We start from the raw sequence: 57,671 nt of genomic DNA on the forward strand, positions 1-57,671 counted from the left end.
GCTGACGAAACCGCAGATGGAAGAGTTTGTGCACAAACATTTGCCACAACATGGGGATTCGCTGCTGCGACAATTGCGCGATCGCCTGCGAGAAATTGCAGAAACGCCGTTACTGTTATGGATGATGTGCGAGGTTTTTGAAAGTACCGGGGAAATTCCCCAAAGTAAGGGCGAGTTGTTTCAGAAGTTCGATCGCCAGTATGACGAATTTAAGGGCGGTGCGTCGGTTTCGGATGATTTTCGGCGGTTCAAGTCAGAGCTTTTGCAGCAGTTGGCTTTTGTGATGTTGCAGGGCGATTTGCAGCAGCCTACGGAGGGTTTTGTGGCAATTTCTCGCGATCGGGCTGAGGAAATTTTGGAGCGTTGGTTGCATCATAGAGGGGTGCTGGATGCGCCAACCAAGGCGAAAGAATGGCTAGAGGATTTGCTGGAACATCATCTGTTGCAGGTGGCGGTAAAGCCGGAGGAAATTGAGTTTCATCACCAATTATTTCAGGAGTATTATGCGGGGCGGGCGTTGCGGAAACTGTTGCTTGAGAGGCATGATGATGTGACGGATGATGAACGGTTACAGCATTTCTATTTAAATTATTTTAAATGGACGGAGCCTCTGGCGTTCATGCTGTCGCTGTTGGCGGATGAGGATCGGGCGGTGCGGGTGGTGCGGCTGGCTTTGGAGGTGGATGTGATGTTGGGAGCGCGGTTGGCGGGGGAGGTGCAGCGAGAATTTCAGAAGTGCACAGTTGGGTTGGTGGATGGGTTGGATGTGCCGGGGTGGTTGAAGGTTGAGCTTTTGGGGGAAGTGCGATCGGATGCGGCGATTCCGGGATTGCTGAAACTCTGCTGAAACTCCTTGAACATTCAGACTGGAAAGTGCGATCTCATGTCGCATATGCGTTAGGTAAAATTGGTTCTGAGATTGCGATTACTGGCTTACTTAAACTTGTTAAAGATTCAGATCATGATGTGCGTAAAAATGCAGTAAGTGCGTTAGAAAAAATTGATACTGAGGCGGCAATTTATGGCTTACTTAAATTCGCTAAAGATTCTGACTCTGATGTTCGTAGTAAGGCGGCAGATGCTTTAGGTAAAATTAGTTCTAAAGCGGCAATTCCTGAATTACTTAAACTAATTAAAGATTCAGATTCTGATGTGCAAAGGAGTGCGGCAGATGCACTAAGTGAAATTGGTTCTGACGAGGCGATTTCTGGTTTACTTAAATTAGTTACAAACTCAGATTCTGATGTGGCTTGGATTGCAGCAGATGTGTTAGGTGAAATTGGTTCTGAGGCTGCTACTATAGGCTTACTTAAATTACTTAAACATTCAGACACTAATGTACGATCAAGCGTGGCATATGCGTTAGGCGAAATCGGTTCTGACGATGCAATTTTGGGCTTAGTCCAACTCGTTCAAGATTCAGATCCAGATGTGCGTTGGATGGTAGCAGATGCGTTATGCGAAATTGGATCAGAGGAAACAATTCCTGGCTTAATTAAACTCCTTCAAGATTTAGATCCGAATGTGCGTGAGATGGCAGCAGATGCGTTAGGTAAAATCGGTTATGAGGCCGAGGCGGCGATTCCTGACTTAATTAAACTCCTTGAAGATTCAGAACCTGATGTGTGTTGGACAGCAGCAGATGCGTTAGGTGAAATCAGTTCCGAAGAGGCGATTCCTGGTTTACTTAAACTCGTCAAACATTCAGACCCGGATGTACGATTAAATGTAATATATGCGTTAGAAAAAATCGGCTCCGAAGAGTCCATTCCGGGCTTACTTCAACTCGTTGAAGATTCAGATACGGATGTACGTTTGATGGCGGGAGATGCGTTAGAAAATATCTGTTATGAGTCGGCAATTTTTAAATTAATTGAACTCGCTGAAGATTCAAGCTCTTATCTGCCTTTGAGTGTGGTAGATATCTTAGGAAAAATCGGTTCTGATCCGACGATTCCGGGATTATTTGAACTTCTTGAAGATCCAGACTCTGATGTGCGAGCGAGTGCGGCAGATGCGATCGCCAATATCGCTAAGCAGCACGCAGAGAAAGTCGTCCCCCATCTCCCCCACCTCCTCACCTTAATTCTCCCCAAATCCGGCAAAGAAGTTCACCGCCTCATCCTCGCCATCCAAGCCGCCTGCAAATACTACAACTACTCGATTCGTCAGTTGTCCCTAACACCGGAAATTGGCAAGCATCCGGCGAATGCTTCTGCTAGCATATACAACATACAATCTGTCGAGAAACTTATGTCAAACGAACCACCTATCTTCAACCAACAAAATGCCACCATCGGCGTTAACTATGCCGCTGAAAACAGCAATCCCAAGATTATTCAAAAAGTCGAAGCCGCCCAGGAATCCTCTCCTGAAGCTGCACTGAATGCAGTGGTGCAAATCATTCAGGCATTAGAAAAAAAGTATACCTACGTGCAAGACGAACAACAAGCACGTCATATTATTGATGCAGAATTTAAGGAAATCAAAGAGCAAAAACCCATCGAGTGGCAAAACCTAATCAGCCTCAAACGGCTTTACAATGGTGGCAAAAATGCAGCAGTGAAAGTTGGTGAACACTTCGCCGAATCAAACCCCTGGGGTAAAGGAATTGTTGCTTTCATTGAAGGCGTATCCGAAGACGTGAATTAGCCCTAGGAATTACGCACGGGAGCTCAGAAACCGGGTTTTTTACGAAGATACTTCGTTGTTATGCAGAGATTCGGTAAAAACCCGGTTTCTCACCCCACCCGCCACTACTGTCAACTGCCAACTGCCAACTGACTAATGACTCCTTAAAACAACTTTAGCCGATCGCGCAAAATCTCAGCTTGTTTTTCCGATTCCGCCAAAGCATCCCTCGCGCCCTGAACCACATCAGGAGTAGCCTTATCCACAAACTTCTGATTAGTCAAACGCGCCGCCGTATGCTTAATTTCAGCTTCCACCTTGGCCAGCTTCTTCTCCAACTTACCACGCAAAGCCGCTAAATCGACCACACCAGCCAGAGGAATCAAGACTTGGACAGTACCAACAACCCCAGCAATTGTCTGTCCCAAATCTGCGTCTAAATTAGCTGTCACCGTCAGATTTTCGACTTTCGCCAAATCCTGAATGTAAACGCCTCCATCCAAGAGAATTTGGCGTTCCTTTTCATTTTCGCTTTGCAAAATCGCCGTCACCTTCACACTCGGTTTGATATCAGAATCTGCCCGCAAATTGCGAATAGTGCGAATTGTCCCAAACAACAAATCAAACTGGTGTTCTAATTCTGGATCGATTAGCGATGTGTCAGGTTCAGGATAAGCTTGCAAAGCCAAACAATCACCATCACCCGTTTGAGTCAGAGTGTGCCAAATTTCCTCAGTAATGTGCGGCATAAAAGGATGCAGCAATTTCAGAATGCCTTCCAAAACAAAAGCAAAAGTTTGCTGTGCAACTTTCTTAGAATTTGGTTCAGCATCCTGCTGCAAGCGAGACTTGACTAACTCAATATACCAGTCGCAAAAATCGCCCCAAATAAATTCGTAAAGCCCCTTCGCTGCTTCTCCCAAACCGTAATTTTCTAAACAAGTGCGACTTTGTTGTACAACTTGATAATAGCGAGAAAGAATCCAGCGATCGCACAATTCCAACCCTTCTTCACTCCCCCCCTTAGCAAGGGGGGGCTGGGGGGGGTAAGGACTTCCCAACTGCTGTGGAGTTTGTCCTTCCAGATTCATCATCACAAACCGGGCGGCATTCCACAACTTATTCGTGAAATTCCGGGAAGTCTCGACTGATTTAGATTCATCAGTTTTGCGATCGTACTCCATGCGAATATTCTGCCCGGCCCCAATCACTTCCTTAACCAAAGTGTAGCGCAAAGCATCAGTCCCGTACTTCGCAATCAACAGCAGCGGGTCAATACCATTGTTTTTACTCTTAGACATTTTGTGGCCGTTTTCATCCAACACCAAACCGTGAATGTAAACAGTCTCAAAAGGCATCTTTCCCGTAAAATGTCCAGCCATCATCGTCATTCTAGCAACCCAGAAAAAGATGATATCAAAACCAGTCACCAAAGTAGTTGTCGGATAGTAAAAATCCAAATCCTTAGTTTCATCCGGCCAGCCCAGAGTTGAAAAAGGCCACAATCCCGACGAAAACCAAGTATCCAATACATCTGGATCTCTTACTAGCTGGACATCTGTGCCAAACTTAGCCTCCGCTTTTTCCCTCGCCTCAGCTTCAGTTTTCGCCACCACAAACGGCGTTGTATCAGTAATCTCGCCGTGAGTTTCGCTAACAGCATACCAAGCCGGGATTTGGTGTCCCCACCACAATTGTCTGGAGATACACCAATCTTTTAGCTTCACCAACCAATCGCGATAAACCTTTGTCCATCTTTCAGGAACAAAGACAGGTGAATTATTTTGATCTAAGGCTTCCAAAGCGCGCTGAGACAGAGGATCGATTTTCACAAACCATTGAGTAGATAGCAACGGTTCGACAGGAACTTTGCCGCGTTCGCTGTAGGGAACTGTATGTTTGTAATCTTCAATTTTTACCAAAACTCCGTCTGTTTCTAACCGCTTTATCACATTCTTGCGGGCAACAAATCGGTCTTGTCCCTGGAACTCTCCGGCATTTTCATTTAAAGTGCCGTCTTTATTCATGATATTGATAAACGGCAAATTGTGGCGCTTACCCATCTCGAAGTCATTCGGATCGTGGGCGGGAGTCACTTTCACGCAACCTGTTCCGAAAGTCGCGTCAACTAATTCATCGGCAAAAATTGGAATTTCGCGATTTATAATTGGCAAAGTGACAGTTTTACCGATAAGATGCTTATAGCGATCGTCCTCTGGATTCACAGCAACGCCAGTATCGCCCAACATCGTCTCCGGCCGAGTCGTCGCCACCTCCAAATAACCCGAACCATCCGTCAAAGGATAGCGGAAATGCCACAAATGCCCCTCAACTTCCTGCTGGTCAACCTCCAAATCAGACACAGCAGACTGACTCGCCGGACACCAATTCACCAAGTAATTGCCGCGATAAATCAGCCCCTCATCGTAGAGGCGGACAAAAGCTTCTAAAACCGCAGCGGATAAGCCTTCATCCATCGTAAAGCGTTCCCGCGACCAATCGACAGACACGCCCAAACTGCGGAGTTGATTAGTAATAGTATTGCCAGACTCAGCTTTCCATTCCCAAGCCCGTTCTAAGAATTTTTCTCGACCTAAATCGTGGCGAGTTTTGCCTTGTGCTTTGAGTTGTTTTTCGAGAATAGTTTGAACTGCGATACTAGCATGATCCGTTCCCGGCAACCACAGGGTATTGCGTCCAGTCATGCGGTGATAGCGGACGAGGACATCAATTAGGGTTTCTTCAAAGGCGTGTCCCATGTGGAGGCTGCCGGTCACGTTGGGCGGCGGAATGACGACGCAGTAGGGTTCGCCGCCGCCTTCTGGGTCAGCTTTGAAGGTTTGGTTGTCTTCCCAGTATTTTTGCCACTTGGTTTCGGTGGCTTTGGGGTCGTATTGGGGTGGTAGGTTTGCGGTCATGGTGGCTTCAGGGTTTGATCTTATCGGGAAATTGGGTTTAAAACCCCGTTCTTCTAGGATGGCTTTAATTTCTTAAATCCATTCCTAAAAATCCAAAACTTGTTTGTATTTCTAGTATACTAGAATAGTCAAGGTTAAATTCCTTTGCCATCGTGAAACAGTTAAGACACACTTTTAGGCATAAATTGTTGGACGCAGAGCAGCGAAAACTCTTAAAACAGCTAGAGAATCAACGCATTCTATGAACCAGAAAGCAAATAATTTAGTTCATTTGTTAAGTAGGGTAGGGCATACCCGAACTCTAGGTTAATATCCTAGTACGCTTTTGGAGATAGACCCTCTGGGGTGGCTGTGAGTTAAGCTCGTCAATTGGTACTTTTGTACGGTTGAAAAGTTTAAAAATTGCCGAAAGGACATAGCGCTTAAAGGTCAGTCGATGAATTAAGAATCCCCACGCCTTGACTGCTGGGGAGTGTCAATTATGATTGTGCCACAGAATAGGGAGGAGAAGAGATTTGAACCGCATCAGTGCCAGAAAAAGCAGAGGGAAGAGCGATATTCAAGGCGGGGCGGGTTTACGTTAAAATGAAGGTAAAATTAAAAGGTTTGATGGCATTATGAATGTAGCAGCACTTCGACATCAAATCGATCGATGGCTCGATCGACTCTCTCCAGAAAATCTGGCATTAGTTGCGAGTTTTATAGAGTTTCTCAGCCAAAAGCAACGTCAGGGGATAATCATTTCGCAAAATAATCTGCCAGAGGTTTTCTCAGCAGAAATCCAAGAGATGCCGACTGCTAATTCTTTTAGTATTCCAGAACCCTCAGAAATTGACGGAGAGGGCCAATCTAAAGCAGCGCTTCTACAAGATTTTCGGCAAGCTTGGCACGAAGCCATGAGTGGGCAAACCATTTCGGTTGCTCAAATGTGGGAAGGAATTGAGAATGACTGACTTGCCGTTAATTCAAGTTATAGTTTCGCGAACCTTCAACCGCAATTTACGCACTCTTTCAAAAAAATACCGCAGCATTCGCAATGATATTCAACCCGTTATCGAACAACTCACACAGGGAGAACTGCCAGGAGATCGAATTGCTGGAGTGGGTTATGCAGTCTTCAAGTTGAGAGTCCGAAATAGCGACACTCAAATATTTTCCGAGTTCAAAGATGCTTGAATAATGTAGTCTTTAATTTCTGCCTCCATCTCAAAAATTTCTGTCATTATGCTTTGACTCAATTCGCTTTCTCCAACTAATCCCTAATTATATTTCTCTTTGATCCAGATGCGATCGCCAAAACGCAGAACATAAGACCAGATCGCAGAAGGTAGCTCGGAATGCGTCACCCAAATGACAGATGTACCTGCTTCAATAATTTTTTCAACAATGCCTACAACTTTATAAGCTGTTTCAGGATCTAAATTTGCTGTAATTTCATCGAGTAGCAGGAGTTGAGGAGAGTGTACCAGCGCACGGGCAAATGCTGCCCGTTGCCGTTGTCCTCCTGATAGTTGATTGGGGTACTCATTCGCTTTATCTTCAATCCCAAGCTGAGCTAACTGATGCTTGGCAGCTTCATCTGCTAGCTTTTTACGTTTACCGTTACGCAACCAAAGGGGTAGTGCTACGTTTTCTAGAACAGTCATGTGCGACCAGAGGTATAGTTGTTGAAAAACCATGCCAATTTCTAGCCGACTGTTTGTCCGATCGAGATGACCGGGTTTGGAAACAACTCTGCCATTAAAAATAATTCGACCTCGATCGATCGATTCTAGCAACGCAATGCAGCGCAACAGGGTAGTTTTCCCGCAGCCACTTTTGCCTTGAATCAGCATACTCTCACCTTTTTCTAGCGAGAAGCTGACATTCTCTAGAATATTGGCATTATTAAACCGTTTGCCCAGATTTTCGATGCTTAGGAATGAACTTTGCATTGTAGGATTGAGAGCTTGCTTATATTGTCTCCGTACCACCCAGTTCTTTGACTTGCTGTACCCGTCTTAGTAGGAGGTTGAGGGGAACAACGGTAGCGATGAACATCACGGCAACCGTTGAATAAATCTCGATCGGGCGGTAGGTTTGAGCAATGATTGAATTGGCTGTATGAAGGATTTCTGGCACAGCAATTACTGATGCCAGGGTAGAGAATTTGTAGGTGGTGATGTACTGTCCCATGAGGGGCAGCCAGGACTTGCGAAAAACTTGGGGAATTAGGATATAGCGAATCGTTTCTAAGCGAGTCATACCCGTGCAGTAGGCAACCTCGATTTCTCCAGGGGGGATGGAGTTAATCCCACCCCGGATGATATCTGCAACAAAGGCAGCGAGGCTCAAACCTAGCCCCAACACGGCACAGCTTTGCCCGTCCAGGATAAAGCCGGGGATGAGTAGAGGCAGACTGTAGTAAAGCCAAACGAGTAGGACTAAGGCGGGGAGTGCGAGGAAAAGTTCGATGAAGAATTTGGCGAACCCAGAAATGAGTCGGGAGGATGTGAGGGAAAGCACCCCGACTAACACGCCGACGATCGTTCCAAGAGCAATACTACCAAGACTAATCCCGATCGTGGTTAGTAAGGCAAAGCACAAGGGTAACAGGTTATTCCAGATGATGGAAAAGTTCCAGTTCATTGATGAATTACGACTTGGTAAATTCCCAAACTTTCTTGATGTGCAACCAGTTTGCACCTGCTTTTTGTTCCCACTCCCGCAGGCGACCTTGGTAATCTAAAGATTCTAGGCTGCTGTTGAGGAAGTTCAACATTTCGGTGTCGCCCTTACGCACTGCCCAGGAGACAGGAGTGAGGTTATAGGGGGCTTTGGCAAAAAGGTCTTTGACTTGGGGGTTGGCTTTGGCAAACTGGGAGGTAACATAGGCATCACCGAGGGCAATATTGGCGCGACCTGCCACAACAGCTTGGAAGGCAAGGGATTGGTCGCCACCAGAGAAGCGGGTGATTTTGGCTTTCTTGAAGTTGGCTTTGGCATATTCGTCGCCAGCTTCGCCTTGGGTGACAGCAACGGTGACTCCGGGTTGGTCGATGCTTTCCAGGGTTGTGAAGCGGGTTTCGTCGGCTTTAGTGATGGCGCTGTTGCCTGCGTAGAAGAGGGGATTGGTGAAGTAGACGGATAAGGCTCTGGGGACGGTGACGAAGGTGGGGACGATCGAAACATCAAACCGACGGGAGTCCAGCCCGGTAGCAAAGCCTGACCAATCGGTTTCGATGAATTCGGGAGTCCAGTTGTTGAGCCGCGCAATTTCTTTGATTGTATCTACTAAATGCCCGCCCAATTCTCCAGTGGTTTGGTTTTTGGTGATGGTTGGCGGAAAGACGAGATAGGCGACTTTGATTTTGCTACTGGCTGCGATTTGCCCCAAGGTTGACGTGCTGGTGGTATTTGGACTGGTTTGTTGTGCAGAATTTTTTGTGCATGAAGCCAAGCTGACCAAGAAGACTATTGCTAGTGAAATGGCGATCGTAAACCATCTCTTTCTAAAAGTTTTAATGCCCATTGTGTTCCTCCAAAGGAATCAAAATTTTTAAATACAGCAATCTGTTGTTTTGTCTTGTAAGTGCGCTATTAATCCACGCCACATTTCAGTTTGTGTCTGAAAAACAAATTCTTTTGCCCGATTGAAGGCACTTTCTCCGCCTTCTTGTTTTCTAAGCCAAGCTACAACATCTTCAAACATTTCAAAGTGGTTGGCGACAGCATGAAGCTGAAAGAAACGTAGCCCTTGCTGTGAGACATCTGCTTGTTTCACAACCCGTAGTAGTAGTTGGTAGTCGGGGATGTCAAAAGCTTCATAGATTGCGATAGTAAACAGGGCTTCTGCAAGGGGCGCTTGCCGACAGTAGGTTTGCAGCGCCCGATTAAACAGGGAGGCAAATGCAGGTTCCTTTAGAGAATCTTCTTCCCGAGCGCCAACGGAAGCTAAAAAATCTCGGTACAACTGGTTGTGGCTCTGCCCACTTTTTCCGCCCAATTCTTCGTACAGATTTTTCGCTATTCCCTCCCACAAAAATTCATTGGTGCAGCACCGCTCACCCACAATAAAGTTGAGGTGGCAGAAGTCATAGCGGATAAAGTGAAAAGCTTCAGCAAATTGCTTTAAGCCCTCAATATTACTTGTAATATCACACAGAGATTTTTCCACCGCCAATTCTTTGAGAATTCGTTCTTCGTCATTAATTATTTGTTCTGCTAACAGACTAAATGAAATTTTCACAATTTGACTAGCTCCTTGCACTGATGATTTATGAAACTTGATTAACCAACTTCAAAACAGCATTAACAGAGGCGGTTAATTGTTCTTCATTTGGGTGAAAAGCAAATGCTGGATACAATTCCAAATCCTTCACACATCTTATATTGAGAACTTGCCAGTTATTCTCATCAGCTACACTTTTACAAAGAACGTGGTCAGAGCATAGAATAGGAATCACATCACTTTCCTTGGACTCAAAGGCTTTCATATAACTAAAAGCTTTTGCTTTGTCTGCAAATGCCTCTCGCTCGTAATAATTACCGAGCATACTGACTACCCAATCTCCGATCTCATTTTCTATGTAAACCAACCGAACACGTTTATGTGGTAAATCTTCTAGAAAGTCTGCATCAATTTCTATTGGTAGAGTAACTGCGGTCAGTTTAAGTTTTCCCCCTGAATACCACGGATCAGATAAGCGGTAATCAAAAAATCTGCCTGGTGCAGCCAGCATGAAAGGGGCAATTCCATGAACTTTACGTTCAGCAATTGCAAGAGGCATTTCTTGCCAAGTTAAGTATTGCCATTCTGTGTCTATCCCAAGCAAATCACCTACTCTTTCAGCGCAGTCAATGGCAATACCAATAGGCTTTTCTCCATACCTTTCCGGAGGCTCTGCCCAATTTGGATAAACAAGAGTATACCCAAGTTTCCATGAGCGATTATGAGCTATTTCTTGCCAGCTAGAATCAACTACCTTTCCCCGAATACTGGCGCTGTACCCTGCCGCTTCAAGCAGTTCATTCAACAAGCCATCAATCGTATCAGAAACTGGAAAGGGATTATGAGGAAGATTCTGATAGACTTCATCTAAGCGACGACCTAAAAATACTGCAATACGATTAACAATTGCTTTTGACGGAACGTTTTCGCCCCTTGCCCACCGATAGAACTGAGCTTCCCCAACCTGGATTTCAGCCATGAATTGCTGCTTTGTCCAGTTTGCTTTGGCAAGATAGCCTTCCACAACCTGAACAAATTTTGACTGAGACCCGGTATCTTCAGAACGAGTGCGTTTTGGGCGTGCCATTGAGATTATTTACTCTCCTTTTTTTTCTGAGACCAATAGACTCGCAATAAAGCTGACTTGCTGCGAGGTGCTAGTTGCCCTGCTTGCATTTCAGAGGTCAAGCTCGGCTGGCAAGCTTGAGGTCGTTGCAGCTAGCTGTATGCTAAGCCCACAAAAGTTTACACCATATAGCTAGCCTTTGAGCATCACAACTGTAAGTTTTGACGATCTTGATAAGACAGATTCATTTGCCATCTGCCCCAATCCTAACAGACATACGCTCGATCGTCATGAGTGGATGCCGTACCTAAGATAATTAAACATACTCATTTTGCAAAATCCGGAAATCGTGAAACGATAGTCTTCCTTGCCAGACTGATTGACATATAAGACTTTTCCTTTGTCCCAGAGGTGCGGGAAACCTAACCTATTAGGTCTACCCACTCGATCGGGACTTACGAAAAGAGTCTTTTACACTATCTGTAGAGTACGCAGTGCATACTCTACAGATAGAGTTTATGTGTAAGTCCTATCTATAAAAGGGTGCGGAGCAACACAAGAGTAATGGCTCAGCAGCCCTCCAGAGTGGCTTTACGCCAAGATTTGGTCATTCCAGGGAACGTCTTGGAAGGCTTCTGCAAGAGCGATCGACTGCTAAATTATATTAAAGATAGTCGTGATTGTCGTGAAACGCAAAAAATATTTGCAAAATATGTTGACAAGAGCAGGCGCGAGCAGTAAAGTGTAAATAACAAACGAAAAGAGTCCTGCCTCGGCAGAACTCTTCTGAAATAAACTTTCCCTCTAAGATTACTATGAAACTTGAAGCTCTGACAAGTGCTGCCGCTTCAGATGTAGGCTATTGGGCTGTTCGCGATCGCCTACCCGAAGAACAGGTCATTCTAGATCCCAATACCCTACTGGAACCGCCTGCTCCAGAAAATCCAAAGAGACTCGCGATCGTGGTCGATCGCACCCTAGAGTCTGGACTAATAGCCAATGCTGTCGCGATCGTCTCAGGCGGCTTGCAATGTGAAGCCTTTGGCTCCCCAATTCCTGATGCTCATGGGAATCTTTAGCCTGCAAGTCTCTGGAATTCAGTAGCTCTGATTACTCTTCTTGTGAGGTTCACTGTATGTTGCTCACTTTTAGTCGTCTCGATCGTCAAATCAGTCAAGTAATCGAGGGTCTCTTGCAATCCCATTTATCAGAAAGCTCTATCAGCGAACTTAAAACTCGGGAGATTATTGATCAAGTAAACGATCGAATTTACGATGACTTGATCTGCTTTTCTAATAAAGATCCAGCGGCGAAAAAATCGCCTGAGTATATTTTTGAGAGTTATCTCTCTTTTCAAGCTCTCATGTATTATCGAGTAGCCAATGCCTTATATTATAGTTGTCACAGTAATGGAAATGAGATAACCCATCTAAAAATCGTTGCGCGAAGGATATCCGAGCAAGCCAAAGCTAAAAGTGGAGTTGAAATTCATCCAGCAGCCACAATTGGTCGTAGATGTATTATAGATCACGGCTATGGTACTGTGATTGGCTGGAAATCAATATAGTAAAAGGCATCCAACGTTAGGAAATCGTGTGGAAGTAGGTGGATGTGTCAGGATTTTTGGTGCGGTGACAATTGGTGACGACGTAAAAATTTCTCCTTATATTGTCATCACCGAAGATATCCCTGCTAATTCTAAAGTATTGCTACGAACAACCAATCAAATTATCAAGAAATAAAATGAAGGCTATCTACATACAAGGTCAATCTCTACGTTCAGAAATAGAAAAAAATATTTCTGAGGAGCTGCTTGAAAAAGTTTACTATTTTGCCCGCCAAAGTTATCCAGATGAATGCTGTGGGTTAATTCTTGAAAAGGGCATCAGATCTTGCAAAAACATTCAAAATCAATTACATCAATCAGATCCAGTAACTTATCCCAGGAGCGCAAGAGAAGGGTTTGTTTTTTCATCAGAAGATTCCTTGTTCTTAAGCAGAAATATTGCTTCAGTCAATCCAGTCAAGGCAATCTATCATTCTCATCCTGATGTAGGAGCTTATTTCAGCAATGAAGACAAAAAAAATGCTCTATTTGATGGCAAGCCAATTTATCCAGTAGATCACCTGATAATTGATATACAAAGAGATGAAATTATCTGTTCTAAACTATTCAGATTTATTGCAGAAGATTATCAGTTAATTGCTGTTTTTCCTGGTAGAAAGATCTGAGAAGATACTCAAAAAAAGATTGCAAAACACAAAACAGTGATACTAATTATGATTTACAACTCAATTTTAGAGACAATTGGTCAAACTCCAGTGATTAAGCTTCAAAAAATAATTGATAAATCCCTTGATTCAAAGTTTGCCATTTATATAAAAAATGAAACGTTTAATCCTGGAGGTAGCCACAAAACTAGAATTGCCTTTAATATGATTAAAGATGCCGAAAAACAAGGGATTCTCAAACCAAATACAGGACAAACAATTCTCGAACCAACTGGAGGAAATACAGGAATGGGAATTGCTATAGCTGCTGCTATCCTCGGCTACAATGTGATCTTAGTTATTCCTGATAACTATAGCTCACAAAAACAAAAATCATTAAAAGCGTTAGGAGCAAAAATTATCCTTTCTGATAGTCGTAAAGGAGGTAATTCACATGGTGAGCTAGCAATGGAAATTCAGATTGAAAATCCTGAGTATGTGATGCTAAATCAAGGTCAAAATCCAGCAAATCCAGAAATTCATCGATTAACAACAGCTCCAGAAATTCTGGAAGACTTTCAAAATGAAACAATTGATTATTTTATTGCCAGTATTGGTACTGGAGGTCACATTACAGGAATAGGAGAAATTCTCAAAAAAGAAAAACCAAAGGTAACAATTATAGGAGTTCAACCAGACGGCTGCGAGCTTCTAGAAAATAAATTTTTTCCTCACAATATTCAAGGTCTTGCTGTTGGCATTATCCCCAAAGTATTGAATGTTAATATCATAGATCGAATGATTTCTGTAACATTTGAAGAGTCATTACAAATGATGAAAAATCTGAGCGTAAAAGAAGGCTTGTCAGTAGGTATTTCTTCTGGAGCTAATGTCGCCGCTGCTTTAAAAGTTGTTGAGGAAGTTCAGCAAAAGAAACAGCTACATCACAAAGTCAATATTCTGACGATGGCTTATGACTCAGCTATTGATTACTTAGATCTTTTTGATTGATTTTTTGATGACATCAAGCTTTGTTGCTCAGTTTTGAGTAAACTGTGAACTTTCCAAAATAAGGAGATTGAAATGACGATTTTTATTCTTAACAGTCCAGAAAAACTACCCCCAACTCAGAAGTTGTGGATTGATGAACCCTATCAGACTGAATGTGAAGCTACCGTGCTGCATACACAAGATGATTTGCTGGTAACAGATCGAACTATATTTTATGCAGAATCAGGAGGGCAAGTACCTGACAAAGGCTTTATTGACGATGTAGCTATCATTGACGTACAAAAGCAACCCGGAAAACCTATCTATATAAACCGTCCAGATGTCGAAGTTCCGATGGTACAGATTGATACTGTGGTGGTTCATAAACTAGATAGTCCTTCCCCTTTTATCGTAGGACAAAAAGTGCATATGAAGATTGATTGGGATTATCGATACAAGCTAATGCGTTACCACAGTGCAACTCACTTTGTTTTACACGCCCTTGAAGAAATCTATGGTCATCAAGAAAAGCTATATATCAAAGGTTGCTATATATATGAACAGAGTGCCCGTTTAGACTACGCTAATAAACTCAATCCTGAACTGATTCCAAAAGTGTCTACTTTAGCTAATAATTTGATTGCTCAAGGCGATGAAATTTTGATGGAGTCAGATCCTAGTACAAAAGATATCTCTTACTGGCGTTATGGTGATATCATTATTCCTTGTGGTGGGACTCATGTAAGTAGTGCCAAAGAAGTGGGTGCCGTTTCTTTGAAGCGTAAAAGTCATGGTAAAAATCTCGATCGAATTTACATTTCTCTATGTTAAAAAGTTGGAGCGAGTTAAAATCTCTTTGGCACATAAACTGAATGTCACTCAAATCCAACTTCTACCGAAACCCTGACATTACTTGCGATTCAAAGAGGGCGATTAACAATCGCCCCTATTGGTTGAACCATCCGGGTCAATTTCCACCAAGGTTCCCGTTCCAATAGCCGTCAACTGAATGTACCGCTCGGCAATCGCATCACTACCTTTATACTTACGTTAAAATGAAGGTAAAATTAACAGGCATGATGGCATTATGAATGTAGCGGCACTTCGACATCAAATCGATCGATGGCTCGATCGACTCTCTCCAGAACATCTGGCATTAGTTGCGAGTTTTATAGAGTTTCTAAGCCAAAAGCAACGTCAGGGGGTCATCATTTCGCAAAATAATCTGGCAGAGGTTTTCTCAGCAGAAATCCAAGAGATGCCTGCTGCTAATTCTTTTAGTATTCCAGAACCCTCAGAAATTGACGGGGAGGGCCAATCTAAAGCAGCGCTTCTACAAGATTTTCGGCAGGCTTGGCACGAAGCCATGACTGGGCAAAGCATTCCGGTTGCTCAAATGTGGGAAGGAATTGAAAATGACTGACTTGCCCTTAATTCAAGTTATAGTTTCGCCAACCTTCAATCACAATTTACGCACTCTTGCAAAAAAATACCGCAGCATTCGCAATGATATTCAACCCATTATCGAACAACTCACACGGGGAGAACTGCCAGGAGATCGAATTGCTGGAGTGGGTTATGCAGTCTTCAAGTTGAGAGTCCGAAATAGCGACACTCAAAAAGGTAAAAGTGGTGGATACCGTTTAATTTACTACGTCCAAACAGCAACGGGAATCATTTTGCTGACCGTTTACACCAAATCCGAACAAGTCGATATTGCAGCAGAAGATATTCAAAACATTATTACAGAATACCAGCAGCAGCAGATCGAAGATCGAGAGGATATCTAAGAGTTGGGGAATCTTGCGCCGTAGAAGATGAGGTTTCGATATCTTCTACGGGTGACTGCTATACCTCGATTACTTCACCTCTTTATAATCCACCCCATAACTCGTATCTCTCCCCGACAAATAAGTAGTTTTCCCCGTTAAAGTCTCCAACGTTTCCCTGGTTTTACTCGAAGTAATCGTATTCAGCGGCACTCCCAACTTGCTAGCCAAACCCGCCGCCACGCCCACGCCTTGTCCTTGATAAATATTCACCGTCGCAATTCGCCCGACTGATACCGCCATACCGACATAGCCGGACGATCGCCCTACGATCGCCAAATTACTCACTTTACTAGCCAAAGCGCTCTCTATCCCAAAATTATAGGTCGGCAGCGGCGGAATTCTCGATTCCAAATCCTTGACTCCGCCGCGCAAGTCGAAATCGTAGGAAAAACTGCCGATCGACTTTTCGGCATCTGTTCCCCCTTTGATAATCTCTTTCCCACTTAGCGGCGCCACTACATCCCGGACATTCAAAGTTTGTCTGATATAAATCTCTTCCGGGATAAACACTCTCACATCTTTACCAGATTTTTTTTGCAGCCATTCTTGGAGATGTGACATTTCTTTCACCATCTCAGCATTCGGTTTTCTGCCGTTAGCTTCCATCTTCATCAATTCATCAACTTGGTATTTAAACAAAAACCCGTTCCACGACAGCGAATTATCTTTATAAGCGCAAACATTAGCTTTATCAAAGAAGAATCCTTTATCTTGAGTAAAGGGCAAATTCCTGTCTACGTGATATGCCGCCCCTATAGCTACGCTTCTGATATTGTAGCCGTCTCGATAGGCCTGATAAATCGGACTCAAGAAATTTCTCATCCAGAATTCTGTACTTGCGGGGTCTTTATATTTGGTAATGCTTGCTTTGATTTTTTCGACTAAAGGCGTGTCGTAGAGAATGTCATCTTCTATTTTGCGGAAGTCTGCCATCGTTAGCCCCGTAATTGTCGGCACTACAGATACTGCTAAAGTTTCATTTTTTGATTTAATATTTTGCGATTCATATCCTGTATAATAAGATAATCCGGCTTTTCTTGCCAGTTCCGCGTCTTGAGTTACGTCAATAAAAGAGTTAGCTTGAATTTTAATATTGCTCTCTTTGACTTCGGCATATTCTATTTTTTTATCAACTACGTGAGGAGTCAGAGTTGAGTGGGAAATAAGTTTAACTCCGGCTTCCGAAAGCATCTCTCTCAGAGCTTTATCAGCGGTTTTTGGTTCCAAGCAAGATTCAGGAACATTCGCTTTGTCTAGGAATTCCCGGAAACATTGGGCGTAGGGTTGGCGGTACCAGTCGGGGATTTTATCTAAATCGACGTAACCTAAACCGCCGCGGGTGAGTACGCCGCCCAAAAGAGCAGTTGCGTAGTTCGATCGCACAACAGCAACTTTACCCTTTTCACCTAAAGTCTTTTTTGCCCATATAGCCGCACATATCCCCGGCACTTCATCGCCATATACTACTACATCAAACTTTTGATCCGGTGATTTGTGGGGTTCTGCTGCGGGCGGGCTGCTGGATTTTTGCCGGATAGTTTCGGTATCTGATGTGGCGCTGGCTGGGTTTCTGTGTGTGATGTCATTGGCGGCTTGTTGGAAGTGCCCAGAGTCAACTAAAATTTTTACGGCTACGAAGAAGATTGCAATGGCGGCTAATTTCTTGAAAGTAAAGGGCATTTAGTTGACTCGTTGATAATTTTGGCATACCTGAAAGCGCTGTTCAGGGTTTACGGAGTTGAATATAACACGTTTAGGTAATTTCGACACAAGTTTAATTTTTCCGGGAACAGTTGCGATTAGTATTGATGTTAAGTTAATTCACAACTTGTAGTAAGCGTAACACTCTGCTGCTATTTTCAAAGCATCAGTCAAAAACGATAAACTGATGTTATGGTAGGATTGTCTGGGGCTGGTGGCAATTGGCAAGTTATTGATGAAATAGCCGATCGGGCTGTTGTCCAACAACAAGATAAGTTATCATGTGGCCCTGCTTGCGGTGCAATGCTCTTGGGCGATCGCGGGGTTTATGGTGCAAACCAATCTTTAATTGCGGCTGAAACTGGAGTTCCTGTAAATATTGAAGATTTAGCAATCGCACTCAATACTCTCGATACAAGCAGTTCTAGATTTTGGTTGGGCGGTACTATTTCTATTCCTGGAGCCACAAATTATGAAATAGTTGAGGTATTAATTACTACTGGTTCTTGGGCTGCTATTTTGTGGGAAACTTTAGCTGACTTGGGTCATATAGTCATTGTTGATGGGCTTGATGATACAGGAAAAATTATGATTCGCGACCCTTGGAATGCTACAAAATATAAAATGGAATTAACAGAGTTTTTAAATTACTGGAACCTTCAAGCAGTTTACTCATTAAGACGATGAAAGTGCAAGTTTTGTCTATTCAATCTGCGATCGCCCCCAACACTCACGAGGTTGTGCTGTCTGTTGGTACGGATACACAAAAATTTATTTTTACAACAGAAGTGAATCGAGTTGGAGAACATTTACTTCAGACTACCCGCGGCGATCGCACTTTTTCAGAGTTTTTTAAATTTAATCAGCGGGTAGCGATGAATGTGACAAATCTGGTTGTTAAATACTACAATCGTGAAACTGTCAATCTTCCGGCAGATGTCGGTGTCTTGGTCACTCAAGAAACGGCTTTATCGAAGCAAAAGCCATTTGAAAATAACAGTTTAGCAGATACTGAATCGCAGCTACCAACAGCAGTGGATGGAGAAACTCGTCAAAGGGCGATCGCGATTCTCGAACAGTTACCGGAAGCTGTGCTTGATGAAGCTGTTAAGTTTCTGGAATCTTTGTATGTTAAGTGCGATCGGCTACAATAAGTTAAGAACAGCAATTAAGTCATCTTAAAAATACAGAAAAAATGGAAAAAGTTTTTGTACATCCTGAATGTCCTTTTTCAGAAAACACATTTAACCTAGTGGCACAATTTAATGATAATCCCAGCTCTGATTTTTACAGTGAACACAAAAAAGTTTTCTTGAAATATGTTGAAAATCCATTAAAGTATATTTTAAGCCAGGTGGAAGAGCTGTTACCTGATTTTATCAAAAATTATATAAATTTCAGGATTGACCAATTTGGTTCTCTCCTTCTATTCCAAGGATTCCCATCAATATCGTACAGTGTAGCTTTGGGTCTGGGAGATATAAATTCTTTAGATAAGGCGCAGTTAATGCTAAATATTGAACCTGAAAAATTCACTTTTGGATTTTACTCAAAAATAACAAGTTTGGAAAAATTCATTGACAATTATAGCTCTCAATGTAGAAGTAATTCCTGGAAAACCTTGCTTGAATTATACAAGCTGCCCCATCAAAATTTTTGCGAGTTAAATCGCCACCTTCATTCTTATCGTTACCTACTTGAAGACTATAGGTTCGTAAAAATTAAAAATTCACAATCTGTTTTTAGTTTGCTAGAAGAGATTTTTTGTTGGCAAGAAATACCCAAGAATTTATTAATCACACCTAAAGTCAATAACATTCAGGTTGCTGTCTCACTAGAATCACCAGAGGTATTAGGATATTCTGCTAAACAGTTAATCGCAAAAATAGCACAAACCTTTAAAAAATTATTTCCATTGTTTTTATTTTTTAATGTTTATGAGAATAACTTATCTCTTCTTGTAAATGAATATTTTTTAGTATATAACAAAGAATTTAATCGAGCCTACAATCTCCAAGAAATGTCGGAACTAACAGGTTTTCAAACATCTGAAATCAACCGCTGGATACGCACCATTAACCGCAAGCAACAAGCCATCATCCAAGGCCCGCCCGGAACCGGAAAAACCTTCCTCGCTCAAAAACTAGCCCAACACTTAATCGGCGGCGGTGACGGCTTTTCAGACCTTATTCAATTTCATCCAGCTTATACTTATGAAGACTTCATTCAAGGCATCCGTCCGCAAAGTCAAGATGGGCAATTAACATATCCCATAGTTCCCGGCAGATTACTCGAATTTTGCACAAAAGCTGAGTCTCGTCAAAACACTTGCGTTCTCATTATTGATGAAATTAATCGTGCAAATTTATCTCAGGTATTTGGAGAATTAATGTATTTGCTGGACGATCGTGATCGCACTGTTAAACTAGCCAGCGGTCAACTATTTAGAATACCTAAAAATGTCTGCATCATCGGTACAATGAATACTGCCGATCGCTCTATAGCCTTAGTTGATAACGCACTCCGCCGCCGCTTTGCATTCATCCCCCTATCTCCTAACTATAAAGTCTTGCGTCACTATCACAAAACATGGCAAACAGGTTTTCCAATTGCTAGATTAAATCGCTTAATTGGTATTTTAAAAGATATAAATGTGGCAATTAACAACAAACATTATGAATTAGGCATCTCCTTCTTTTTGACAAAAACCTTAGCTGAAGATATCCAAGATATTTGGCAAATGGAAATTGAGCCATACCTCGAAGAATACTTCTTTGATAACCAGGCAAAAATGGATGAATTTCTCTGGGATAAAATCAAAGACAAATTGAGCAATTGAGCATCTAACGCTACCATTACCAAAAATATGCCGTTACAGCATCTATGAAACAAAGTGGTTGAGTTAAGAGAGTCCTAGAGGGAAAACTGTGTGAACAATAGATACTGCGATTGCTTTCCTACGGATCGCTTCGCTAACGTTCCTCGCAATGACAACTACTGACTGAACCGTATTTCTATGAAACGAGAATCACCCCAAATTATCGAACTCACAGAATATCAATTAGCGACCTTTGAGCGAGATGCAATCCCCCAATCAGTAGGAGAGAAAATCTACCATAATTATGCTAAGGAAATAGATATTGAATTTCCCAACCCTAAAACAAAATATAAATGGCAATTAAAGTCTCAAGGCCGAGTTGGCAATATTCCAATTACTCCACAATTTCACATTGTGATCAAACCCAAAGTTCCGATCGCAAATTTATTCGGAATGCTTGAGTATGCCTACGAACTTAAGATAAGTTTTCCGAAAGGACAGATTGAGTGCGAATCTTTGGAACAAGTCTATGAACGATTAGCTAACATCCTGGCGCTGAAAATTCTCGAACGCTGTCGCAAAGGATTGTATCGCAATTACTTACCCAAAACAGAAAAACTTTCCTATATTCGCGGCAGGATTGATGTCCGGGAAGCTGTGCAAAAACCTTGGGATGTTAAACTAAAATGTCACTATAACGAACAAACAGGCGATATCGAAGATAATCAAATTCTGGCTTGGACACTTTTCATTATTGGCCGTAGCGGTTTGTGCCGCGAATCTGTCTCATCGAGCGTGCGAAAAGCTTTTCACGCACTCCAAGGATTTGTTACTCTAACATCTTTTAAACCAGAAGCTTGTATCGATCGCACTTATCACCGTCTTAATCAAGATTATCAACTTTTACACGCCCTCTGTCGGTTTTTTTTAGATAACACAGGGCCCAGTCACGAAATGGGCGATCGCGAAATGCTCCCTTTTCTGATCAACATGGCTAGTTTATATGAACAGTTTGTCGCTGAATGGCTCAAGGCTAATACACCAAAAGGCTTCTTTGTCAAGAAAAAAAACACGGTCACACATGACCAAAATTACTCCGATCGCATTGACTTACTGCTGTGCGATATAGAAACAGGTAAAGTCCAATACGTCCTCGATACCAAATACAAAGCTCCCGATCGAGCAGACAGTGGAGACCGCCATCAAATAGTTGCCTACGCCAATGCAGTAAAGTGTAACAATGCAATTCTCATCTACCCGCAACACCTCAAACAGCCACTAGACATAAAAAATGGCGCTTTGCGAGTTCGCAGTCTAAACTTTTCCCTAAATGACGATCTCAATGAATCCGGAAAAATATTCTTAGCCTCTCTATTTCCCAGCACCGTCTCCTATTGGTGACAACTTAAGTAAAGGTACAAATTTTTAAGGCATACAAAAAAATGTAAATAGCTGAAATACTTACAGGCAAAGCAGTTTAGCTCTACTGAAGGAGTAAGGTAGCTAAAGTGCTTTGCTTGTTTACTGCGATCGCTCCCGATCGCCCCCGATCGCCAATGAGATGATTGCCAAAACAGTCTTGATCTAGACCAGATCAATTAATAAGCCGTATAATTAAAACAGGACAAAAAGTAATTATCCAGAAACAACTTCCGTTCCCCAAAAGCACATTGATTCGCGCCGTCATATACGTATTATTACTGCAATGTGACAGTTTCGAGACTGCTAAATAAGCAATCCACAAAAAGCTGTGATCTGGATCAATGCGCGATAAGGAATTTTCCCTAGGGTGCCTCTCTTAATCTCCCTCACTCTACTTAAATCAAAAATATGATGAATTCTCAAGATGTTTTGACGAGTCGTGATGGGTACTTACCCAACCAGGAAACTGATGCACTAAAAACTACCCACGATGTCTGTGTCGATCTTCCATTACATAGTCAGGATATTTCCTCTGTCGAGGACTCTCAAGTCGATCGAACTCCATCTGACTATGTGAGTATCCATCAATGGTTTGAAGCACAGGTTAAGGAGACTCCTGATGCGATCGCCCTTTCATTTCAAGGGCAAGAATTAACCTATGATGCCTTAAATCAACGCGCAAACCAGCTCGCCCATTACCTCCAAGCACTAGGAGTGCAACCGGATGAACTGATTGCTATCTCTATGAATCGCTGCATGGAAATGGTGATTTGCTTTTTGGGGGTGATGAAGGCTGGGGCGGCCTATGTGCCGATCGACCCAGCCTATCCCCACGAACGTCGAGCGTACAAGTTACGAGACGCCGCTGTGCGATTCATTTTGATTCAACAGGATCTGGTTAAATTTTTGCCCGAACACAATGCTCGCGTGATTTGTCCAGATACAGACTGGCACGATATGGCGCCATACAGCACTGAAAATTTGTCTCTGCTGACAACGCCCGAGCATTTGGCTTACGTTATTTACACCTCTGGTTCGACGGGAAATCCCAAGGGTGTAATGATTACTCACCGGGGCATGGTTCACCACAGCAAGGCGATCGCACAGGCATTTAATCTTCAGGCTGGCGATCGGGTACTGCAATTCTCTAGCATGAGCTTTGACATCATCATTGAGGAAGTTTTTCCATCCTTGGTAAGTGGTGCAACAATCGTGCTGCGAACTGAAGACTGTATTAGCTCTACTCGCCAATTCCTCGAATTTATTGAGCAAGAACGTATTACTATTCTGGACTTGCCAACTGCTTTTTGGCATGGTCTCGTCAGCGGACTCTCATTGCTAGGTGTTCCCATGTCCCCAGATGTGAGATTGGTGATTGTGGGCGGAGAAAAAGCCTCTCGCGCTCTGTATGCTGAATGGCGACAATTGGTAGGGGAATATCCTCGTTGGCTCAATACCTACGGGCCGACTGAAACTACGGTGACGGCCACCATTTATGACCCGATCGCTGAAGGCTACGATCTCAGTAGTGAAGCAGACATTCCGATCGGTCGTCCCCTTCCCAACAGCCAAATTTACATTCTGGATGAAAACCTAAATCCTGTGCCCGATGGCGACATTGGAGAACTGTATATTGGCGGCCCAGGGGTTGCGAGGGGATATCTCAACTTGGCAGAACGCACTGCAAGTAAGTTTATTGCTAATCCATTTAGCGATCGACCTGGAGACAAACTTTACATAACAGGGGATACTTGCCGCTATTTACCCAATGGAACGTTGGAGTTTATTGGTCGCATCGATTTTCAAGTAAAAATTCGAGGTTTTCGGATTGAGTTACTAGAGATTGAAACCTATTTGGAACAGTACCCATCTGTGCAGCAAGGTATAGTTTTGGCACGGGAAGATGTACCCGGTGAAAAGCGCTTAGTGGCATATATCATTCCGAAGCCTGGACAACCAATTCAGGTGTCTGAATTGCGTAGTTTTCTACAAACCAAACTACCGGCATACATGATTCCGGCAGCGGTTGTAGTGATGGACTCTTTCCCGATGACGCCCAATGGTAAGGTCGATCGCCGTGGGTTTCCAGAACCTCAGGTTGCCGATCTGGTTACAAATAGTGAAGTTGTGTTGCCTATTGATGGACTAGAAGCTCAACTTGTTCAAATTTGGGAGCAGATACTCAATATTAAGCCGATCGGCACTACGGATAATTTCATGGATTTAGGCGGTACATCCCTGTTAGCCGCTCGCTTAGCTGACAAAATTGACCAAAAGTTCCAGCAGAAAGTCCCACTATCGATTATCTTCCAAGCCCCAACCATCAAGCAACTATCCCAGATTCTACGTCAAGGCGATATCCCCAACCAAAGCCTTTCTCTTGTCGAGATTCAACCGAAAGGTTCTCAGCCACCACTCTTTCTGTTTGAAGGAGTGTCTATTTATCATCCGTTAATTCCATATTTAGGGCTAGATCAGCCGATATATGGCTTAATTGCTGTTGTTAAAGATGGCGTGCACGGGCCAGTCAATCAGGTTGAGGCGATCGCAGACTATTACATCAATGAACTCGTGAAGGTGCAACCAGAAGGCCCCTATTATTTGGGTGGTTTGTCATTTGGAGGTATTGTTGCTTTTGAGGTTGCTCAAAAATTGGCAGCTAAAGGACAGGAAACAGCGTTATTGGTGATGTTTGATTCCATGTTGCCCTCTGCCTACAAGCCCCTACCCATTCAGCAGCGGCTGCGCTTCCATGTCCAAAAAATTGCTAAGCAGGGCGTAGGTTACATCGTCAGTAGTGTCGTCGATAAAATAACGACAGTTACAGACGGAATGACAATGCTGGCCCGCAAGACGATCGGGCGAGACAACAAGGTGAAAGAACCTACAGAGTCAATGTCTTACACCACCGACTATTTGATCAGAGAGAAGATAATTGATCTGGCAGAACGAGCTTACGCGCCAAAACCCTATGCTGGCAAAGTAGTGATGTTTCGAGCACAGGATTCTCAAGATGGCATAAGTGTCATCCTCGATCCGGATCTAGGCTGGAAACCTTATCTCAAAGACGGTCTGACCATTTACGATGTACCTGGAGACCATCTCAGTATTTTACTGGAACCCAATGTCGGGGCGATCGGCAATCGAATGAAGCTATTACTGGAGGAGGTAATGGTGTAGCAGTAAAGTTTTTGGCATTCTTAATCGATATTCACACAGGGTTGCATCAAATTAGATAATTCAAAAAAGTAGAACTTCCCTCAATCAAGCCGGAAAAACATTTTTAAACTCTCTATTGCCAAATACTCTACCCTAACTCAATAGGCTTGGCTTAAAGATTTTTTACGAATTTCGTCTCACGATTTCATAGGCAATACAGGCATTTTTAAAAAGTCAGATAGTTCTTAAATGAACCGTATTACGCCTTAATTATTCGCTGTGCCAATATCACCATCTGCCGTTCATTTCACCCACAAAAAAAAGAGGCGCACTCGCGCCTCTCAAATCTTTCATCAAAAAAAGTGGGTGGAAACCCCGTCCTTCGCTCGACGGCTTTACAAAAACATACAACACAGAGCTAATATCACAAAAGACGTGTTAGGCTGTGAAGATATGGAAAAAGCCTATCGCTACCGATTCTATCCCACCAGCGAGCAAGAAAACCTCTTGCGACGGACAATGGGCTGTACCCGGCTAGTGTACAACAAGGCTTTGACTTACCGCACGGAATCTTGGTACGAACGCCAAGAAAGAGTTGGCTACAGCGAAACTTCCTCTATGCTGACGAACTGGAAGAAAGAGGAAGAACTTGATTTCTTGAATGAAGTTAGCTGCGTACCTCTTCAACAAGGCTTGCGCCACCTTCAGACAGCGTTCACCAACTTCTTTGCAGGACGAGCCAAATATCCTAATTTCAAGAAAAAGCATAACGGTGGCAGTGCTGAATTTACCAAATCTGCCTTCCGCTGGAAAAACGGACAGGTATTTTTGGCTAAATGTAACGAGCCACTACCTATCCGCTGGAGCAAACAAATTCCCCAAGGGTGCATTCCGTCTACGATTACAGTGAAATTAACGCCTGCTGGGCTTTGGTTTGTATCCATATTAGTAGACGACTATAAAATCCAACCATTTCCAAAAACAGATAAAACTATCGGATTGGATGTGGGGATTACGAGTTTGATTGCTACTAGCGACGGCGATAAAATCGCCAATCCCAAACACTTTAAGAGACTTCGCAAAAAGTTAAAAAGAAAGCAAAAAACGTTAGCACGCAAGCAAAAGGGAAGCAACAATCGGGAAAAAGCCCGGAGACAGGTGGCAAAAGTCCACGCACAGATAGTCGATGTGCGTAAAGATTTCTTGCACAAGCTAACGACTCAACTCGTTCGTGAAAACCAAACGATTGTAGTTGAGGATTTGGCTGTCAAGAATATGGTGAAAAACCATAAGTTAGCTCTTGCCATCAGCGATGCTAGTTGGGGTGAATTGATTCGCCAGCTAAGTTACAAATGCGATTGGTACGGGCGTGAATTAATAAAAATAGACCGCTGGTTTCCCAGCTCTAAGCGCTGTGGAAACTGCGGTCACATTGTTGAGAAATTGCCGTTGAATATTCGCGAGTGGGAGTGTCCCAAGTGCGGGACAAACCACGATCGTGACATCAATGCTGCAAAGAACATTTTGGCGGCTGGGCTAGCCGTTTCAGTCTGCGGAGCAACTGTAAGACCCGAAGAGAGTAAGTCTCGGAAGGCTGGTGCTATGAAGCAGAAACCCAATTAGCGATGATTGGGAATCCCCGCACCTTCAGGTCGGGGTGGATGTCAAGTCAGAGTTCTAAACACTAACAGCAACTTTTGATTCTTTTGCAGTCAACTTTTCGTAAGTCGCCCGCATCTTCAATCCCACCAATACTTGGAATAAACCAGTTCCATTGTTGGAACCAGGATATTCGCGGTGTTGGAGTAACAGGTGAGTCAACTCGCCTTCGTATTTCGCAGAAGTCTTGCTCAAGTGGCTTTCGATGTAAATCACTTCTTCGAGATTCTCGAACTGACCGTCTACTTCCAAAATCGAGACTTCGTGGCCGTAGAAAGCATCTGGGCCGTAGTACATCTTAATTCCGGGATAGGAACAAGTCAGTTTGCGGCCGCAAGGAATCCAGTTAATTGTCGAACCTTCGTCAAACAAATACGCAGGTTCAAAGTTGGCGATACCTTCGCGCTGAATCATTTGGACGCGCAGAACCTTCCGTTCTTTGTCATCTTTGATCAAGTTGGTCGGCAATACTTGAATTACCACGTCAGCATATTGCTTTTGTGGGTCGATGTACGCTGTGAAATCTGGTTTGCGAGCATTGATCGCAAACAGCACGTCTTCGTAACGGTGGCCCCGTTCCGCCATGTCGCGCTGGATTTTCCAAGCAATTTTTACTTCGTCGCTGATGTCGAGGTAGACGCTGAAGTCGATGAGATTTCTCACTCGCTCGTCGTAAAGGGGGTGCAACCCCTCAATCACAATCACGTGATTCGGCTCTACCCGCTCAGGAGGATCGAGCAGACCGGTTTCGTGGTTGTAAATCGGCTTGTCTATTCCCCGACCTTCTTTGAGCGCTTTCATTTGCTCGGCCATCAGGTCAAAATTGTTCGCTCTGGGGTCAAGGGCGGTAATCCCTGTTTCCTTGCGTTGCTTGCGATCGAGACAATGATAGTCGTCAAGGCAGATTACAGTCACGAAATCTTCCCCGAACAAATCTGTCAATCGGCGCAAAAAAGTAGATTTTCCGCAGCCGGAGTCTCCGGCAACGCCAATTAAAACCACGCGATCCGGCTTACTGGTCATAGTTTCCCTCTAACAAAATCACTGTTTACTAAGTAACTGAAGTCTAGATTCCAAAAAATTTCAGCCCGCAGGTAGCTACAAGCAGGCTTTCTGCGGGTTTGCTACCCCGAGAGGATCGAGGACTAACCAGCATACAGCAGTCAGTTGACTGCCTGTCCGGGAAGACCCAAGCAATCTTCAAGGCAAGAAATTAATACTAACTTTAGTGGTTAATCTTACCAGAATGCGTCCGCCCCCTACAAGCTCAACGTCATTTAGCTAAATCCTACTTTCAGCAAGACAGCATTTAAATTGTATATTTCTTGAGCCGTATTCCCCTCTCCCCCTCTCCCCCTCTCCCCAAATCAGAACGAGTTATCGGGGCAGATCCCCCGATCGGGTAAAATATTGGCAGTACGCAGACAACAATAGCTATAGGTCAACACCTGAATGCAGCCGGGCGAGACCAAGGGCGGCGATCGGCTAATCGGGAATTAGAGGCAGAGCGATCTCAACTTGACACTCCCGCCTGCGCGGCAATGCCCAAAGATTCGCGCGGGCAAATTAGTCCAGGTGGCCTTAAGAAAAAAGTAAATTGAGTCTAACGTCACATTCTCTTTCTTTATAACTCTGTATCGTGAAGGACAAGCAACAAATGTACAGCCCAAGCATATCTGGTGTAGCGGCCAACTCAGAATCAGGCAGCCGCATCTTTGTTTACGAAGTGGAGGGTATGCGTCAGAGCAAAGCAACTGACGAAACAAATCACCCGATTCGCCGTAGCGGCAGCGTGTTTATCTCCGTGCCGTACGATCGCATGAATCAGGAAATGCGCAGAATTGCTCGCATGGGTGGCAAAATCGTCAGCATCCGCCCCTCAAACGGCGCTCCCGAAACTACTAATGGCAAAGTCGCACCAGAAGCAGGGCTACAGAGTCAGAAATCTGGAGAAAAAACTAAGCCCATGACTCAAGCAAAGGAAAAAGTTCAGGTTCCTGTTAACCTCTACAAACCGGCCAATCCCTATATTGGTAAGTGCATCTCTACAGAAGAAATGGTCAGAGAAGGCGGCGACGGCACAGTTCGTCACGTCACTTTCGACATTTCTGGTGGCAATTTGCACTATCTAGAAGGTCAAAGTATCGGGATTATTCCCGATGGAACCGATAAAAACGGTAAACCTCACAAAATTCGACTTTACTCGATCGCCTCTACCCGTCACGGCGACAACCTCGACGACAAAACTGTCTCTTTGTGCGTTCGCCGGCTGGAGTACAATGACCCGAAAAGTGGCGAAAGAGTATTCGGCGTTTGTTCGACTTTTCTCACAGGTTTGGAACCTGGGGCTGATGTCAAAATCACTGGCCCGGTAGGGAAAGAAATGTTGTTACCCGATGACGAAGATGCCACCGTGATTATGATGGCTACTGGTACGGGTATTGCTCCTTTCCGCGCTTATTTGTGGCGGATGTTTAAAGAAAATAATCCTGGTTACAAGTTCAAAGGTTTAGCTTGGCTGTTCTTTGGAGTTGCTTACACTCCCAACATTCTTTATAAAGAAGAATTGGAGCAATTGCAGCGCGAATTCCCCGATAATTTCCGCTTAACTTATGCGATCAGCCGCGAGCAAAAGACTGCTGACGGCGGTAAGATGTATATTCAAAACCGGATTCAAGAGAACGCAGACCAACTGTGGGAATTGGTTCAAAAGCCGAAAACTCACACTTACATCTGTGGTTTGAAGGGCATGGAAGGCGGCATTGATGAGGGAATGTCTGCTGCATCTAGCAAGCACGGCATTGACTGGGCTGGCTATCAAAAACAGTTGAAGAAAGAGCATCGCTGGCACGTTGAAACTTATTAATGTGTAAAGTGATTTAATCTGATTTGTAGGGCGGGCTTAGGCTTGCCCTATTTTTTTAAGAAAGAGTTTTTAGCCCACATTCCGCAGTTCTGGCTTTGATGATTAAGGTTTTTCATATATTCACTGTATGAAAAACATCTGCGCCTACCTTGTCTACTTTTGGTATCATTATTGTCAGATTTTTGAGATATACAAGAATTTTGAATTTACAGATATTTCCTAATATATTCATTTGTGGAATCTTTGAGCTAATTTGCCATAAATTAGATATCACAATTCCGGCAACATGATTTTTGCCTTGCTAATTATTGGGATTTATTCAACTATATTCTCAGGTTTATTTTCATCCTTATCCATCTTCAACTATTAAAAAATATTCACTGCAAACGTTTCCTAAATAATTCAATATATCCCAATACGGTTTACTTAGAATAGTCCGAAGAGAGGAACGTTAGCTTTCGCGATCCGAAGGAAAGCAATCTCCGTATCTATTTCTCATAGGGTTTTACCCTCAGGGCGGTCTTAAGTAAACGGTATTGCAATATATCCTGTTTTTTGTTAAGTTGCTCACCTGTTCGGCTCCATTTAGATTGACTAAGTGTACGGCTTAAAACATCTGAAATACCGACCGTATTGTCGGTTTATTTGTTGATTTCTTAACCTAATTTCTCATACTAGAGCGTCGGTACAGTAGAATATTTTGACAAAAAGAACGAAATATGTATTATGTAGGGGTTCTCGCATGAGGGCGACAGTAGATCGCGATCGCCAACCATTTTTTTGTCCTCATGCAACGCCGGGCCAAGGTCTACATCAACATACATACTATGCCGAGGAGTGTCAATTTCTTTTACTGAACCGACGCCCTAGTATTCCTAAATAGCCTAAATTTAGGACTGTTATCGCTCCTTCATCACTCTCAGACAGTAAAAATATGACCATAATTTGATAATGCTTATCTAGTATGGCTTTGTGGAGCGATTTTCTAACACCTTCCTTTGTTGGGATCGTTTGGGAAGAGATCCTTTGCTGTCGTGTCTTCGAGAATTTACTCTCATGAAAGTGACGAAAGAGCGTTATGGCTCCTTGAGGATCATTCATGGTTTTTACCTCTTTTATCCTGACTCAATATTTTTTAACCAAAAAAGCCTGAAATGCTTGCTGGATAAATATTTCAGGCTTGAATATTTCAACTTGACAACCATCAATTCTGTTTAAATATCTGCGGAATCTGGGCTATAATTAATGACAACTGTCAACTGTCAACTATCAACTGTCAACTGACTAAACTCCAGCAGCAGTAAAAGCTGCCCAGTGATAAGGATTGGCAAAAGGACAGGGTTTGCGGTTGCGAATTTGCTGTAAAGATGCTTCAGCAATCAGGCGAGAACTTTGTGAAAGCCGATCGAACATTTGCGAAATTTGAGGCTGAAAATCCGCCAGCAACACCTCCAATTCCTCGCCTGTCAAATCCCGCAGCCACCTTTGAGCCTCCGCAAGCGATCGCGCCACATCTCCCACTTGCAATCGAGGAAAACGCCCGAGATTTTCATAAAACTTGCTCGTCAGCAGCAGCGTTGAAACATCATTCACTTTCCACAGGCTGCTGACAACACTAGATGTGCCAGCATACAACAAACCCGCGGACAAACCGACAAAATCTTCAGTACCGCTGACTGAGCCTGCTGCAATTTCGCAAGCCGATAAAGTAACTAAAAAGTATTGCCGACAATCGAAATTAAAAATTTCCTCCAAAGTCATAGTATCATTTCTCACAAATACGCCTGATTTGAGCGGGAAAGCGAAATCAAGCACGCTCAAACAAGCAAAGTGAGCGCATTTTTTCTGCTGCACTTGTCCTATTTTCGCGGATGAATTCCCATCATTTACAGATATCGATCGAGAAAAAGCCTCTTTAATTGCTGGCTTCTGCCGCAAAATTTCTGTACTGGAAAAACACTGGGAAATATTGCCGATTTCCAGGTTGCTGTAAAGCGCATCTCTGCTGAAAGTGGGAACTGCCAACAGGTGCTGCAAATTCGGTCTGTAGCGGCCGATAGCTGCGCTGCGCGCGATTTGTCTCAACCGCAATAGCTGGCAGCTAGGAGCATAGCGAATTCCTCCGGCAAATCGATCGATCAAATAAGCAGGAGGAGGTGAAATTTCCCCAAAGGACGAACTGTGAGAAAAATCCGAACTGTTGTGCGTATCCAACAGATCGAAACCGCTGCGATCGCCGCCATGAGACCTGAAAATTGCCCCGGTGTCCTCCAACCCGTCTCTCACCCCCAAAGGCAAAGCATGGAGCGGCAAAGCGTGCAAAAATCGGTGCGGCACCACAATTAGCCGATCGCAATTTTCCGGAATCAGCGCCACCACTCGATCGATTTCCAACAGCGCGGCCAAGCGTTTGAGGCGAGCCGGGAGATGATTGATCCAGCGACCTTTTTGCTCGGAATAAGCGCTGAGGTACTCTCCGGCCCAAGTTTCGGCAGCTAAAGCATTTCCCGCGGCACAGAGGTGAACGGCGGGATATTCTGCACTCTTCACCACCACAAAAGCCACTACCAAATCCTCCAAACTCGCCCACACCACAGCAGCACAATTGGCATCAGGCAACAATTGGCGAATTTGCTCGAAAGTAATGGGTTCAACTTTGCGAGCTAAGCTGAAGAAAGGGTCGTTTGCCTGCACCTCGCGCGCAATCAACCCATCAAACTGCCGCCACAATTGATTTAAGTGCATAAAATCGGAGTTCGGCATCAGAGAACCGCTGTTCAAACCAGGGCTGTCGCCCTCAGAAATCAAGCTAGTGCTGGGTTCGGGTTGTCGCTGTTGTTGCTGCCGCTGTTCCCTTGCTATTTCCAGTTGCAATGACTCCAACTCGCTGCGTACCGCTGCCGGAATGTCGCCTTTTGGGGTCAGGGGGGATTTAACCAGGAGTTCTACCAAATTCCGATTTTTGTGGCGTTCAGCGTATTCCAGGGCTTTAGCGTAATATTCCGGCTGGCCCGGGCCGAGTTCTAGGCAAACTTGTACGAGGGATTTATAGAGTCCTCTCCAGGTGCTGACTAATTTGGCTTTTGAGTTACTTCCCCGATCGCCCAAATCGGCCGCATCAACCCCAACTTCGCTCCGCAAGAACTCCACAGTATCGACAGCAGTAGTAAAAACGCCGTAGGCGCGCAGCAACTCGCCTCGCCTTCGGTAAGCTTCACCCAAATAAAATAAAATTTGTGCCCAACGGTGGGGATAGGTTTCGCGAGTGTAGATTTGGCCGGCACTGTGATAGCAGGCGATCGCGCTTTCGATGCGAGACGAGTTTTCCGTCTCCGTCAGTTCCGAAAAAGCTCGGCCCAGATAAATTTGCAGCATGGCCCAGCGGTGGGGAGATCCGTGTTTGGTGTAGACTTGGGCTGCATTTTGATAACAGGCGATCGCGCTTTTGAGATTGCGGTTTTTTTCGCCTTTCACGTGTTGGCTGAAAGCGCGTCCGAGGTAGGCACAGAGCATTGCCCAGCGTTCGGGAGTTTTTTGGCGGTTGCAAAAGAGCAAAGCATTTTGATAGCAGGCGATCGCCATTTCCAGATTTTCCGCTTTTTCCCCTTTCACCCGCAGACTGTAGATCCTGCCGAGGTAAGTTTGGATCGAACCCCAGGCTTCGGGAAATTTGATGCGAGTGTAGACTTGCAAAGAATTTTGAAAGCAGGTGAGTGCCATTTCCAGATTTTCGACTCCTTCGCCCTTAATTCGATCGATAAACACCCGGCCCAAATTCCTTTGAGTCGTCGCCCATTGCAGCGGAAAAGCTTCCTTAGTCCGCACTTGCAAAGCTCTCTGGTAGCAGTTGACAGCGTATTCGAGATTTTCTGCCCGATTCCCCCGCAGGAAATCATAGTAAGCATTTGCTAAATTATTTTGAGTCGTCGCCCAGCGCCGGGGAAACATCTTGCGGTTGTAGACTTGCAAGGCATTGTGGTAGCAAACGACTGCCTGTTCGAGATTTTGGGCTTTGTCACCGCGCAGTCGGCGGCTGTAAGCGCGGCCGAGATTGTTTTGAGTGCTTGCCCAATCTCCTCCGAAACCCTCGCGGTTGCGAACTTGTAGGGCGTTTTGATAGCAGGCGATCGCAATTTCGAGATTTTCGGCCGCATCTCCCCTGAGGCGCTCGCTATAAGCGTTTCCCAGATTGTTTTGCAGCGTCGCCCACTGTTCCGGGTACTGTTCGCGAGTTCGCACTTGCAGGGCATTAGCAAAGCAAGCAATGGCTTGTTCGATATTTTGAGCCTTATCGCCTTTGGGGCGATCGGTATAAGCATTGCCCAGATTATTTTGCATGACTGCCCACTCTTGGGGAAAGTCTTTGCGGGTAAACACCTTAGCCACGGTTTCGTAACCGGCGATTTCGATTTCCAAGTTATTCGCCTTGCTACCGAGGGGAAACCGCCCAATTTTGTTGCTCAGATTGCCAATTAGGGCCGCAATGCGCCTCGCCTCTGATTCTGGGGCAGTAGGGAGTACCAAAGTTGCCCAGCGGCGCAGCAAATCTGCGAAATTCTGGTCGAGTTTGTCTAAATTGTTTCTCAGCAGCGCGTACACGTGCTGCGAATCAGGGTTGCGCGCCACTGCTTGCAATACTTCTGCTAAAAAAGCCAGATATGCTGCCCCGGTTCCGGGCAATTTAGCATTGCTCTTAGCAGATTCTAAGGGTGCGATCGTCCTTTGAAAGAATTTTGCAGCTTTGAGCAAGCTGTCTCGTGTCAGTGCCGGCTCTTCCAAGTACAGCATTTGCACAAACCCAAAGTCGATCGACTTTGAGTCAGTCCTCAAAATCAAATCTATTCCTGAGTCCACAGGATTTTCCAGCAGCGCTCGGAGCATATTAACATCAGTTTCGCGACGCTGTTCGTCCATCGTGCATTCCGCCGAACTATTAACGATAGGATTGCTGCTTCTGTGCAGCCAATGAAATTAGGAACTGTTTCAATTTGGCTCTCGAACCGGAGGTAGGAGTCTCCGACGGATTATAGACCTTAAAGGATGAAATCAGTTAAACCAGGATTCACAAGTGGCAACAGACAGGCTGATAGCGAGATTAGCACCTACAATCACTAATAGTATTATTGTGCCCGTTGTCTTTAGCCAAATTCCGGTCTAATGCGTCGTCAGTGTTTCGGGGCGGGTTTCACAGACAATATTCGAGTAGAGGATAAAACTCAATTTTATCTTGAGATATTTTTTGTGTCGATCGGCATTCAAAAGCGGTTAAAAATTCCCAACCGGGAGTCTATTAACTTTAAGACTTATCTAGAAGTATTAAAAAAACCCGGTTTTTGCAGCATACACATCGTCACAGCGCAGTGTATTTGCCTAAAAAACTGGTTTCCGGGCAAGTCCTAAACTGGATAAAACCCGCCCCGACAGACTTGCAGCGGGGCGGGTTTACTTTTACCCTGATAGGGACTGATATCATGTCCGGTCGATTACCATAACAAAAACGGTTTGTAGTGCGCCCGAAAGTCCGCTCTGATGCTGCGGACTTCAGTCCGCACTACGAACGCATCTGATTGCGATGATCGAACACGACAGGAGGCTAAGAAACCGGGTTTCTCAGGAATAGCGCCTCTGCATATTGCGCCAGTTGCAGCGCTACAGCTCACAAAAATCAACCCAGTAGATTTTAGTGTACCGCTTGAGAGCGCAACGCTTCCTCAACGGCAAGCAAAGCCCGATCGACTTCAGCAGCAGAAACAATTAGAGGCGGGACAAACCTCAACACCTTCGGCCCGGCGGGAACCAACAGCACACCAGCGGCGATCGCAGATTTAACAATATCAGCCGATGTCAGTGCAATATCAGCCTGCAATTCCAGCCCGACAATCAAGCCCCAGCCCCGCACTTCAGCAATCAAATTCGGATATGCAGCCGCCAGTTGGTTGAGGCCAGCTTTCAACTGTGCTCCGCGCTGTTGGACGTTTTCCAGCAGGTTTTCCCGTTCTAAAGTTTGGCACACGCACAAAGCGACAGCACAAGCAAAAGGATTGCCGCCAAAAGTGCTAGCGTGACTTCCCGGTTCAAACACATCGCAGTGAGACTTGCACAGCATAGCGCCGATCGGAATACCGCCGCCCAATCCCTTCGCAGAGGTAAAGATATCCGGTTCAATACCGAGATTTTCGTAACCCCAATATTTACCGCTGCGTCCCATCCCGACTTGCACTTCGTCGAGAATTAGCAAAATGCCTTTTTCGTCGCAAATTTCCCGAATCCGTTGGAAATAGGCGATATCTCCGGGACGAACTCCCCCTTCACCTTGCAGCGCTTCCAGCATAATTGCAGCTACTTGGCGTTCGTCTTTGTCGAGTTGCTCGATCGCCAGTTCGATCGCACTAATATCATTGTAAGGAACATAGTGAAATCCAGGAACCAACGGACTAAAACCCTTCTGATATTTAGGTTGTCCCGTCGCCGTAATCGTCGCCAAAGTCCGCCCGTGGAAACTAGCAACAGCAGTAATTATGGTCGGATTCGAGATATTTAATTGTTCGTGGGCGTACTTGCGCGCCAGCTTAATCGCCGCTTCATTAGCTTCCGCACCCGAGTTGCAAAAGAAAGCTCTGTCCGCGCAAGAATGATCTACAAGCCACTTTGCCAGCTCGCCCTGTACGGGGATGTAGTAAAGATTAGAAACGTGGTGCAGCGTCTGAATTTGCTGAGTTACCGCTGCCACCATCGCCGGATGGGCGTGTCCCAGAGTGCAGGTAGCAATACCCGCCACAAAATCGAGATATTCGCGGCCCTCGGTATCCCAAACGCGGCAGCCGAGGCCCCGTTCCAGGGCGATCGCAAAACGCCCGTAAGTAGTCATTACATAACTGTCGAAGCCCTCAGAACTGAACAAACTGGCTTCGGCTTGCACGCTTGGTTCTTTTAGTAAGGTTTCTGGACTCACGAATCGCTCCTTAACACATAATATGTAGAACTAGATTGTACGGTAAAAATCCAGCTTCGCGTTGCAGGCTGTTAATTTTGTCATAAAATTGTAACAGTAACAGCAATAAATCCCTCACAAATCTACTGATGAGTTATTACATTTCTCCTAACTTTCTCGATAAAGTTGCGGTGCACGTCACTAAGAACTTTTTAAATTTGCCTGGGGTAAGAGTTCCCCTAATTTTGGGAATTCACGGCCGCAAAGGAGAAGGTAAAACATTTCAAGCCGAACTGGTTTTTCGGCGAATGGGCTTTGAACCGGTGATGATATCTGGTGGAGAATTAGAAAGTCCCGATGCCGGAGATCCGGCGCGTTTAATTCGTTTGCGCTACCGCGAAGCTGCGGAGCAAATTCGAGTGCGGGGCGAGATGTGTGCAATTTTTATTAACGATTTGGATGCCGGTGCTGGCAGGTTCGATACTACGACTCAATATACTGTAAATACTCAGATGGTCAATGCCACTCTGATGAATATTGCGGACAATCCCACTAACGTGCAGTTACCGGGAAGTTATGACAGCACGCCACTGCACCGAGTGCCGATTATTGTCACCGGAAATGACTTTGCTACGCTTTACGCGCCGCTGATTCGCGACGGGCGGATGGAAAAGTTTTATTGGGAACCCAGCCGGGATGATAAAATTGGGATTGTCAGCGGAATTTTTGAGTCTGACAATTTGTCACAAACCGAGATAGTGGGTTTGGTAGATAATTTTGCAGATCAGGCGATCGACTTTTTTAGCGCTTTGCGATCGCGCATTTACGACGAACAAATCCGCGAATTCATCCACAAGATAGGAATCGAGCAAGTTTCCAAGCGTTTAGTCAACACTCTGGAAGCACAGCCAGATTTCCCGAACCCTAATTTCAGCCTCGCTCATTTATTAGAAATGGGTAGTTCAATGGTTGGTCAACAAAAGCGGGTACAGGAAATGCGCTTGGTAGATGAATACAACCAATCACGGCTGTTTAACGTTCCTGGAACTGTCAATGTCCCGGCTGTGGCGCCAACACAAAATCAACAAAACGACCCCTCATCGAAATATTATAAGGCTTATGTCGAGCCAACTTCAACTATTAGTAACAGTAAATCTGCGCGGCTGAGCGGCGAGGTATTGGAACAAGTGCAACAGTTATTAGCAAGGGGCTGCAAAATAGGGATGGAATATGCAGACAATCGCCGATTTAAAACAGGTTCCTGGCAAAGTTGTGCGACAATTAAAACGGCACAGGAAAAAGATGTGGTTGCATCGTTAGAAACTTGCTTGGCGGAACACGGCGGGGAATACGTGCGGCTGATTGGTATCGATCCAAAAGTCAAGCGCCGGGTAGTTGAAACAATTATTCAGCGGCCACAGTAGGCTGTGCTTCGGGGCACCTTACAAATTCAAGAAGACTGGGCGGTTGAAACCGCGTCTATACAAGCAAAACCCGCCTCCGCGGGTTGAAGAGTGGGCAGTTAAAATTATGTTATCCTCTTCAGTCCGCGAAGGCGGACATCGTTTGTGTAGATGCGGTTTCAACCGCCGTCTTATCTAAATTCTGCTGCTAAATTATGCTGCAAAAATTTATCAAAAGTTGTGCGATCGGGCATAGCAACCTGAGCACCCACCTTAGTTGCACACAGAGCACCCGCTGCACAGCCCCACACCACCGCCTCTGACAGCGATCGCCCGCCATCTAACGCCGCAGCCAACCCACCGTTAAAAGCGTCGCCAGCAGCCACTGTGTCGATCGCCCTCACAGCAAAAGCAGGCACAAAAAAGCTCTCGTCCGCAGTCACAGCAACCGCCCCGCGATCGCCCAATTTGACAATAACATTCTCGACACCGCGCTGCTGCAACTGTTTAGCTGCGCGAATCGCCGTTTCTGTGTCATTCACTCCAAAACCGACTAACTGGCCAGCTTCCACTTCATTCGGTGTGATAATGTCAATTAGGGGATAAAGGTCGATCGGCAAATCCCCCGCAGCCGGTGCCGGATCGAGAATCACTCGCACCCCCAATTCACGGGCGACTTTCGCAGCTTTTTGAACAAATTTCAGCGGAATTTCTAACTGTAACAGCAAAGATGTAGCTTCAGACAACACTTTTTTAAGACGTTCTATATCTGCATCACCAACATTATTATTTGCACCCGGAATCACAATAATATTATTTTGACCGCTATCGTCTACGGCAATAATTGCCACACCTGAATGAGTGCTTTTATCTATTAATACATTTTCTGTATTCAAACCATAGGATTGTAAACTTGTCAATAATTCTTCAGCAAATTTATCGTTGCCCACACGCCCGATCAGGTGAGTCGAAGTTCCAAGACGCGACGCTGCTACGGCTTGATTTGCTCCTTTACCGCCGCCGGCAGTGAAAAAATTGCTACCGATGATAGTTTCCCCAGGTTGCGGCAATCTGGGAGTTTTTGCTGCGAGGTCAATGTTGATACTGCCAAATACAATGAGGCTCATGGATTGTTGAATTGGGTAATTGGTAATTAGGTTTGTAGTGAGGACTTCAGTCCTCTGAGTTTAATATTGAATTTGGGCATTGGGAATTGGGAATTGGGAATTGGGAATTGGGAATTGGTAATTGGGAATTGGGAATTGGGAATTGGGAATTGGGAATTGGTAATTGGGAATTGTCATTGGGAATTGTCATTGGCTTATCTTGCTTATTTCATGATTTTTCCATCTAACTGTCAACTGACAACTGTCAACTGACAACTGTCAACTGTCAACTGTCAACTGTCAACTGTCCCCTGAGACGTGCTAGAACTGGTATGGTCTAAATCGGTCAATGTAAAATCCTCCGGCTACGAACCAGTAATAGCTTCTAGTATCGCCACAGGCCAACATTTAGCCCATAAATTGCAGCCAGCTTTGATTGTAATCGATCGCATACTTGGCCCTGAATCGGGGCTGTCGCTGTGTTCTCACCTCCGAAGTGGTGGCAATCGGGCGCCAGTGCTATTATTGATCGGTCGCGATACAGTGGACGATCGCGTGGCTTGTCTGGAAGCTGGCGCAGATGATTATTTTCTCAAACCTTACCGCACTGAGGAGTTTATGCAGTTGGTGCGCTTGTATTTGCAGCCGGATAACACCAGCAGCGAACAACTGAGGTTTGGTGATTTAGTTTTGGATTTGGCGTCTAGGCGAGCTCTACGCAACGGACGGGCGATCGACCTGACGATGAAGGAATTTGAACTGCTAAAGTATTTGATGGAACATCCCCGCGACGTTTTGACTCGCGAACAAATTCTAGAGAATGTTTGGGGTTACGACTTTTTGGGTGAGTCGAATGTGATTGAGGTTTACATCCGCTATCTGCGTCTCAAAATTGAAGATGAGGGCGAGAAGCGCTTGATTCAGACTGTGCGCGGTGTTGGTTACGTGATGCGCGAAGCTTGAAGTCAGTTGACAGTTGACAGTTGTCAGTTGACAGTTGTCAGTTGACAGTTGTCAGTTGACAGTTGTCAGTTGACAGTTGTCAGTTGACAGTTGACAGTTGTCAGTTGACAGTTGTCAGTTGACAGTTGTTAAAAAGTCCCATTCCAATTACCAATTCCCAATTCCCAATTACCAATTACCCATTACCAATTACCCATTACCAATTCCCCATTCCCAATCTAAAATCTTTATGAGTTATTTAACTAATTTCCTAAATATTGGGGTAATTATATTTTTGCTTGGATGTTCGCCGGCTTTACCTGTCGCAAATTCTGGTGTTACTGGTACTTTGGCGTCGCAGTCTCCGACGGCGACAACATCCGGTCAAGTTTTGCCTGTTTCTGCTAGAGCTCGGATAGCCGATCGCCAGATCGAACTTGAAGTCGCCAAAACATCCGAACAACAGGCTATGGGTTTAATGTACAGAACTTCTTTGGCCGATGACAGAGGAATGCTGTTTGAGTTTAAACCCGCGCGCTGGGTCAATTTTTGGATGAAAAATTGCAAGATTTCTCTGGATATGATTTTTCTGCGGGATGGAGTCGTGACAGCCATCGCAGCAGAGGCACCTCCTTGTACAGCCGATCCTTGTCCCACCTACGGGCCCGATACTGCTGTCGATCGAGTAATCGAGATCCGGGGTGGCCGGGCTGCTGAACTTGGTGTCAAAGTGGGAGATCGGATTGAAATCGAGTTTTTCCAGTAACACTTCGGACATTTTCAGGGCTTACACATGGGGCTAGAAACCCGGTTTCTAGGTGTATTTCTGGTTCCCAGTCGCAAAATTTAGTAGAAACCCGGTTTCTGAAGTCACTCCCCCTCTCCCCCTCTCTCCCCTCTCCCCCTCTCTCCCCTCTCCCTTTCCCGCTGAGTTCGGCTTCGAGAAAACCTCAAAAAATTAATAAACTTTACAAAACTTGATAATATCTGTTAAAGTATTAATGTAAGATACAGCACAAAGACCAAAAGATTTGCTACGATGTCAATCTGAGTTCGTCTGGGCTTGAGCTTGTTTGCAGAAGCTGTAGATTGTTAGTTCCAGGTATGAGAGGAGTCAGCGACTCGTTACCAATCCTGAGAGACGATGCTTAGCCGATCGGGCTCCTGGCACGAAAAGAAATTCTCTGGAACTTCTGGCGCCAAACCTGAATCTACTAAACCTGTCGGAAGTAAGATGCTACAAGCCAAATTAAGTGGCAAAGTTAACTTAAGGTAGCAAGGTCGGCTGCGATCGACATATCTGACCAAATATTGCCGAAGTAGATTTGCGGATTCTGCACTTTCGCAGATGAAGTTAAACTCTGAACAACAGTGCAATTAGTTTAGGTAGCAGAATTTCTTCAGATTCGCGTTGCACAATACCGAGGTATTCAGTTTAAGTTCGATCGCGCTCAACAGGCGATCGGGCAGACAGCAGCAAAAGTGCAAAACCTTTCACTTCTGGGGAAAGGTTGGCTTTAGAGTCACACTCAGCAGTAAATTTGGGATTTTCCACAACCGCTAATACTGTTTTAACAGCTATCGACGGCCAAGAGACAGATTTAAAACTGGCTTATTACTAATCAAAAACATCAGGTTCGCATCAGAAAATGGTGTCCTATACATGGAGACAAAATCACATGGCACCCGCTACATACACTAGATTAATTCGATTTTTACAAGAAGATTTGGCAATCTCTCCCGCGTCCATCGCTGTCGCCGAACGTGTTGGCGGTGACGAAAAACGGCAGCGAGATCGAGACCCTAATTCCTTGCCGATGGTTCTGTGGCAGTACGGTTTAGTCACTCTGGAACAATTGGATAAAATCTTTGATTGGTTATCCCAAGCCTATTAAAAGGATTTTAGATTTGAGATAAAACCCAAAATCCAAAATCCTTTAATAACTAAGATTAAGATCCAGCTAACTCTTTCGCAGCAGCGGCGATACCGGCACCAGGAAGGCAGCCTTCATGACCCAATTCTTGCAACACGACTTCCAAAGCGGAAATTGCTGCTAGAATATCGCGATCGCACACAAAGCCCAAATGACCGATGCGGAAGATTTTACCTTTCAAATGGTCTTGTCCGTCGGCGAGAGCAATATCAAACTTCTTTCTCATCAAAGTTCGCACTTTTTGAGCATCTACAGACGCAGGCGGCATAACTGCGGTAATGGCAGGACTGGCGGCATCATCAGCAGCAAATAATGGCAAACCCAAAGCTTTTACAGCGGCGCGAGTAGTTGTCATCAAGCGCTTGTGTCTGGCGAAAACGTTTTCCAATCCTTCGCCTTTCATTATTTGCAGCGATGCTTGCAGCGCAAAAAACATATTGACTGGCGGAGTAAAAGGAGTCGTATTTTTGGCAGCGTCTTTGCTATATTTACCCAAATCTAAATAATAGCGGGGCAGTGTGGCAGTTTTGTAAGCTTTCCAAGCCTTAGGACTAACGGCTACAAAACCCAAACCCGGGGGAATCATGTAAGCTTTCTGAGAACCAGAAGCAATCACATCTAGCCCCCAAGCTTCCATTGGCACGCTGACAGCACCTAAACTGGTGACAGCATCAACCATAATTAAAGCTTCGCCGTGGGCTTTGACGTGGCGGTTGATGGTTTCGAGATCATTCAGGACACCGGTAGAGGTTTCTGAGTGAGTGACGATGACAGCTTTGATTTGCTTCTCAGTATCTGCTTCGAGTTTTTCGCGGAAGTCTTCGGGGTTCAAAGGTTGACCCCACTCAGCTTTGACGATTTCGGCATTTAAACCGTAAGCTTGTGCGACTTCAGCCCAGCGTTCGCCAAATTTACCATTGCATCCGACTAAAACTCGATCGCCCGCACTCAAGAAATTAATTATCCCAGCTTCCATCGCGCCGGTACCGGAAACCGTCAAACTCAGTACGTCGCCGCTGGTTTGGTGCAGCCATTTGAGATTTTCGGTACATTCGGCAAAAATCGCGTCAAATTCCTTGCTGCGGTGGCCCATCGGGTGTTTTGCCATTGCTAGCAAAGCCGCTTCCGGCACCGGTGTAGGGCCGGGAATCATCAGCATTAACTTGTTGTCCATTATGTCGTCCTAACTTTTTCGATGGGAGTTCTACAGAATAAATCAAATACGATCGGTTGGTACTCTAAGTTTTTTAACTTTTAATGCCAGTATGGTTAGTTTCATTTAAAGACCAACGGTATTCTACTGCCAAGTTCGATCGCTCGCAGCTTTGTTCTAATTGCTTTTGAATGGCAAGGGCTTTACGCAGGGTAATAATAAGTTGGTGAACTTGTTGCTGTTGGGGCGATTGTGGACTGACAGCAAACATTGTTTTGCGTTCTAACAATTGAAGTAACAATTCATAATGAATGTACGAAGGAAGGGGAATTGGCTCCATGAAAGCTAACATACCTCAGCGAACCGATACCCCATTGCAAGTGCATGGGGCATCACAGGTGAACATTAGATGCCCGACTTCTTATTTGTTTTCTAACCTTACAAAAACCCCTGCTTTGCCGATCGAATATTCGGGGCTGGGTGCGTTGGTAACGCTAAATTTTGCGATCGACTGGCGACAGCGAATAGATTTAATTGCTTTCTGGCAAAATATTTCTCTGCAATATAGCTTTGAGTGCTATTTTTTTTGCAGTTAGGCGCTTGAGTCGATGCAGGCTAGAATTTCTGATTATTTACCTACTCAATCATTTTTTATCAGAATTCGGGGGTGTTTTTGAACTAACCCCACCGATGAATCGGGGGGATTCGTGCGATTCCAATAAAGGTTTCACACAGGCGTGTTCAATGCGCCGCTACCCACTCAGTCTAGATTACTCTAAACTTTGCGTATACTTTTATGCTTCTATCGCTTGGAAAGTCCATCACTCTGCCAGGTTGGTACGCTCGACATCCTGCCATTATTTGCCCTTTAACTGTTCCGAATCGAAGTCGGATATGTCCGTTGCCTGGATTTCTCAGTACTAGGATGTTTCGTCGCGTAGATGGTTGCTCCTACTCGCTTGAATCTATTGTACCACGGCGGCTAAAGCCGTGCAACCCCTTCTAGGCGGTTGAAACCGCTACCGACTTATCCCCATGTCTCGCATCGAGGGGCCCGGCGGGCTCGTTCTTTGGTCAAGCAGTCTCGCCTTTGGTGATGGGCGGATGTGTCTTGGCAAGGGAGGCTAAAGCAGCACCCGGATCTGGCTGCTTGACTAGGGATTCGCCGATGAGGACGGCTTGGACTCCGGCGCTGGCAACTTGGGTGAGGTCGTCGGCTGTATGGATTCCTGACTCGCTGACGGTGAGGATGTTTTTTCCTTGAATTTCGGTTTGGCGATCGGCTAATAGTTGGCTGGTGGTTTCTAGACTGACGGAAAAGTCTTCTAGGTTGCGGTTGTTGATGCCGATTAGGTTGACTCCTTCTAGGGTTAATACTCGATCGAGTTCTTCGAGAGTGTGAACTTCTATTAAGGCCGTCATGCCCAAAGTCTTGACAATTTTCACAAAGTATTGTAGGTCTTTGTCAGATAAGATAGCTGCGATTAACAATACAGCATCGGCACCGCTAATCCGGGCGAGATAGATTTGGTAAGGATAGATAATAAATTCTTTGCAAAGTAAGGGCAAATCGACGGCGGCACGGATTTTAGCGAGGTTGTCGAAACTGCCTTGAAAGAACTTTTCATCGGTGAGTACGGAGATGCAACTGGCGCCGTTTTCTTGGTATGCTTGGGCGATCGCAACTGGATCGAAATCTTCGCGAATTACGCCTTTGCTGGGGGAAGCTTTTTTGACTTCTGCGATGATTGCTGGTGTGGTTTTACCGTTTTTGAGTGCGCCGAGGAAGTCGCGGATCGGGGGTGCAAAGGGGAGTCTTTTGTGAAGTTCGGCTAAAGGCGTGCGATCGCGCTTTTGGGCTACTTCAACCTCTTTTTGCCAAACAATTTCTTCGAGGATGTGCCGGGGTTCGGCGTCGGGTACGGCGATTTTGTAGCTGAGGTAGAGTACGGAGACTGAGGTGCTGGGCGGACGGCGGCGGATTTGGAGCATGATAGGGGGGATAAAGGGCGATCGCAACAAGTTTCAACGTATTATATAATGGTTGCAGTAAATCCTCCTAATCTGAGTGCTAATGCGTGTCAGCTAAAGATATTTATCACGATACAGTTAAGCGTGCCCTACAAAAGGATGGGTGGACGATTACTCACGATCCATTTCCCATGCAGATTGGTCGCAAACGTTTATCTGCCGACTTGGGTGCAGAGCGTCTAATTAATGCCGAAAAAGGAACCGAAAAAATTGTTGTTGAGGTCAAGAGTTTTGTAGGGCGATCGGATGTAAGAGATTTGGAACAGGCTTTGGGACAGTACGTTCTTTACCGCCAAGTGCTGAATGAAATGCAGAGCGATAGAAAACTCTATCTTGCTATTTCTGAGGAGGTTTTTAATAGTGTATTTGCCATAGAATTAGGGGAAGTGTTATTGAAAAATCAGATAGTTAAACTGATTGTTTTTGATAAAAAGAGTGAGGCAATACTTCAATGGATACCCGATTGAGATACCAAGAAATTATCAAAACCATACTTCAGGAACACGCTAACTTCCGCAATACTATACCTGACGGCTATCAGTCTCAACTGTTATTTGATGACGATCGAGGAGGATATTTAGTTTTGGACATTGGTTGGAATGAGAACAAGTACCTACACGCTACACCAATCCACCTCGATTTAATCGGCGATACAATCTGGATTCAATATGATGATACCGAAGAAGGAGTGGCGACGGATTTACTAGCAGCAGGTGTTCCTCAAGAAGATATTGTACTCGGTTTTCGCCATCCTCAAGTGCGGCCGTATACTGAATTTGGGACGGGTTTGAGCAACAAAGATGAAGAAATTATTGCTGAATCTGCTGCTGTGGAGTCATTCTCAACTACTCGTTGACTTCAAGCGCGTAATTCTCTGACAGTCTGAGGTTTGACAATTCTGGCTTGTGCGTCTTGCAGGGCGCTTAACAGGCGATCGGCATTTTTGGGCGATCGCAGCAGGTAGACTGTCTCTATTAAGCTTGCCAATTCGTCAGCGGCAATTAAGGCTACGTTTTCGCCGTCAGAGCGGGTGATGATGATGGCATCGCGATCGTTGATGAGTTGTTCGCAGAGTTCCTCAAGATTCGCTTGAGCTTCAGTATAGGTGACTTGGGTTTGTGTGAGCGACATGGTTTTTGGCTTCCCAATACTAAGAATATTATAAGGGCGATCGAGCCTCTTGTTCTATGTTGGGGCGGGAATAGTTAGTTTTGACATATTCTTTTAGAACTGGCCCAAGGGTAAAAAATGTGCGATCGCCCTCCGGGATTTTTTCAATTAATGAACGCCGTCCCAAGGATTGCATAACTTTCAAGAATTGCGATCGAGATAATTGCATATTCTCTGGCAGTTTTGAGAGGGAAACTGGCGCAGTTTCACTCGCTAACCATGACATCACCTGTTTTTCCGACTCGGATAAGCGATTAAATGGCTGATGCAGTAAAGATTCTAGATCGCCTAAAAATACTGGATCGTCCGACAAAAATTCCGATAGGCTGCCGTTAAATAAATCTTGAATCATTGTAGCAACTATTTTTAACCACAAGGGATTGCCTCTGTATTGTTCAATTATTTCTGACCATTTTGCATCTTCAGCTAAACCTTTTTCTCTGAGAATTTCCGCCGCGCCCGCACCTAAACCATTGAGTTGTAACGATCGCACTGGCTGGTTTTTCCCTTCTAATGCGGCGATTTCTCTGGGTTTTTCCCAACTGAGCAACACTAAGCAACTGTTGTGAGATAATTCTGCTACCTGTCTGAATAGCGTGCCGTAATCTTCATATCCAGGTTGGTAATTACCAGCGAGTTGTCCGCTGCTATTTACCATTTGTACGTCATCGAGTATCAGCAGACAGCGGTATTTTTGCAAGTATTCCAGTAGGGGCAATCCCCCCGTGGTTGCCCCTTCTTCTGGGGAGGAGTTGGCGGGCACGGGGGCTGGGGCGGGCACGGGGGCACCGCCCCTACGGAAGAATTGAATTATATTTTTTTGAAGTATTGACAGGGGTGGAGATGTGGCGAGACTTCGCCAGATGACGAAATCAAATTCATGTTTGATTTGTTCGACAAGTTGGGCGGCGATCGCGGTTTTGCCAATGCCGACTATGCCGTGTATGGCGAGTAGGCGGGTGTTTTCGTGGAGAATCCACTGTTTGAGGGTGGCGAGAGAGGTGGTGCGATCGTAGAAAATGCCAGACTTAGGCATTTCAGCTAAGAATTGACGCACTTTGGGTTCAGTGTTGTTTTTGTTTAGAGGTTCTTCATGAATTGGTGAACTGGGGGCTTTTGGGGGCTGTGAACTATTTTCACAGACGTTGACGTTACCAATGTGTACACAATCTTTATTATTGAAGTTCCAGAGATTTGAGAATTTTACTTGCTCCAATCTGACTCTAAAATTTGCCTTATTGACTTCTTCGCCTAATATTTTGGAAAATAGCTGCCATAATTCTGATGCAACATCCTTGACGTGACCTTCCGTACAGTGAAACTCATCTGCTGTTTTTGAATATTTCTGACCTTGCCAAGCACTCCGAAGTATAGATTGTTGTAGAGGTTCTAAGTGTTTTCCCGTATTGGCAAAAACTAAGTCATCGGCAAAATTCAAAATTTCCTGAGCGTCCATAGGTAGGCTAGGTGTCGGATTTTTTATGATTTTATCCTACTTTTCCGACTTAATCCTACTTTGGTAGGCTGTTTCATTTCCGACTTGACTAAATTGGAATTATATTATACAAGTAAGGTAATTATGAATAATATAGGACTGACGCATAAATACCAAATAAACCGGGTTTTTTGTCAGGTTAAAGGTCAGGATGCAGTATTTTAGTGAAAAACCCGGTTTTTGCGTCTAGGACTATGACAACAACATATAAACTTTGTAGGAAAGCGAAGTGAAATATTTAAACACAGTACGAAGATTCGCAAAAATCTCGACTCTATTTTTCCTGACTGTATTCTTGACATATAGCTGTTCAGTGACGGAAAGTTTGTTTGAAAAGAAACTGGAGTTTCCCACCGCCAGATTAGAAATTAAAGTTACTAGCACACCATCTGGACAAGCTGATTTAGGTGCGGGTCAGGTTATGACCTTTGCTGAAGCAAAATCACTTAAGTCTAATGGTACAAAGATCAGGATACCTAAGTCATCAGGTAAGTCTACTTCTGTTGTCGCAGCTAAATTTGGTAATGAAATCAGGCTGCTAGACTTTGTGATTCCAGGAGAAAGCGAGCAACCTGAATTGAGCTTTGAGTCAACGGCTAGAAGTTTGGTGTTTATGAACCCTATATTTTCTAGTTTGTCTTTTGAGCAGCGTGTTTCTGTATTTAAAGCAGTTAGTAAAAATTCTAAATTTCAAGAGCTAGTGAAGCTAGTATCTCAGTCCCAGTCAATCTTAGATGAAAAAGCGATCGATCTATCTACTGACATTGCTCTGTCAGTGGCAAAATCTCTGTTTGGAAAATCTTCTAGCGTTTCTACCCCTTCAAAACCCAGTCCTACAGTAACACCAGCAAAACCAGTAACACCAGCAAAACCAAATAATTCTGCTAACCCTTTCGATAAAGTACAATTTCCAAAACCTGTGTGCGGTGACTCATTACCCACAGACACCAAAGCCTATCCTGTCAAACTGTATCCTGTTTTTGTTGATTACAACGAGAGTAACCTACAAAAAATAACATCTAAATTTTGTCAAGATGCGTTACCAATAACAAGAGAGAAAACAGGTAAGAAAGCAATACAAGTCGGCTCTTTTTTAACTGTTGACCGTGCTAATGCTTTTAAAGATTTCATGCTCAAAAACATTGGAAGTGGTGAAGTTAGCGACGACCCTACTGTAATACAATCTCAACCCACATCAAAACTTAATAGCAATTTCAAAAATCTAGTTGCTGCTGATAATTCAAAATTGGGGTTGTTTGATTGGTTAGTGCCACCAGCCAATGCTCAATCAGGAACCAACAAAATTAAATATGAGATTGCCAAGGAATTAGATAATAATTCGGTATTACTTGGTATGGATGGACCTCTAGTTTTACACGATATAAAATTGGAATCCACCTCAGATGGAATCAAGATTGCTGGGACTACTCCAGTCGCCCTACAGGTTTTAGTTCTTCCTGCTGGGAAATTTCCCTCCTTTAAAAATGTCACTTCTGAAGATTACAAAAATGGTGGCAGCCGTGAATCAGATATCGTTGCCGAAGAAATAATTTTATCCACTGACATAAACTTACCCGTCATAGACAACCAATTACCGAGTGAACCATTTAGTGAGCTTCTCAAGCCCAAAACAGGGAGTTGGAAACCTGGTACTTACGATGTAATTATGTCGCCCGGTGCTAAGTACGAAAGAAACGGCAAGTATGAATTTGGAGCTTATGGTTGGAATAGTGGGGTAGCAGTGATAAATGCTTTTGCGGCGGTAGATACCGTTCTCGATCTTAATCAATTAAAAGCAGGAGCAAACAAAATAGGGGGAAATGAAACTAAAACCCGTAAAGAAAGAATGGTTGAGATAGCTACTAAATTAAATAAAGCAAATTTACTGAGAGATGATTGTAGCAGGGACTTGATTAAGCAAAAAGAAGGTGATAATTCCTTTGTTACATTAATGAATTGTCTCGGAAAGCGAGGAAATCTACTGCAAATTGCATCGATTATATATGATGTTGACGGCGACAAAATTGTGAGTGAATTATTTGGTAAATTATTTGACTTGCAGGGTAAACAGCATGAAAGCCTTAAGAACAAAGTAGGTAAGGGAGGTAATCTCTTACTTACTTTGGGTGATGCAGGCAAAAATACTTACACCAGTTTTATGATCGGTGAAAATATGACTCGCGATATAGTCAAAGGGCCTTATATTGGGCAATTCACTGTTACAGAAATTCCACCAGATCCAGCACTTGTGGCATTATCTAGCTCGACACAGGTCACGGATTTTGAAGAGGTAGAAATTTTTTGTGGTAAAGTTCCTTCAGGAAAGTTTAATGACTTAGAATTTGGTTCGTGCCATGTACTGGGAACAATACCACTTAAAAACTATAGTAGTAATTGGTATGAAATAGTACAATCCGAAGGAGAACTAACCTTAATTCGTCCTGCTCAAGAAACTGCGATCGGAGTTACTGAAGAAAATAAAAAAGAAATGACAAAAGTTTTCTTGAGTTGCCGAACTAAGCAAGAGTGTCCTGGATTCCAAACAAAAGTTATAGCTAGACGTTATGTCGGTACTCCTTCAAGGAAAATGGTCGTTAACTGTGATAGTAAGCCAATTGTAGTCTGGAATGTAGGCTTATCACCTAGATGCACTTCTGAAGGAGGAACATATGTAGATGTAACTGCAGGAGTTCAATATCCAGTACAAATAATTCTAAACAACGGGCAAACACTCGATTTAGAACCTATTTTGTTCGGAACGGTAACCTCATCAGCCTACATTACTTCAAATGGTCGCTCAGTTGAGTTTACTATTGCACCTAAGAAGTGAGTAATACGATCGCCCGTAACACTGTATTAGAGCGATCGCACTTTACGCCGAGCGATCTGCTGGCGAAAACAACCTAGTTAGCGATGATGGCGATGATGAAATTGGCGAACTGACTCTAATTTTAGATACCAATCTCAAAGTTATTGATGAAAACTGGCTGATCGACATCGAATCTCTTTTTATTGTTGCCAAAAGTCAGCCAGATTTGCAGCATTCTGCTTAAAGTGCGATCGCGAATGTCGATCGCATCATCTAAGACAATAGGTATTTTTGATAACCTTAACAATTTTTGATAATACAAGCTAAATTACTTATATGTCTGATTTGACATATAATTAAAAAAACCTAAAATATAGATGGTAGATTCGGAAAGTAAACCCCTTGTCTGGCTTAGTGGGGAAGTAAAAACACCGCCATTTTCTGCTGATGCGCGTATTCAAGCCGGATTTCTGCTGCGAAAGCTACAGGATGGCGAAAGCCTATCCATGCCATTCTCTCGCCCTATGCCAAGCATCGGATCTCATTGTCACGAGATCCGTCTAGCCGATTCAGAGACAAGCAAGGATTGGCGCATCATTTATCGAATTGATGTAGATGCTATTATTATAGTGGATGTATTTAACAAAACCACGAACAAAACACCGGATTCTATAATTGAAAAATGTAAAAAGCGCTTGAAGCAATACGACCAAATTTAAATTGATATCAGGAAGGTATTTTATGGACACAGCTAAACGCCAACGTTTAGAAGCAGCAGGATGGACTATCGGGACAGTAGAGGAATTTCTCGGACTTTCACCAGAAGAAACAGCCTTCATAGAAATGAAACTTGCACTGAGTAAAGCCATCAAACAAAACCGGATTAGGCAACAGATGACCCAGCACGATCTTGCCCAGAAAATTAAGTCTAGCCAGTCAAGAGTTGCTAAAATGGAAGCTGGCGATCCTTCCGCTTCCCTGGATCTCCTGATTCGCACCTTGCTTACTTTCGGTGCTACACGCCAAGACATTGCTGAGGTAATTCTTAACAGTGGTTCCTGACAAATATCTCATTTTAACTGAATTAGTCAAAGTACGCGCGTGCGTAGCTATTCCCTAGGAAATCGCCCTACAATCACTTACAAAAAATATGAGTATTAACCATAAACTTAAGAACATATTGACAGAATTACGATCGCACTTCGAGCAAATCTACGACAGCCGCCTTGTCACAATGGTGCTCTACGGTTCCCAAGCGCGAGGTGACGCACATCCCGATTCAGATATAGATGTGTTAGTAGTTCTCAAAGCGCCAGTTCAAGCAGGCGAAGAAATTGATAGAACTCTTCAGATTGTAGCAGATTTGTCGCTCCAAAATGATGAAGTGATTAGCTGCCAGTTTATGAATGAAGAAAAATTCGCTAATTATCAAGGCCCTTTGCTCCGAAATATCCGTAAAGAGGGAATTTTAATATGACATCCGCTCAATTAAACTTACTCCTCAAAGCCCGTCAAAGCATTTCTGCGGCAAAGTTAATGTTAGATGGCGAATACCCGGATTATGCAGCCTCTCGCGCCTACTACACTATGTTTTATATCGCCGAAGCATTTTTAGAAGGTGAAGGGTTATCTTTTTCTAAACATTCCGCAGTCATTAGTGCCTTTGGCAGAGAATTTGCTCGTACAGGAAGAGTTCCTGTTAAGTTTCACCAATACCTCATCAGAGCTCAGGAATTGAGAAATGCTGGAGATTACGGCGAACTTGATGCCGTTACTAGCGATCAAGCCGCAGAATCGATCGCCCAAGCTGAAGAATTTCTCGAATTAGCTGAAAATTTCATTGGAATTCTACCGCCGCCCTAAAATAGAATACCTAGATACCCGACTTCTTGAAAAAGTCGGGTATCTAAAAATAGTCCTGGACGCGCGGGGCCAGAAACCGGGTTTTTTACGAAAATCTTTCGTTCTAACCCACAGATTAGGTGAAAAACCCGGTTTCTTTGGGCGCAGTGCATAAGTCCTGTCAAACAAGAACACCGCCCCTACAAATTAATGACCGCCCGCCGCCCCAGCCGCCCGTTTGAAAGCCTCATCCAACACTTCCGAAAGCGTCGGGTGCGTGTGAACTCGGAATGCTAAAGTGTTCACAGAATCCCGCTGGGCGATCGCATTTGCCGCTTCCTGAATCAAATCCGAAGCGTGCAAACCAAAAATGTGAACTCCCAACAATTCCCCAGTATCTTTCCGGTAAATCACCTTAGCCATACCGTCGGTTTCACCCTCCGCAATAGCCTTAGAATTTCCCTTAAAATAACTCTTGACAGAAGCGACCTCAAACCCTTCGGCTTTTCCTAACTCCTTCGCCGCAGGTTCATTCATTCCCACATAGCTAATTTCTGGGTGAGTAAAAGCCGCTGCTGGGATACTCAAATAGTCAACTTCGCGAGTGCGGCCACAAATATTTTCGACTGCGGCAATTCCTTGAGCAGATGCAGCGTGGGCTAACATCATTTTGCCATTAACATCGCCGATCGCCCACAAATTCGCGATCGGTTCTCCTGCTACCAAAACCTGCATCTTATCGTTAACTGGAATATAGCCGCGCATCGTTTCGACGCCAACTGTTTCTAACCCCAAATTCTTGCTGACGGGAACTCGACCAGTTGCTACCAAACAAGCGTCAACTTCTAAAATCTCGACAACTTCCTTAGTTTTGAAATCAGCTAATTCAATAATTACTGGGGAACCAGGGATAATTTTCTTAGCCAACAAACCAACTTTTGTTTCAATATCGCGCGGTGCAATTAACACTCGTTCTGCTAACTTAGCAATATCCGGGTCAAAAGTCGGCATCAATTGATCTAGAGCTTCAATCATCGTAATTTCGCAGCCGAGGGCTGTGTAAATATCCGAAAACTCCAAACCAATATAACCGCTGCCAATAATTGCGATCCACTTCGGTAGAGATTCCAATCTGACAGCATCATCGCTAGTAAATACAGTTTTGCCGTCAATTTCTATCCCCGGAGGGACGAAAGGAATTGAACCGGGGGCGAGAATAATATCCTTGGCGGTAATAGTTTTCTCGCCTTTATCGGTTTCGATCGCAATTTTTTGAGCAGCGGCAATTTTGCCCCAACCTTGGATGACATCGACGTTCAAACGTTTGAGGCTGTTTGTCAAGTCGCCGCGCAGTTTGCTAACAATAGTATTAGCGTGATTGGCGATCGCCCCTCGATCGAAATCCACACTTCCCAACTGAATACCCAAAGTCTTGAGGTGGTGTGCATTCCGCATATCCCGCACGCGCCCGGAAGCCGCCAGCAGCGCCTTGGAGGGAATGCAGCCGCGGTTGACGCAAGTCCCGCCCATGTCGCCCGCTTCGATAATTGCCACTTTCAGCCCGCAGCTAACCGCGTGTATGGCGGCCCCGTGCCCGCCCACGCCGGCGCCGATAATTGCTAAATCGTAATCAAATCCTTGAGTCACCTTAAAATCTCCTAATGCCTTTGAAATCTTAGGACTCAAGCAAAAAACACCGTCTGTCCGTCCTTTCGAGGTGGTGCGTTGCGATCGCAACCTTTGAACAGCGGTAATAGTTGCATAAGTCCTGTGTCCTTATTCTCGACTAGACTAGGGTTAATTAGACAGTAACTGAGATTTTTTTAGGGTCGATTATGTTGAGCTGGGTGTGCGCCAAGTCTCAAATCACCCTGTAGGCGGGTGTAAAGTTAAGTACAGATTGATGGCTGACAATGCGTAAGCCGTGTCAACTGAAAGTCAAATGCAGTGTCGGTCTACTGTTTGACGATAGGGCCCAGATCCCCCCTAGCCCCCCTTAAGAAGGGGGGAACAAGAGGCGATCAAAGTTCCCCTTGTCAAGCCCTTCTTAAGGGGCGGACAGGATTCTTCTCAAAGTCCCCCTTCTTAAGGGGGATTTAGGGGGATCTCGCAAGAGGATAAAAGCGAAATTTCTCAAGGATTTTAGTTGATTGAGGTTTTGATGTCTAATATCTGCACGTGCCGGTGGGCAGAGTTTCTAGGCAAGTTTTGAAGTCTATGGAGTGGCTTATGATGGATGAGGATGATTTGAAAGATTCACGCCGGGCCTCGGCTCAAGCTTTTTTTCAGTCCCTGGATGAATTGTTTGATTATATAGAAGCTTCCAACCCAGAAGCAGCACAGCCTCAGTCTCCGTCGCCTCAAGCTAAGCCTGCGAGTGAGTCTGCGAGTCCGCCGAAGAAGGCTAAAGCTAAGAAAATTAATTTGTCGGATTTTGAAGATGCGATCGCAGATTTGGAACAGTTTATCCAGAATAAGCGCCAGAATCGCCCGGAATCTAATCAATAGTGCGACACGTTTTAATTAATCATATCCGGCAAATGACGGATGATATAAGCTGGCGGACGATCGCCCTGGCTGGATTTTGCCGGAGAGTGCGATCGGGCCAGCGGTTATACTGTGGTTAGTCTTGGTCTATGGATAGGCGATTTAGGCGATCGGTGTTTTGTCGATCGAGCTTGACGAGCACAAACAGGATCTTGAGTGTTAACTCACTGGCGGTGTTAATTGTTCCTTCTGGGACTTTGCCAGCCACAAAGGAACCGATACCTACAAGATAGAGCAAAACACTGGTGATGATGAATCCACGGATTGCCAGAGAATAGGAATGAGCTTGATGCAAAATTTCTTGTTGAGGAGTGCGATCGATTGTGCTAGAATTATCGCAGGACAATAGTTGGTTAATATTTAAATGATTATTAAACATTTATCTTGCTGGAAATCTACAAGCATATTGCAGATTAACGATCGAATAAATATTATTTGCTGATAATAATTATGGGGCGATCGCTTAGAGTTTCTCCAGGGTGCATTGAACAAGTCCAATCGGCTGTAGTGATGAGGGGCTTTGCGAGTAAGGTGGATTTGGCTGAAACATTGAGATTATCCCGATCTACTGTCACGAAATTTCTGGCGGGACAACCTGTTGATTATCGAAATTTTGTTGAAATTAGCGAGAAATTGGGGTTTAAGTGGAACACCATTGCCACTCTAGAAATAACAAATCCTCAGTCACCTCAGCCTAATTCACAACAAATCTTTGAGGAAACTTCTTCGTTTATAACTGGGAATCCCATCACCCATCCGCGCTGCTTCTTTGGACGCGAGAAAGAACTCAAACGCCTATTCAATTTGCTCAAACGCCTTCCATTGCAAAATGCGGCCATTATCGGCAAAAAGCGCAGCGGTAAAACTTCTCTACTGCAATACTTAAAAAACATTACCACCACATCAATAGAACAGTTACGTCCCAATCAAAAATCTGACTGGTTGCCCAATCCAGAAAACTATCGCTGGATATTCGTAGATTTTCAAGATTCGCGACTTCAGAATCGGGAAGGGCTGCTGCGATATATTTTAGAATCCCTGAAAATGGCAGTGCCTAATCCTTGCGACTTGGATAGATTTATGGATGTAGTTAGCCGTAATTTACATCAGCCGACAGTCATCTTACTAGACGAAATTGGTGTCGGTTTACAACGCTGTCCGGAATTAGATGATGGATTTTGGGAAAGTTTGCGTTCTTTAGCAACCAACCAAACAAATGGGAATCTAGGGTTTGTTTTAGCTGCTCCTGAATCACCGATTGAATTAGCGACTAGCACCGGACATAGTTCGCCTTTTTTCAATATTTTTGGATATACTACAACTCTGGGAGCTATGACTGAAGAAGAAGCACGGGAGTTGATAGCCAGTTCGCCCATTCCTTTTCCCGATGAGGATGTCGAGTGGATTTTGAATCAAAGTGAATGCTGGCCTCTGCTGATGCAAATCCTGTGTAGAGAACGATTATTTAGTCTGGAAGATGGGGAAACAGGGGATAATTGGCATGAAGAAGGTTTGCAACAGATAAAGCTATTCGCTCATTTTAAAAAGTAAATGCCGTGAGAACTAATTTGCCTCTAAAGCTGAATCATTTACTCACCTTTTGCTACTAGATGGTGCTAGAAATAAGCTAAGCTATCGCGCAGTTAAGTTGGATAATTTTGAGGCTGAAACCGCCTCTTGCCTCTAGGGGGCTGGCAATCGGTCTTGCGGAGCCAATTTATGCAATAATTTCATTGTTAACAATAAGTCAGTCACAAGTCAGTCACAAGTCAGTCACAAGTCAGTCACAAGTCAACTTCATAAACTTTTAAGTCAGTCACGTCTAAATGTATAATACAAATATGTATTAACGAAAACAGACTGTATTCGTTTAAAGCGGTGTAATCGTGTAAAACAAAAAAGCCAAGTAAGTTGTCACCTTACTTAGCTGGTCTTGATTACAAAAAGTAGTTCAACGATTCACACTGTTGCTATTCATGCTTGTCGTCATCCTTGCCCTTGCTCCTATCCTCCATAGGCATGAGTAATTGGATGATAACGGGAAACACGACTGGATCATTAAAAGGTACGTCATTCAAGATGGCGCAAATCACCACTGCAACAATTAACAGTGGTCGATAAAAATTAGCCATTTAGCTCTCCAATTGTTCAAAAGTTTAATCAAAGCTTCTGAACGGTAGCTTAACGGTAATGTTCAGGGGGAGCGTGGGTGTCCAGAGTCTAAAGGTACTGGGCACTCTATTCTCTTTTTCCCTAACGCAAATCTAACACAGCAATTTTAGCGAGCTGCATTAATTTATTGCCAGCTCATATTTTAATGTTTTATGTATTTGCACTCATTTGTGCATTTTTACTTATATTTTTTGGATATACTAGCTATCGGCGATCGTCCGATCGGCTAACAAAGATTAAACAGGATGTACAAAGGCTAGAAATCTGTGCAGACGTAACAGCCATAAGTAACGCTCACCGCAGTATATCGATCGGCGAACCAAACAGTCAAGTCAGCACCATACTCAGTAGCTTCAGTTATATCAGCCAAGACGTAGATGCAGCCCTCAACCAGAAAAGTCCTTACAACCAGCGTTTAGCTCTCAGTTCGGTAGCAGAAAAATTAAACAATTTAATACGAGAATTCACCCGCAGCAGCGATAAATATTCTGTTCGTTTTCGCCCCATTGCTACCAATTGGTCGGAAATAGTCACCAACCATATACGAGAACTAGCAGAAGCAGTCGAACTTCGCCAAGAAATTGACAGCCCTTATATCATCGGCGTACCCCTGACAGAACAGCAGGAAATCTTCACCGGGCGTACTGATATCG

At 44.3% G+C, this 57,671-nt stretch carries 54 protein-coding genes and 1 pseudogene (1 of these 55 running past the window's edge); 36 read left to right on the plus strand and 19 right to left on the minus strand.

Going from position 1 to position 57,671, the window contains the following annotated elements; translation table 11 throughout:
• A pseudogene (locus JGK20_RS12360) lies at positions 1-847 on the plus strand (hypothetical protein); the annotation flags it as partial.
• Complete coding sequence (locus tag JGK20_RS12365) at positions 844-2,652, plus strand: HEAT repeat domain-containing protein (protein WP_366038853.1); 1,809 nt, start codon at positions 844-846, stop codon at positions 2,650-2,652. The pseudogene JGK20_RS12360 and the gene JGK20_RS12365, both read left to right, overlap by 4 nt.
• Positions 2,653-2,795: 143 nt before the next feature.
• Here the strand turns inward: JGK20_RS12365 and JGK20_RS12370 are convergent, their stop codons facing one another.
• The gene (locus tag JGK20_RS12370; RefSeq protein WP_293230608.1) at positions 2,796-5,549 is read right to left on the minus strand and encodes a valine--tRNA ligase; all 2,754 of its coding nucleotides are present in this window, start codon (positions 5,547-5,549) and stop codon (positions 2,796-2,798) included.
• 617 nt (positions 5,550-6,166) lie between these two features.
• On the opposite strand from JGK20_RS12370, the gene JGK20_RS12375 reads away from it, so the two are divergent.
• Positions 6,167-6,502 (plus strand): hypothetical protein, encoded by a 336-nt coding sequence (locus JGK20_RS12375; protein ID WP_293189288.1) that lies wholly within the window; start codon positions 6,167-6,169, stop codon positions 6,500-6,502.
• Positions 6,495-6,725 (plus strand): hypothetical protein, encoded by a 231-nt coding sequence (locus JGK20_RS12380; protein WP_293174342.1) that lies wholly within the window; start codon positions 6,495-6,497, stop codon positions 6,723-6,725. Before JGK20_RS12375 ends, JGK20_RS12380 begins: the two co-directional genes overlap by 8 nt.
• A gap of 83 nt (positions 6,726-6,808) precedes the next feature.
• Here JGK20_RS12380 and JGK20_RS12385 read toward each other — a convergent pair whose 3' ends face one another.
• The 5 genes from JGK20_RS12385 to JGK20_RS12405 are packed head-to-tail and all read right to left on the minus strand — an operon-like array spanning position 6,809 to position 10,846.
• A complete protein-coding gene (locus tag JGK20_RS12385) occupies positions 6,809-7,483 on the minus strand; it encodes an ATP-binding cassette domain-containing protein (RefSeq protein WP_293204685.1) in 675 nt (224 codons plus the stop codon).
• A 19-nt stretch (positions 7,484-7,502) separates the two neighbouring features.
• Entirely contained in the window at positions 7,503-8,177 is a 675-nt protein-coding gene (locus JGK20_RS12390) for an amino acid ABC transporter permease (protein WP_293197163.1), read from the minus strand.
• Between the two features lie 7 nt (positions 8,178-8,184).
• Positions 8,185-9,060: a transporter substrate-binding domain-containing protein gene (locus JGK20_RS12395; RefSeq protein WP_293174332.1), complete on the minus strand. Its 876-nt coding sequence runs from the start codon at positions 9,058-9,060 to the stop codon at positions 8,185-8,187.
• Positions 9,061-9,087: 27 nt separating this feature from the next.
• Positions 9,088-9,777 carry an iron-containing redox enzyme family protein gene (locus tag JGK20_RS12400; RefSeq protein WP_293174329.1) on the minus strand — a complete coding sequence of 230 codons (690 nt, stop codon included), beginning with the start codon at positions 9,775-9,777 and terminating at the stop codon, positions 9,088-9,090.
• Between the two features lie 28 nt (positions 9,778-9,805).
• Entirely contained in the window at positions 9,806-10,846 is a 1,041-nt protein-coding gene (locus JGK20_RS12405; RefSeq protein ID WP_293174326.1) for a transporter substrate-binding domain-containing protein, read from the minus strand.
• Between the two features lie 794 nt (positions 10,847-11,640).
• On the opposite strand from JGK20_RS12405, the gene JGK20_RS12410 reads away from it, so the two are divergent.
• The 8 genes from JGK20_RS12410 (at position 11,641) to JGK20_RS12445 (ending at position 15,816) form a co-directional block, all read left to right on the plus strand.
• Positions 11,641-11,904: a hypothetical protein gene (locus JGK20_RS12410; protein WP_293174323.1), complete on the plus strand. Its 264-nt coding sequence runs from the start codon at positions 11,641-11,643 to the stop codon at positions 11,902-11,904.
• 56 nt (positions 11,905-11,960) lie between these two features.
• On the plus strand, positions 11,961-12,392 hold the full coding sequence (locus JGK20_RS12415; RefSeq protein WP_293230612.1) for a hypothetical protein: 432 nt from the start codon (positions 11,961-11,963) through the stop codon (positions 12,390-12,392).
• A gap of 28 nt (positions 12,393-12,420) precedes the next feature.
• Positions 12,421-12,567: a hypothetical protein gene (locus JGK20_RS12420; RefSeq protein WP_293230615.1), complete on the plus strand. Its 147-nt coding sequence runs from the start codon at positions 12,421-12,423 to the stop codon at positions 12,565-12,567.
• A gap of 1 nt (position 12,568) precedes the next feature.
• Positions 12,569-13,057: a Mov34/MPN/PAD-1 family protein gene (locus JGK20_RS12425; protein WP_293174318.1), complete on the plus strand. Its 489-nt coding sequence runs from the start codon at positions 12,569-12,571 to the stop codon at positions 13,055-13,057.
• A gap of 48 nt (positions 13,058-13,105) precedes the next feature.
• Positions 13,106-14,047, plus strand: a complete 942-nt coding sequence (locus JGK20_RS12430) for a PLP-dependent cysteine synthase family protein (protein WP_293174315.1) — start codon at positions 13,106-13,108, stop codon at positions 14,045-14,047.
• 72 nt (positions 14,048-14,119) lie between these two features.
• Complete coding sequence (locus JGK20_RS12435) at positions 14,120-14,857, plus strand: alanyl-tRNA editing protein (protein ID WP_293174312.1); 738 nt, start codon at positions 14,120-14,122, stop codon at positions 14,855-14,857.
• A 256-nt stretch (positions 14,858-15,113) separates the two neighbouring features.
• Positions 15,114-15,449: a hypothetical protein gene (locus tag JGK20_RS12440; RefSeq protein WP_293230618.1), complete on the plus strand. Its 336-nt coding sequence runs from the start codon at positions 15,114-15,116 to the stop codon at positions 15,447-15,449.
• Positions 15,442-15,816, plus strand: coding sequence for a type II toxin-antitoxin system RelE/ParE family toxin (locus tag JGK20_RS12445; protein WP_293230621.1), 375 nt, complete (start codon positions 15,442-15,444; stop codon positions 15,814-15,816). The genes JGK20_RS12440 and JGK20_RS12445 overlap by 8 nt, the downstream gene beginning before the upstream one ends.
• A gap of 69 nt (positions 15,817-15,885) precedes the next feature.
• On the opposite strand, the gene JGK20_RS12450 is transcribed toward JGK20_RS12445, so the two are convergent.
• Positions 15,886-17,538 carry an FAD-dependent oxidoreductase gene (locus tag JGK20_RS12450; protein ID WP_293230624.1) on the minus strand — a complete coding sequence of 551 codons (1,653 nt, stop codon included), beginning with the start codon at positions 17,536-17,538 and terminating at the stop codon, positions 15,886-15,888.
• Positions 17,539-17,751: 213 nt separating this feature from the next.
• On the opposite strand from JGK20_RS12450, the gene JGK20_RS12455 reads away from it, so the two are divergent.
• The 6 genes from JGK20_RS12455 (at position 17,752) to JGK20_RS12480 (ending at position 26,581) form a co-directional block, all read left to right on the plus strand.
• Positions 17,752-18,246, plus strand: a complete 495-nt coding sequence (locus tag JGK20_RS12455) for a papain-like cysteine protease family protein (protein WP_293223836.1) — start codon at positions 17,752-17,754, stop codon at positions 18,244-18,246.
• A gap of 11 nt (positions 18,247-18,257) precedes the next feature.
• On the plus strand, positions 18,258-18,713 hold the full coding sequence (locus JGK20_RS12460; RefSeq protein WP_293200986.1) for a hypothetical protein: 456 nt from the start codon (positions 18,258-18,260) through the stop codon (positions 18,711-18,713).
• Between the two features lie 41 nt (positions 18,714-18,754).
• Positions 18,755-20,398, plus strand: coding sequence for an AAA family ATPase (locus tag JGK20_RS12465; RefSeq protein WP_293230627.1), 1,644 nt, complete (start codon positions 18,755-18,757; stop codon positions 20,396-20,398).
• 177 nt (positions 20,399-20,575) lie between these two features.
• Positions 20,576-21,778 carry a restriction endonuclease gene (locus JGK20_RS12470; RefSeq protein WP_293216509.1) on the plus strand — a complete coding sequence of 401 codons (1,203 nt, stop codon included), beginning with the start codon at positions 20,576-20,578 and terminating at the stop codon, positions 21,776-21,778.
• A 429-nt stretch (positions 21,779-22,207) separates the two neighbouring features.
• Positions 22,208-24,979 (plus strand): amino acid adenylation domain-containing protein, encoded by a 2,772-nt coding sequence (locus tag JGK20_RS12475; RefSeq protein WP_293230630.1) that lies wholly within the window; start codon positions 22,208-22,210, stop codon positions 24,977-24,979.
• A gap of 432 nt (positions 24,980-25,411) precedes the next feature.
• Positions 25,412-26,581, plus strand: coding sequence for an RNA-guided endonuclease TnpB family protein (locus tag JGK20_RS12480; RefSeq protein WP_293174389.1), 1,170 nt, complete (start codon positions 25,412-25,414; stop codon positions 26,579-26,581).
• A 54-nt stretch (positions 26,582-26,635) separates the two neighbouring features.
• Here JGK20_RS12480 and JGK20_RS12485 read toward each other — a convergent pair whose 3' ends face one another.
• Positions 26,636-27,640: a phosphoribulokinase gene (locus JGK20_RS12485; protein ID WP_293174286.1), complete on the minus strand. Its 1,005-nt coding sequence runs from the start codon at positions 27,638-27,640 to the stop codon at positions 26,636-26,638.
• Positions 27,641-28,274: 634 nt separating this feature from the next.
• On the opposite strand from JGK20_RS12485, the gene petH reads away from it, so the two are divergent.
• The gene (petH, locus tag JGK20_RS12490; protein ID WP_293174283.1) at positions 28,275-29,483 is read left to right on the plus strand and encodes a ferredoxin--NADP reductase; all 1,209 of its coding nucleotides are present in this window, start codon (positions 28,275-28,277) and stop codon (positions 29,481-29,483) included.
• 1,284 nt (positions 29,484-30,767) lie between these two features.
• Here the strand turns inward: petH and JGK20_RS12495 are convergent.
• The gene (locus JGK20_RS12495; protein WP_293189304.1) at positions 30,768-34,397 is read right to left on the minus strand and encodes a CHAT domain-containing protein; all 3,630 of its coding nucleotides are present in this window, start codon (positions 34,395-34,397) and stop codon (positions 30,768-30,770) included.
• 243 nt (positions 34,398-34,640) lie between these two features.
• Here JGK20_RS12495 and JGK20_RS12500 point away from each other — a divergent pair, with 243 nt between their 5' ends.
• Positions 34,641-34,883 (plus strand): hypothetical protein, encoded by a 243-nt coding sequence (locus tag JGK20_RS12500; protein ID WP_293174278.1) that lies wholly within the window; start codon positions 34,641-34,643, stop codon positions 34,881-34,883.
• A gap of 280 nt (positions 34,884-35,163) precedes the next feature.
• On the opposite strand, the gene JGK20_RS12505 is transcribed toward JGK20_RS12500, so the two are convergent.
• Positions 35,164-36,435, minus strand: coding sequence for an aspartate aminotransferase family protein (locus JGK20_RS12505; protein WP_293174276.1), 1,272 nt, complete (start codon positions 36,433-36,435; stop codon positions 35,164-35,166).
• 128 nt (positions 36,436-36,563) lie between these two features.
• Between JGK20_RS12505 and JGK20_RS12510 the strand changes: the two genes are divergently transcribed.
• On the plus strand, positions 36,564-37,838 hold the full coding sequence (locus JGK20_RS12510; RefSeq protein ID WP_293189306.1) for a ribulose bisphosphate carboxylase small subunit: 1,275 nt from the start codon (positions 36,564-36,566) through the stop codon (positions 37,836-37,838).
• Positions 37,839-38,008: 170 nt separating this feature from the next.
• On the opposite strand, the gene rbsK is transcribed toward JGK20_RS12510, so the two are convergent.
• Positions 38,009-38,944, minus strand: coding sequence for a ribokinase (gene rbsK, locus JGK20_RS12515; RefSeq protein WP_293230633.1), 936 nt, complete (start codon positions 38,942-38,944; stop codon positions 38,009-38,011).
• A 66-nt stretch (positions 38,945-39,010) separates the two neighbouring features.
• Between rbsK and JGK20_RS12520 the strand changes: the two genes are divergently transcribed.
• The 4 genes from JGK20_RS12520 (at position 39,011) to JGK20_RS12535 (ending at position 41,760) form a co-directional block, all read left to right on the plus strand.
• Positions 39,011-39,196, plus strand: a complete 186-nt coding sequence (locus JGK20_RS12520; RefSeq protein ID WP_293230635.1) for a hypothetical protein — start codon at positions 39,011-39,013, stop codon at positions 39,194-39,196.
• Positions 39,197-39,241: 45 nt separating this feature from the next.
• Complete coding sequence (gene nblR, locus JGK20_RS12525; protein WP_293230638.1) at positions 39,242-39,886, plus strand: response regulator transcription factor NblR; 645 nt, start codon at positions 39,242-39,244, stop codon at positions 39,884-39,886.
• A gap of 229 nt (positions 39,887-40,115) precedes the next feature.
• Positions 40,116-40,631, plus strand: coding sequence for a DUF192 domain-containing protein (locus JGK20_RS12530; RefSeq protein ID WP_293174386.1), 516 nt, complete (start codon positions 40,116-40,118; stop codon positions 40,629-40,631).
• A 913-nt stretch (positions 40,632-41,544) separates the two neighbouring features.
• Positions 41,545-41,760 carry a DUF2949 domain-containing protein gene (locus JGK20_RS12535; protein WP_293144219.1) on the plus strand — a complete coding sequence of 72 codons (216 nt, stop codon included), beginning with the start codon at positions 41,545-41,547 and terminating at the stop codon, positions 41,758-41,760.
• 55 nt (positions 41,761-41,815) lie between these two features.
• Here JGK20_RS12535 and JGK20_RS12540 read toward each other — a convergent pair whose 3' ends face one another.
• Positions 41,816-42,973 carry an alanine--glyoxylate aminotransferase family protein gene (locus tag JGK20_RS12540; protein ID WP_293174268.1) on the minus strand — a complete coding sequence of 386 codons (1,158 nt, stop codon included), beginning with the start codon at positions 42,971-42,973 and terminating at the stop codon, positions 41,816-41,818.
• Positions 42,974-43,046: 73 nt separating this feature from the next.
• Positions 43,047-43,292 (minus strand): DUF5340 domain-containing protein, encoded by a 246-nt coding sequence (locus tag JGK20_RS12545; RefSeq protein ID WP_293144225.1) that lies wholly within the window; start codon positions 43,290-43,292, stop codon positions 43,047-43,049.
• Between JGK20_RS12545 and JGK20_RS12550 the strand changes: the two genes are divergently transcribed.
• Entirely contained in the window at positions 43,291-43,548 is a 258-nt protein-coding gene (locus tag JGK20_RS12550; protein ID WP_293174266.1) for a hypothetical protein, read from the plus strand. The genes JGK20_RS12545 and JGK20_RS12550 overlap by 2 nt on opposite strands.
• Positions 43,549-44,026: 478 nt before the next feature.
• Here the strand turns inward: JGK20_RS12550 and trpC are convergent, their stop codons facing one another.
• Entirely contained in the window at positions 44,027-44,944 is a 918-nt protein-coding gene (trpC, locus tag JGK20_RS12555; protein ID WP_293204703.1) for an indole-3-glycerol phosphate synthase TrpC, read from the minus strand.
• Positions 44,945-45,030: 86 nt separating this feature from the next.
• Here trpC and JGK20_RS12560 point away from each other — a divergent pair, with 86 nt between their 5' ends.
• Both JGK20_RS12560 and JGK20_RS12565 read left to right on the plus strand, forming a co-directional pair.
• Positions 45,031-45,450 carry an element excision factor XisH family protein gene (locus JGK20_RS12560; RefSeq protein WP_293230641.1) on the plus strand — a complete coding sequence of 140 codons (420 nt, stop codon included), beginning with the start codon at positions 45,031-45,033 and terminating at the stop codon, positions 45,448-45,450.
• Positions 45,435-45,839 carry a XisI protein gene (locus JGK20_RS12565; protein WP_293230644.1) on the plus strand — a complete coding sequence of 135 codons (405 nt, stop codon included), beginning with the start codon at positions 45,435-45,437 and terminating at the stop codon, positions 45,837-45,839. Before JGK20_RS12560 ends, JGK20_RS12565 begins: the two co-directional genes overlap by 16 nt.
• A gap of 2 nt (positions 45,840-45,841) precedes the next feature.
• On the opposite strand, the gene JGK20_RS12570 is transcribed toward JGK20_RS12565, so the two are convergent.
• The gene (locus tag JGK20_RS12570; RefSeq protein ID WP_293230647.1) at positions 45,842-46,114 is read right to left on the minus strand and encodes a type II toxin-antitoxin system Phd/YefM family antitoxin; all 273 of its coding nucleotides are present in this window, start codon (positions 46,112-46,114) and stop codon (positions 45,842-45,844) included.
• A gap of 28 nt (positions 46,115-46,142) precedes the next feature.
• Positions 46,143-47,609: an NB-ARC domain-containing protein gene (locus JGK20_RS12575; protein ID WP_293230650.1), complete on the minus strand. Its 1,467-nt coding sequence runs from the start codon at positions 47,607-47,609 to the stop codon at positions 46,143-46,145.
• 364 nt (positions 47,610-47,973) lie between these two features.
• Between JGK20_RS12575 and JGK20_RS12580 the strand changes: the two genes are divergently transcribed.
• Positions 47,974-50,478: a hypothetical protein gene (locus tag JGK20_RS12580; RefSeq protein WP_293230653.1), complete on the plus strand. Its 2,505-nt coding sequence runs from the start codon at positions 47,974-47,976 to the stop codon at positions 50,476-50,478.
• 121 nt (positions 50,479-50,599) lie between these two features.
• On the opposite strand, the gene JGK20_RS12585 is transcribed toward JGK20_RS12580, so the two are convergent.
• Positions 50,600-50,764, minus strand: coding sequence for a hypothetical protein (locus tag JGK20_RS12585; protein ID WP_293230656.1), 165 nt, complete (start codon positions 50,762-50,764; stop codon positions 50,600-50,602).
• Between the two features lie 70 nt (positions 50,765-50,834).
• Between JGK20_RS12585 and JGK20_RS12590 the strand changes: the two genes are divergently transcribed.
• The 4 genes from JGK20_RS12590 to JGK20_RS12605 all read left to right on the plus strand — a co-directional run bounded on the left by JGK20_RS12590 (position 50,835) and on the right by JGK20_RS12605 (position 52,320).
• Entirely contained in the window at positions 50,835-51,176 is a 342-nt protein-coding gene (locus JGK20_RS12590) for a type II toxin-antitoxin system RelE/ParE family toxin (RefSeq protein ID WP_293230658.1), read from the plus strand.
• Between the two features lie 22 nt (positions 51,177-51,198).
• Positions 51,199-51,519 (plus strand): helix-turn-helix domain-containing protein, encoded by a 321-nt coding sequence (locus JGK20_RS12595; RefSeq protein WP_293230660.1) that lies wholly within the window; start codon positions 51,199-51,201, stop codon positions 51,517-51,519.
• Between the two features lie 88 nt (positions 51,520-51,607).
• On the plus strand, positions 51,608-51,934 hold the full coding sequence (locus JGK20_RS12600; RefSeq protein ID WP_293230663.1) for a nucleotidyltransferase domain-containing protein: 327 nt from the start codon (positions 51,608-51,610) through the stop codon (positions 51,932-51,934).
• A complete protein-coding gene (locus JGK20_RS12605; protein WP_293230666.1) occupies positions 51,931-52,320 on the plus strand; it encodes a HEPN domain-containing protein in 390 nt (129 codons plus the stop codon). The genes JGK20_RS12600 and JGK20_RS12605 overlap by 4 nt, the downstream gene beginning before the upstream one ends.
• Positions 52,321-52,506: 186 nt before the next feature.
• On the opposite strand, the gene lpdA is transcribed toward JGK20_RS12605, so the two are convergent.
• Positions 52,507-53,946: a dihydrolipoyl dehydrogenase gene (gene lpdA, locus JGK20_RS12610; RefSeq protein WP_293230669.1), complete on the minus strand. Its 1,440-nt coding sequence runs from the start codon at positions 53,944-53,946 to the stop codon at positions 52,507-52,509.
• Between the two features lie 570 nt (positions 53,947-54,516).
• Here lpdA and JGK20_RS12615 point away from each other — a divergent pair.
• Positions 54,517-54,807: a hypothetical protein gene (locus tag JGK20_RS12615; RefSeq protein ID WP_293174248.1), complete on the plus strand. Its 291-nt coding sequence runs from the start codon at positions 54,517-54,519 to the stop codon at positions 54,805-54,807.
• 115 nt (positions 54,808-54,922) lie between these two features.
• Here JGK20_RS12615 and JGK20_RS12620 read toward each other — a convergent pair whose 3' ends face one another.
• Positions 54,923-55,225, minus strand: coding sequence for a hypothetical protein (locus JGK20_RS12620; protein WP_293189336.1), 303 nt, complete (start codon positions 55,223-55,225; stop codon positions 54,923-54,925).
• Between the two features lie 56 nt (positions 55,226-55,281).
• Here JGK20_RS12620 and JGK20_RS12625 point away from each other — a divergent pair, with 56 nt between their 5' ends.
• Both JGK20_RS12625 and JGK20_RS12630 read left to right on the plus strand, forming a co-directional pair.
• Positions 55,282-56,397 carry an ATP-binding protein gene (locus JGK20_RS12625; RefSeq protein WP_293174244.1) on the plus strand — a complete coding sequence of 372 codons (1,116 nt, stop codon included), beginning with the start codon at positions 55,282-55,284 and terminating at the stop codon, positions 56,395-56,397.
• A 766-nt stretch (positions 56,398-57,163) separates the two neighbouring features.
• Positions 57,164-57,671 carry the 5' end (the start) of an AAA family ATPase gene (locus JGK20_RS12630; RefSeq protein WP_293210404.1) on the plus strand. Its footprint extends 1,019 nt past the window's final position, so 508 of the gene's 1,527 nt are visible here — the first part of the coding sequence; it begins with the start codon at positions 57,164-57,166; its stop codon lies beyond the right edge, outside the window.

Source organism: Microcoleus sp. PH2017_05_CCC_O_A (genome assembly GCF_020738785.1).
Lineage (GTDB): Bacteria > Cyanobacteriota > Cyanobacteriia > Cyanobacteriales > Microcoleaceae > Microcoleus.

Coding starts and splice junctions, on each gene's coding strand:
- JGK20_RS12370 (WP_293230608.1), bottom strand. CDS start 5,549: ATGACCGCAAACCTACCACCCCAATACGACCCCAAAGCCACCGAAACC.
- JGK20_RS12375 (WP_293189288.1), top strand. CDS start 6,167: ATGAATGTAGCAGCACTTCGACATCAAATCGATCGATGGCTCGATCGA.
- JGK20_RS12380 (WP_293174342.1), top strand. CDS start 6,495: ATGACTGACTTGCCGTTAATTCAAGTTATAGTTTCGCGAACCTTCAAC.
- JGK20_RS12385 (WP_293204685.1), bottom strand. CDS start 7,483: ATGCAAAGTTCATTCCTAAGCATCGAAAATCTGGGCAAACGGTTTAAT.
- JGK20_RS12390 (WP_293197163.1), bottom strand. CDS start 8,177: ATGAACTGGAACTTTTCCATCATCTGGAATAACCTGTTACCCTTGTGC.
- JGK20_RS12395 (WP_293174332.1), bottom strand. CDS start 9,060: ATGGGCATTAAAACTTTTAGAAAGAGATGGTTTACGATCGCCATTTCA.
- JGK20_RS12405 (WP_293174326.1), bottom strand. CDS start 10,846: ATGGCACGCCCAAAACGCACTCGTTCTGAAGATACCGGGTCTCAGTCA.
- JGK20_RS12410 (WP_293174323.1), top strand. CDS start 11,641: ATGAAACTTGAAGCTCTGACAAGTGCTGCCGCTTCAGATGTAGGCTAT.
- JGK20_RS12415 (WP_293230612.1), top strand. CDS start 11,961: ATGTTGCTCACTTTTAGTCGTCTCGATCGTCAAATCAGTCAAGTAATC.
- JGK20_RS12425 (WP_293174318.1), top strand. CDS start 12,569: ATGAAGGCTATCTACATACAAGGTCAATCTCTACGTTCAGAAATAGAA.
- JGK20_RS12430 (WP_293174315.1), top strand. CDS start 13,106: ATGATTTACAACTCAATTTTAGAGACAATTGGTCAAACTCCAGTGATT.
- JGK20_RS12435 (WP_293174312.1), top strand. CDS start 14,120: ATGACGATTTTTATTCTTAACAGTCCAGAAAAACTACCCCCAACTCAG.
- JGK20_RS12440 (WP_293230618.1), top strand. CDS start 15,114: ATGAATGTAGCGGCACTTCGACATCAAATCGATCGATGGCTCGATCGA.
- JGK20_RS12445 (WP_293230621.1), top strand. CDS start 15,442: ATGACTGACTTGCCCTTAATTCAAGTTATAGTTTCGCCAACCTTCAAT.
- JGK20_RS12450 (WP_293230624.1), bottom strand. CDS start 17,538: ATGCCCTTTACTTTCAAGAAATTAGCCGCCATTGCAATCTTCTTCGTA.
- JGK20_RS12455 (WP_293223836.1), top strand. CDS start 17,752: ATGGTAGGATTGTCTGGGGCTGGTGGCAATTGGCAAGTTATTGATGAA.
- JGK20_RS12465 (WP_293230627.1), top strand. CDS start 18,755: ATGGAAAAAGTTTTTGTACATCCTGAATGTCCTTTTTCAGAAAACACA.
- JGK20_RS12470 (WP_293216509.1), top strand. CDS start 20,576: ATGAAACGAGAATCACCCCAAATTATCGAACTCACAGAATATCAATTA.
- JGK20_RS12475 (WP_293230630.1), top strand. CDS start 22,208: ATGATGAATTCTCAAGATGTTTTGACGAGTCGTGATGGGTACTTACCC.
- JGK20_RS12480 (WP_293174389.1), top strand. CDS start 25,412: ATGGAAAAAGCCTATCGCTACCGATTCTATCCCACCAGCGAGCAAGAA.
- JGK20_RS12485 (WP_293174286.1), bottom strand. CDS start 27,640: ATGACCAGTAAGCCGGATCGCGTGGTTTTAATTGGCGTTGCCGGAGAC.
- petH (WP_293174283.1), top strand. CDS start 28,275: ATGTACAGCCCAAGCATATCTGGTGTAGCGGCCAACTCAGAATCAGGC.
- JGK20_RS12495 (WP_293189304.1), bottom strand. CDS start 34,397: ATGGACGAACAGCGTCGCGAAACTGATGTTAATATGCTCCGAGCGCTG.
- JGK20_RS12500 (WP_293174278.1), top strand. CDS start 34,641: ATGCGTCGTCAGTGTTTCGGGGCGGGTTTCACAGACAATATTCGAGTA.
- JGK20_RS12510 (WP_293189306.1), top strand. CDS start 36,564: ATGAGTTATTACATTTCTCCTAACTTTCTCGATAAAGTTGCGGTGCAC.
- rbsK (WP_293230633.1), bottom strand. CDS start 38,944: ATGAGCCTCATTGTATTTGGCAGTATCAACATTGACCTCGCAGCAAAA.
- JGK20_RS12530 (WP_293174386.1), top strand. CDS start 40,116: ATGAGTTATTTAACTAATTTCCTAAATATTGGGGTAATTATATTTTTG.
- JGK20_RS12535 (WP_293144219.1), top strand. CDS start 41,545: ATGGCACCCGCTACATACACTAGATTAATTCGATTTTTACAAGAAGAT.
- JGK20_RS12540 (WP_293174268.1), bottom strand. CDS start 42,973: ATGGACAACAAGTTAATGCTGATGATTCCCGGCCCTACACCGGTGCCG.
- JGK20_RS12550 (WP_293174266.1), top strand. CDS start 43,291: ATGAAAGCTAACATACCTCAGCGAACCGATACCCCATTGCAAGTGCAT.
- JGK20_RS12545 (WP_293144225.1), bottom strand. CDS start 43,292: ATGGAGCCAATTCCCCTTCCTTCGTACATTCATTATGAATTGTTACTT.
- trpC (WP_293204703.1), bottom strand. CDS start 44,944: ATGCTCCAAATCCGCCGCCGTCCGCCCAGCACCTCAGTCTCCGTACTC.
- JGK20_RS12565 (WP_293230644.1), top strand. CDS start 45,435: ATGGATACCCGATTGAGATACCAAGAAATTATCAAAACCATACTTCAG.
- JGK20_RS12570 (WP_293230647.1), bottom strand. CDS start 46,114: ATGTCGCTCACACAAACCCAAGTCACCTATACTGAAGCTCAAGCGAAT.
- JGK20_RS12575 (WP_293230650.1), bottom strand. CDS start 47,609: ATGGACGCTCAGGAAATTTTGAATTTTGCCGATGACTTAGTTTTTGCC.
- JGK20_RS12590 (WP_293230658.1), top strand. CDS start 50,835: ATGGTAGATTCGGAAAGTAAACCCCTTGTCTGGCTTAGTGGGGAAGTA.
- JGK20_RS12595 (WP_293230660.1), top strand. CDS start 51,199: ATGGACACAGCTAAACGCCAACGTTTAGAAGCAGCAGGATGGACTATC.
- JGK20_RS12600 (WP_293230663.1), top strand. CDS start 51,608: ATGAGTATTAACCATAAACTTAAGAACATATTGACAGAATTACGATCG.
- JGK20_RS12605 (WP_293230666.1), top strand. CDS start 51,931: ATGACATCCGCTCAATTAAACTTACTCCTCAAAGCCCGTCAAAGCATT.
- JGK20_RS12615 (WP_293174248.1), top strand. CDS start 54,517: ATGGAGTGGCTTATGATGGATGAGGATGATTTGAAAGATTCACGCCGG.
- JGK20_RS12620 (WP_293189336.1), bottom strand. CDS start 55,225: ATGTTTAATAATCATTTAAATATTAACCAACTATTGTCCTGCGATAAT.